Consider the following 57671-nt stretch of genomic DNA (forward strand, 5'->3'; position numbering starts at 1 on the left):
TCCACCCAGGACGTCGGAAGACGTCATCCGGACCAATACGTGATCTTCTTCTTTAATATGCAGGGATGAGGATGGCGACGCCAAGGGGTGAGAGTTGTATATCCTGTTCATAGACGCGCCGGGTAAGCACATCGCGCATGGGTTCCGGCAACATGATCATCTGTGTCTCGGGCAGATGATTGAGCAAGAAGTAGGCGGTCAGCTTGCCTTCGCGGCACGTGACCTCAACGCCTGGTGGAACCAGCAGAGGCGCTCTCAGTCCCAGACGGCTCTGCAGCATATTTATCAACATATCTACCCCCGCCGCATCTGGCCGGGTGGCGACATAGAATGACTGGCCCAGGCCATGATGATATTCAGTAATCGCGGGCCAGCCAGCGTAGAAATCCTGTCCGAAGACGGCGAGCGCCTGCGCCCCTTCCAGGTGCACGATATCACACCAATGCTCACAGCTATAGGTGCCATTCCAATCATCCGTCTCTCTCAGACAAAACAGGGTGTTCATCTTTCCTGGGGGCAACGGATCAAACTCTTCCACCCAGATACCCAGTGTACGCCGTAGGGGGCCAGGATAGCCGCCCAGCCAGGCGCGATGGCTCTCATCGACCATGCCACTAAAGTAGGTGGTCAAGAAGGTGCCCCCCTCTTTGACATACTGCTCGATGGCCGCGCCTTGCTCCTCGCTCACCATGGTCAACAGGGGCGCGATCACCAGCTGGTAGCTATCCAGTGGCTGGTCGGGCGATATAATATCAACGGCGATGTTGCGCTGCCATAGGGCTCTGTAGTAGTGCTGCAGCTCCGCAATATAATTGAAGTAACGGCTGGGCGTGTGGCGATTCTCTACCGCCCACCAGTTGGGCCAGCTCATCATCAGTGCGACGCGCGCCTGCATATGCGTCTCCAGCAGGGCGGGCTCCAGCAACTTGAGCTCCGCACCCAGTTGCGCCACTTCCTGAAAGACACGCGTATGCTCATGACCGGTATGGCTGACGATGGCGCCATGATACATCTCCCGGCCACCCCGCGCCTGTCGCCACTGAAAGAACATTACGGAGTTTGAGCCGTGCGCCAGCGCCTGGTAGCTCTGCAAGCGCATCACGCCCGGACGCTTGAGCGGATTCTCCTGGTGCCATTGCACCTGGCTGGAGGTCTGCTCCAGCAACAGCCATGGTTGACCAGACTTCAGACTGCGCATAAGGTCAAAATGGAAGGCGGCCATATCGGGGGTGGCATTGTGGCGCGGATACGAGTCCCAGCTGATGATATCCTGGTGTGGCGCCCAGGCAAAATAGTCTATGTAGCGCGTCAGACCGTGGAAGTTGGTCATCACCGGCACATGCGGCGTGACCTCACGCAGTATGGCGACCTCGCCCAGATACCCTTCGAGGTTCATATCTGACAGGAAACGTTGATAGTCAATCTGTAGAGCTGGCAGGCTATGCTCGCCGATGCTGCTGGGTGGCCGCACCTGCTCCCAATCAGTGTAAGTGCGGCTCCAGATGGACGTAATCCAGCGGCGATTGAGCTCTTCCAATCGCCCATAGCGCAGCTTCAGCCAGTCGCGGAAGCGCATTGCGCAATTCTCACAGTAGCAGGTCGGACCATATTCGTTGCTGACATGCCAGAGCCGCAGCGCGCGATGATCTCCATAACGTTCAGCCAGCCTGCGCACCAGTTCCTGGCTCAGGCGGCGAAAGTCCTCATTGGTCGGACAGTAGTTGAGGCGCACGCCGGGCTTGTGTCGCATCCCCTTCTCATCCATCGGCAGGACCTCTGGATAGGCCGCCGACAACCAGGACGGCTGGGCCGCCGTAGCGGTCCCCAGACAGACTCCAATCTGCTGTTCCGCCAGCATCTCAAAGATATCGTCCAGCCACTCAAAGGTAAAGCGATCCTCAGCCGGCTGTAGCGCCGCCCAGCTAAAGATTCCCAGCGAAACCAGGTTCACGCCAGCCTTGCTCATCAGGCGCACATCCTCCTGCCAGATCTCGCGCCAGTTCTTATCCCCCATCCACTGCTCTGGATTGTAGTCCCCCCCATAAAAAGCAGCGGAAAACCTGAGTCCACCTCCCCGCTGTCCCGCTTGATAGTACCCCATAGCTCCACCCTTCCATATGTTCGGACCGCGCGTCCGATTACTCCTTCGCCTTCGAAAATGTCCCCCGTTTGTTCGGATCTCGCGTCTGCTTAATAGCGTTTTTTTCAGTATAAGCTGTAAATACAAATCTGGCTGCCATGTGCATGGCAGGGCGTAGAGATGGTCATGCTATAATGATTGGCAGAGACGCCGCAACAATGATGTGAGGTGCTGGCAACCGCTCCTGTAGGGTCACATCTAAACACTCCCTCTAGGATGCAATCCCTATTGCTCTGTCCACAAAAGACCTTGTCTCTGTCTGCTGGCAAAGATAAAATGGCCTTGTACATGAGAAATTATTGTCTGCCTGGCGGTCAATGGGAGCACATAGCTCTCCAGCCCCTGGCAGGCATGGAAATAGAAGTAAAGGTTTATGGTGGACAAAGCATTCTGGCGCTCAATCGCGCTTAATCAATTTCAGGTTCCGGCTGGCTATAGCGTTGAACAGCTAACGCCCGAGTTATTAAGCCTGCTGGGCGATCCCGATCCCGAGTTGCGCGACTACTATATCTACTCTACACTCGAAAACTGGATTCAAGAGGGCCTGTATACCCACACGCAGCTGCGCTCGATGGTTATGCAACTGGCCGAGAATATGCGCCACGATATGGGCAAGCAGGGAGACGATACGGTGCTGCTGCGCTCCTTCTCGGCCCTGACCCTCTCCGATATCCTCAAATACGATAACAGCCATCCCTTTCTGGCCAGAAGCGAAGTCCACGGCATTCTAGAACAGGCCATCAGCTACCTGGTGAGCGAGCAGGATCTGCGTGGCTACGTCACCGGCAAGGGCTGGCTGCACGCACTGGCCCACGCCGGTGACCTGCTGGGTGTGCTAGCCCGCAATCGCCATCTTGGTGACACAGAGCTCAAGCGCATGATGGCCGCCCTCGCCGAACGTGTAACGCTGCCAACCGATTACGGCTATATGACATTGGAGGAGGAGCGCCTGGCGCTGGTCGTTATCGCCGCTCTGACACGTGATATTCTCTCGCCTACCTTCTGGTCCTGGTGGGGCCGGCAGATGGCCCAGGTAGAAGAACGTATGCACTGGGAAAACACTGTACGCTTCGCACAGCCTCCCGATATCAATGCCTACCACAATACAAAACTATTCCTGCATGCCCTGTATTTTCAATTGACCATTGCTGGCTATAAGATGCGCGGCGTACCAGAGCTGGTCGAGACGATCAGGCAGACCCTGAATCGGCTCGATCCAGGCTTCTTCTCGGCCGATGTAATCAAAATTCTTGATCCCGATATCCGTACCGAGAATCTAACATAATTATTCAGGCTGCTTGCACCCTTTACAACTCTGTCAATAAGCGTTACTATAAAGAGAACATCCTATGTTGACTAAATAAATCAACTTTATCGACATAGAGGGTCGAGCTTGCTAACCAGGTAAGCGCGATTCTTTATGTTTGGACAACTAGACGAGTAGAAGACGTTTCACGCTCCGCGGATGTTGGAGGGATGTTATAGGGTACAATGGAGGTGAAAGTGTTTAGAGTGAAAGGATGCAAGCAATGACGACCACTGATACCTCTAACCGTCAATCCACTGGTGGGTCGAAGTATACGGGTCCGATCATCGATACGGATATTCATGAGACGTTTACAAAATGGACCGACCTGGTGCCTTACTTGAAGGAGCCATGGCGCGGCCTGATTACCAATGGCGCCTGGCAGGGCACTGGTAATCCTCATGTGCATTGGGCCAGTCACGGCGTGAACCGTGGCGATTCTCAGCCAGCCGATGGCTCACCAGCTGGATCAAGCTTAGAACTGCTGCGCGAGCAGGTGCTGGACCTCTACCCCATCAAGTATGGCATCTTAACCGGACAATTCATGCCGGCGGTGATGCCGATGCAGTTTGAGTTCGCGACCGCGCTGGCCAATGCCTACAATAATTTTGTGATCGATCACTGGCTAGCTCGCGATCCTCGTTTGCGCGCTAGCATCCAGCTGGCCCCGCAAGATCCTCAGGCGGCGGCGCGCGAGATCGATCGCCTGGGCGATGATCCCCGCTTTGCGCAGGTCCTGCTACCGATTGGACAGTGGTCCTATGGCGATCCTTTCTACCATCCCATCTTTGAGGCCGCCGCACGCCATAATCTGGTGGTGGCCTTCCATCACACGGGCGCTGTGGAGAGCGCGCTGGGCAAGGGACGCTACTATATCGAGTGGCATATCAATGTGCCACAGGGCGCCATGGCGACGCTGACTAGCCTGGTCGTCAATGGCATCTTTGATAAGTTTCCCACGCTGCGCTTCTGCGTGCTGGAGAGCGGCTATAGCTGGCTCCCGCACCTGCTGTGGCGCATGGACCAGAACTATCGCTCCCTCCACCTTGAAGTGCCCTGGGTCAAACAACTCCCCTCGAAATATATCCGTGAGCGCGTGAAGTTCTCGACGCAGCCAACCGAGGATACCAGTGTGGAAAACTGGCTGCGCCTGCATGAGATGTTGGAGACTGATAAGCTGCTGGTCTTCGCTACCGATTATCCCCACTGGGACTTCGATTCGCCCGAGGAGTCTGTGCCGCGTGGCCTGCCTGCCGATCTGCGGCAGAAGATCTTCTATGATAATGCGCGCGAGCTCTTTGGCTTTGAAGACTAGAAGGGGGTTTGAGAATAGATGCAGTACCATGTTTGCCACGAGACAGATGTTCCTCGCGGCGAGAAACGCAGCTATACCGTCAAAAATATTCCAGTTGTGGTGGTCCATAGTGAGCAAGATGAGTTCTATGCCATCTATGGCATCTGCCCCCACCAGCGGAGCCCTCTTAGCGAGGGCTTACTGGTGGGTTTGACCGAAGCCACACAGCCGGGCGAAGAGTTCTGCATTGCACGCGCCGGCGAAATTATTCGCTGCCCTTGGCATGGCTTTGCCTTCGACGTTACAACGGGCGCCTGCCTTACCGAACCCGATAAATACCGGGTACGCACCTATCCCGTGAAGGTTGATAACCAGGAAATCTATCTGGAGATTTAATCATCTCCATTATTGCGTCATTATTTCTTTATCATTTCTCTGGCAGCCAGAATCTCCTGGCGCAAAGGAAAGGCGGATATCATTTATGGGAATCCTTCCTCAGCAGCCCATAAACGCTCGCGAGACAGATCCTGTTTCAACGCAGAAGCTGACACGCCGTACGCTCCTCGGCAATGGCGTGAAGGCTGGCGTAGGTGCGACCGTGCTCGGCCCCTTGCTGGCGGCGTGCGGTGACGATAGCTCTTCTTCAGCTAAACCTAATGGTCCGGTCACGATTCAGTACGCGGCCTTGAGCGATCAGACCGGTGAGCAGACAGCCGAGATCGCTCGCTTCAACGATCTGCACAAGGGCAAGATCAAGGTCGAGTATCAACAGTTGCCACCAGTGGCGACCGATCAATACAGCAAGTTTGTCAGCGCCTTCCGGGCTCAATCCGAGGTGCCCGACGTCGTTCATATCGATGTGACGTGGCCGGCCCAGTTCGCCGGATCCAGCTGGCTGGAGCCCCTCGATAAGTATGCCTCCGCCGATTATTTGAAGCAGTTCTATCCCAGCGCGGGCAACGTGGCCAAAATCGACGGCAAGATCTATGGCATCCAGCGCTACCTGGACATCGGCCTGCTCTACTATAGGACCGATCTGGTGAAGAAGTATGGTGGACAGGTACCACAGACGCGGGCGGATATGGAGGCCATGGCGGCAAAGATTCTGGCCGGCGAGAAGGCCAATGGTATTCAGTATGGCTACTTGATGCCGGGCAAGAAGATCGAGGCTATCGTCGATGAGTGGCTAGAACTCCTATGGGGCGCTGGCGGCAACATCGGCAATCCGGGCAGCCTGAAGGTCGACGATACCTCTAGCATCGATGCGCTCCAATATATGCACGATCTGATCTACAGTAAGAAGCTGTCGCCGACCGGTACCAATACGTACGCGCCAAACGATATCCTCAACCTGTTCAACAATGGACAGGCTCCTTTCATGCGCAACTGGACCTTTGCCTACGCGCTGGCTAATAACCCCAAGAGCTCAAAGGTAGCTGGCAAGGTGGGTATCGCTCCTACACTGGCCCTCAATGGCAGCAAAGGGCAGGGCTGCACGGGCGGCTGGGTGCTAGGCATCAACGCCAACTCAAAGTATAAAGATGAGGCCTGGGCCTTTATCGATTTCTTGCTCAGCAAGGAGACGCAGACCTCAATGGCGCAGAACGCCGGACTGGTCTCGACGCGCCCCGATGTACTCAGCGATCCTGCGCTGCAAAGCAAGCGCCCACAATTCAAGGACCTGGCAACGATCCTGAACAGTGGTCATAATCGTCCACAATTGAAAACCTATAACCAGTTTACGACTCCACTGCAGGCCGCCATCAATGGCGTTCTCAGCAATCAGCAGTCGGCGGCCGACGCGCTGCATGGTGTGCAATCGCAGGTTGCATCCCTGGCTTAACCGCCCCGTTAGCCTGGCAGGAGGGCAGCCAGCCCTCCTGCACCCTTCGATCCCTGAGGGGATGATCTATTTCACGTCTATCCATACAGAGAAAAAGGATTGCAACGTATATGGCGGTAGTTCGTTCACGCGCAAAGAGGAGTATGCTGGAACGCCGAGAGGAACGACTGGCATGGGCAATGCTGGCACCGGTCCTGATCGCGCTGCTGGCGATGGGCGTCTATCCAGCGGTAAGCACCATCTGGTACTCGTTCCACAAAGGCGGCTCATTCGGCCTGGGTATGTCGCTGGCCGGCCTGGATGGTTATGTGCGCCTGGCCCATGATGCTCAGTTCTGGGGCGCCCTGAGATTCTCGCTGCTCTTCAGCTTGATTACGGTGGCGGGGCAAATGATCTTTGGTACGGCGCTGGCGCTATTCGCGAATATGAAGTTTCGTGGTCGTTGGCTGGTGCGTACGGCGATCCTGCTGCCATGGGCCATTCCAACTGCGACCAATTCAGTCATCTGGGCCTATATCTTTAATGATCAATATGGGCTGGTAAACAGTCTGTTGCTGCGGCTCCATATCATCGATCACGCACACCTGATCAACTGGCTCGGCTCGGCTCCGCTGGCGGTCACCCTGATCTACATACTGGCGATATGGAAGGCCAATTCACTGGTAGCACTGCTGGTGCTGGCCGGTCTGCAGGCCGTTCCGGAGGAGACAATCGAGGCGGCACGCGTAGATGGTGCATCCTCCTGGCAGGCGCTATGGCGCATCACACTGCCATTAGTACGTCCGACCCTGGTGGTAACGCTAGTACTGCGCACCATCGAGTCGCTGCAGGCTTTTGACCTGATCAGCGCCTTTACCAACGGCGCGCCTGGCACCTCTACCCAGAACCTGGGACTCTACATCAACCTGCAGATTCAGCAATACGGCGATTTTCCCTATGGCTCGAATATCGCTATCGTGCTGATGCTGATTACCTTCGCCTTTATCATCGTCTACCTGCGTACCCTGTACCGTCCTGGTGTTAGCTAAATGTTGGGAGGATTGTAACCTATGGCACAGACACTACAAGCAGAGCACCAGCGGCAGGAGCAACCCGGTCCGGTGAGAATAAAGCCGCCGCGCAGACCTCTGTTCTTTCTGACTAGTACGATCATTTATATCGTCTCCGCACTCATCCTGCTGATCCAGTTCTTTCCCATGCTCTGGGCACTGGCTACCTCTTTGATGACGCCTCAGGAGACTACAGCGGTCCCGGCACCGCTGCTGCCAGCGCATCCGACGTTCAGCAGCTATGTAGAGGCTCTGCAGGGCGAGATCGGCCGCTATTACGTCAATAGCCTGATTACGGCCAGTGTTTCGATGATCATCACAATGGTGCTGGCGACGCTGGCGGCCTATGCCTTTGCGCGGCTGCGCTTTCGCTGGAAGGGGATTATTCTGTTAGTGGTGCTCTTCTTCTCACTCTTCCCTCCACTGGTCCAGGTTATTCCCATTTACCAGGTTCTGCACAGCCTGCATCTGTTGAATACGCTGCCGGGCCTGATCCTTCCCTATTCTGTCTTTGGCCTGCCGCTGGCGGTGTTGATCCTGATGGCCTTCTTCCAGGACGTGCCAGTCGAGCTTGAGGAGGCCGCCATAGTCGATGGCCTGTCGCGCTTTCGGGCATTTATCCAGATCATCTTGCCCGTGACCGTCCCAGGACTGTTCGCGACCGCCATCATTGTCTTTGTCGGCAATTGGAATGAATACCTTTTCGCTCTCAACTATACCAGCACCAAAACGTATACGCTGCCAGTCGGCATCGTGACCATCAGCCAGACCGAGTTTACGACCAACTTCGCCATTCTCTCGGCAGCCACGGTCTTATCGGTAATCCCACTGGTCATCCTGATCATGTTGCTAGAACGACGCGTGGTCTCCGGCCTGACTGCAGGCGCGCTCAAAGGTTAATATGTCTTGTCATTCTTAGATTTTTTGTTAGTGGGAGAAACATATGCAGCTTCCTGCTCAGTTGATTCAACGTCTATTGCAGACTGATGGCAAGTTTGCCCGCCAGCTTGGCACGGTTACCGCGCTTGAGGGGGGGTTTCAGGCTACGTTGGGTACGATTCCGTTTCGCAATCTAGGCGATGATCTGCGCCCCATCATTCTGAGCAATGAGTCGTTGTCAGATCAGATCACGTCTACCAATGTGCCCAATCGACCACCAGATATCTTGCCATTCGAGAAGCATATTGAGGAGGATCTGGCCCTGCGTGTCGAAGTCATCTCACCATCCTGCGTGCGCCTGCGTCTCGGGCCTCCTACGCAGTTGGAGCAACCAAGAGACTTCACAATGCTACAACCTGACAGCGTTGCGTCTGCGCCGCTCTCCTCACTACCCGTGATAGAGGAGAAGGCAGAGACGGTCGTCATCACACTGGAAGGTTTGCGCTTCAGATTGCAGCACGATCCGTTCGCCTTCTCTATCACGCAGCAGGACAGCCGCTATAGCTGGTCAACAGCCACCGATGATCGGGATGTACATGGTCTGCTGTGTACTCCTCCTCCCGGCATCGCTACCACCTCTGCTGAGGAGAAGCCAGAGGCGTACTGGACGTGGAGTCTGGCCCCCGATGAGCATCTCTATGGCCTGGGAGAGCGCTTCAACGGCTTCGATCAGCGCGGTCGCAGCCTGACGCTGTGGACGCAGGATGCCTGGGGTACAACCACGGATGCGGCATACAAAAATATCCCCTTCTTGCTCTCCTCTGAGCACTATGGACTCTTCTTCCACACACCCACAGCGGTCCAGGTGCGCCTGGGCACTACATCGGGCCGATCTGCCCGCGTCCAGGTCAGCGAAGAGGTGCTGGACCTGTACGTGATCTTTGGCGAGACTCCCAAATCTATCCTGGCCGGATATACCATGCTGACAGGACGGGCCACGATGATTCCACGCTGGGCCTTCGGCGTCTGGCTCTCTCGTTGCCGCTACCAGAATCGGGCGGAGGTCGAAGAGGTCGCCAGGCGCCTGCGCGAAGAAGAGATTCCCTGCGATGTGCTCCACCTCGATCCGGCCTGGCTCGAGCGTCCCAATCTCTCGTGCGACTTTGTGCCCAGCGACGAGAACTTTCCTGATCTGCCCGAGATGATTCGGCAGCTCGATCAGCAGGGCTTCAAGATCTCGCTGTGGGAACTGCCCTATGTCTCGTCGCATGCCCGACGATTTCAGGAGGCGAAGGATGCGGGCTACTTCTTGAAAGGTGCTGATGGCGAGCCGATCAGCGGCGATTTCGGATCACCGCCCGCCGATGGCAATATCCGCGCCATCCTCGACTTCACCAATCCGGCCGCCCGCTCATGGTGGCAGGACCTGCATCGTCCCCTGCTACAGGCGGGCGTCGCCTGCTTTAAGACCGACTTTGGTGAGGCGGTTCCGCGCGAGGCCATAGCTTACAACGGTATGGATGGCGCGACCCTGCACAATCTCTATCCTTTGCTCTACAATGAGGCAGTCCACGAGGTCATCCTGGAAGAGAACAGCCAGCCGGGCATGATCTGGGGGCGCTCGGGCTGGGCGGGCATTCAGCGCCATCCGGCCCAGTGGGGCGGCGATCCCAAAACCGATGTCTGGTCGATGCGTACCACCCTGCGTGGCGGACTGAGCTACGCGCTCAGCGCGCCCGGCATCTGGTCCCATGACATCGGCGGCTTCTATGGTCCCTCGCCATCACCCGAGCTTTACATGCGCTGGACGCAGTTCGGCATGCTCTCTCCCCTTACGCGCGCCCACGGTACCACGCCTCGCGAGCCCTGGGAGTTCGGCGCAGAGGCGTTGGAAAATTTCAAGCGCTACGCACGTTTACGTATACGTCTCAATCCCTATCTCTACAGCCTGGGCTGGCAAACGCATAAAGAGGGGCTGCCGATGCTGCGTCCACTACTGCTTGAGTTCCCCGATGATCCCGGCACAGCACTGATTGATGATAGCTATATGCTCGGCGATAGTCTGCTGGTCGCGCCCATCTTCAGCGAAGATAGGGAACCGGTCGCGCGCCACCTCTACCTGCCGCAGGGTGAATGGATCGACTTCTGGACCGACGAACGCCTCACCGGCGGCCGCTACATCACGCGTCAGGCGCCGCTGGATACCATTCCGCTCTATGTCAAAGCGGGTAGCATTCTCCCACTGGGACCCGAGCTGCAGTTTATCGGCTCAAGCGTTCCCAGTGATATTACCCTCGAGGTGTATCCAGGAACCGGAACAACGACTTCTATCGTCTGGGACCACCAGGGAAACGCCACCATTTTGGAATTAAGCCAGATCACTGATCAGCAATGGCAACTCGCCATCGATGGACAGCGTCCCTGCAATTGGACAATCCGCTGGCACATCAATGGTAGCATAAGCGAGACCCGGCTCGTCTACAGCGCCAGCGCAACGGTCTCACCAGAATAACCATAAACATGGCTGCGATGCCTTTGGAGCCTGGGAATGGAACCTTCCACGAAAATGTTTCCAACAGTAAACATTTTCGTGGAAGAGAGATTAGGAGAGATCATGAGCAAGCAACCAGAGGTCACCAACAATACAGCCGAGCAGCGCTACGAAATACATCTCGACGATCAGTTAGCGGTACTCACTTATGAGCGCGACGGACAGCGCATCGTCTACCAGCACACCGAGGTCCCCTCCGAACTCGAACATCACGGCCTCGGCAGCAGCCTGGCCCATACTGCTCTGGAAGACGCCCGCACCGAGCATCTAACCGTCATCCCATCCTGTCCATTCGTCGACAACTACATCCAACAACACCCTGAATACCAATCCCTGGTCGACAAGACAAACCAATAACCTCCGCCACAAGGAAAGAGCAAACGTCGTGGATGCTGCAGCATCCACGACGTTTGCTCTTTCCTTGTGGCTTTTGCTTTTTACGACTCTCCGTGGCTAGTAAGCGGCTTTACCGTAGAGGTAGCCACCCTGAAAGTCAAGCCCTACGTATGGTTCATCACCCACCACCCAGGCATCGTGGCCAGGGGGCAGTAGTTGCGCGTCTCCTGGCCCGATTTCGCTTTCGGTTCCATCGTCCATTCTTACATGGAGACGACCAGAGAGGCCGTAGTTGAAATGCGGTACGTCGCAGCTATTGGTGCCAACGGTCGGTTTGACGTGCTCTGACCAGCGCCATCCTGGCTCAAAGGTCAATTTCATAAGGGAAAGCTCGCCAACGTTAATCACTTCTATTTTCGTTTTGGGCAAGGTTCTGACTTCATCTGGCGTGTTGAGACTTTTTGTCTGCATGTTGGCCATGGTCTTCCTCTTTTCTGTAAACGCTTGAGGCAACCCACAACAGTCAGATTTCTACCTAACTAGCTTACCATGCCAGGTAATACATGTACACGTCATCAGATTATATTGTTGCCTGCTCTAGCAATCCATTCAATCGCAGTTAGCATATAGACTTTGCAGGCGTTCCACCAGAGTGTTTCTGGTCTCTTCAGGCAGGAAAGAGGACCGCAATGCGTGGAGGTTGCATTGCAGGAAATGTTCTTTACCCCACTGAAAATGCTGGTGAAGATGCTCATACTCCTGCTTGAGGGTGACCGGGGTAATCGTGCGATTATCTGTATTGACGCTCATTGACACGCCATGCTGATAGAGCCGATTAATGGGGTGATCGATATAGGTATCATACATGTTGGTCTGGAGGTTGGAGGCGGGACAGAGCTCAAGATGGATCTGTTCCTCGCGTAGCTTTTCAATCAGGGCTGGGTCCTCGATACTTCTGGCTCCATGGCCGATACGTGTCGGCTGCAGATATTCCAGCGTTTCCCAGACGCTCTCGGCCCCCCTGGCCTCGCCAGCGTGCGCAGTGCGAAAGATGCCCTGATCGGCCGCGTATTCAAAGGCTGCGATATGTTCGTCCAGTGGATAGCCGGCCTCGTCGCCCGCTATATCCAGCCCGACCACATTGGTGCCTTGAAACTGCTCGACCAGGCGTACGGTATGCATGCTTTCATCGGCGTCAAAATGGCGCAGGGTACATAGGATGAGCCGGGCTTCCACACCAGTGGTGGAGATCGCGTTGGTGAGCGCCTCGTTGACGACTTCCACGACCTCTTCGGGTGACATACCTTGCTGGGTATGCAGTAGAGGCGCGAAACGAAGTTCCGCGTAGAGAACATTGTCGCGCTTGAGCTGACCCATTACGTCATCAACGACCATGCGTAAGTGCTCTGGAGTCTGCATGAGCGCAATTCCCCTGAAGGTGCGACCTAGAAAATCCACCAGATTGGTGCACTTTACCGGCCCGGTAAAGTCGCGGTGATAGATTTCTTCGGTGACGGTGGGATCAATGGCGTGCACAACCTTGTAGCTCAATGAGCAGTCCAGGTGATGGTGAAGTTCAACTTTCGGGTAGGCCTGTATATTCATCCTGCGTAATTCCTTGCAATACAATTTTTATTTATCTGCGATGGTTGTTGTTGAGCCTCGCACTACCAGCGATAGAGGTAGCGAGTCAAAATAGGGAGCCTGTTTCTTTTCCAATACGCTCAGAAGCAAGGCGATCGTCTGCTCACCCAGTGTTTGTGTAGGGATCGCAACCGTGGTCAGTGGCGGCACAAGAATGCGGCTCACCAGGCTATCATCAAAACCAGTTACCGACACATCTGCCGGAATGGTGAGATGCAATGTATGAGCCGCCTGGTAAACACCAGCCGCTAACATATCGCTATCACACACGATGGCGGTAGGCGCATCCTTCAGCGTAAGCAACTGATACGCCGCCTGGTAAGAGGACTCCAACGTAAAGGCCGATCGTACCTGGTAGTCGTCCCGGTAGGGAATCTTGTGCTGCTGAAGCTGTTCTCGATAGACGCGATGACGCAGCAGAAACGTTTCATCATCAGGCGCGGCCGCCAGGTGAGCAATGCGTGTATGCCCCAGTTGGATAAGGTGCTGCATCATATCTGACATCCCATGTGCGATATTGAGCAGAAGAGAGGGCATCTCATTCGTGAAGCCGTCAACAAGAATGGCTTTATCGCGCAACAGTTCTTGCAGAGGAGCGGTAGGTACGCGCATGGTATAGAGCACCCAACCCTCGACCGCGTACGTCGTGAAGGCTTTATTGATAAGCTGTTGCCAGTCCTGAATATCCTTGAGGGTAATCAAAATAACCGAGTAACCCTCTTTTCTGGCCGCGCACTCCGCGCCTTCAAACACAGCAGCGAAAAAAGGATTATTGACATCTGGCACCACCAGTGCGATCACCTGAGAGCGACCCGACCGCAATGTACGCGCCGCGCTATTAGGCGCGTATCCCAACTCTTTGGCCGCGCGCAGGATCGCCTCCTGGCTCTTCTTCCCCACGCGTCCAGCGGCCTTCCCTCCCAGCACAAGCGAGACAGCGGCCTGCGAAACTCCCGCCCGCCGCGCCACATCTATGCTGGTCGGCGCACCACGCGATCCACTATCAGTTGACTCTTCTCCCATAACACCCTTTCGCTTCCAATAAGTTATACGTATAACTTATTGGAAGTATAATAGAAACAACTGCTGCTGTCAAGTACGCAAAAGCTCTGTTTTAGGAAGGATTGAAAATTCAGTCGAGCATCAAACGCAGTTGATCTTGAGCTCTGTAGGCCATCACAAAGCAACCCCGACATCGATCGGTGCTGTCGGTCGATGTCGGGGTTGCGGGTTAAAGCCAATCGCCTTATCATTCAACCACGTTAGCGCACGAATTAGCGCTGATGAACTGAATGAGGCGCGTAGATGCGGAAATTGCCACTATCCTCTAACAGAGAAAGCATGTACAACATGCCGTCGTAGTAGCGCCACTGACCGCTGGGAATCGGCATATTCCATACCTCATCGACAAAGTTTTTGGACTGCTTATCCATCGCTGCCAGACCGGCAACGGAATTCATGGCCGCCAGTCCACCAGAATGGTCCTGGGAAAGTTCAGTGCCGGTGAGCGAGTACTGGTTACCATAGTGATACATATGATTGGTGGAGTCGTACGCCCCCTGACTGGCGAAGAAGTTTTGCAGCCGATTGCTCTGGTATACCTCCCAGGGATCGGTTGCGAACCACGAGTAATCCAGGGCAACGTTACTAGCCACACGCCAGGCATCGAAGCGAAAATCACCATGCCCACCCTGATTGACCGGCGTACCATCATAGTTCGAATAATCCGGCGCGAGACCGGTCTGTGCGTTGGTAGTCTTTTTGAAGTATTTTATACTGGTCGTCGCGGCGTCCGCCCAGAACCGATTGTCTTCGCTGGCCCAGAGTGCCCAGAGGCGATAAAAAGCCGGCAGGTGATAGGATGGATCGGTGTAGGTCGCGGCCGTTCCCGAAGGCACAAAGTCAACCTGCTTCTGCTGAAGATCAAACATATTCGTAGAGACGCCGACGTTGCCATGATGCAACATATTGTGCAGGATCGACTGTGCCTGCGCCTGATAATTATAGATACCAGTCCCATTGCCCCAACGTCCGGCGGCAAGGAACAGATCCATGGCAAACCACTGATCCCCATCCGAAGCGGGATTGGCATCGATCACGGTTCCGTCAGTCTTATTGTGCCAGGAAAAATATCCTTTATAATCGCCGCTGGTCTGATACATATACGTTTTGGCCCAGGTCCACAAACGATTGAACTCCTGCGGCTTATTCAGTTGGACCGCAATCATCATGCCATACGACATACCTTCTGTACGCACATCCTGGTTGCCAATGTCTTCTATATAAGCCATATTGGTTCCGACCGGATAGTAGACGCGCTGGGTATTGTTGTCGCCATAGAATAGCTGCATCCAGGCTGCATCCAGTTTGCTCTGAATATCCTTCTGACTATGGCCGTTTTCCGCGAAGAGGTTGCGATACTGCCTGGTGTAAAAAGCCCCTGCTGGGGCGGCTTTTGCTGAAGCGGAACTGGACGCATGCGCCTGCATAAAAGAATTTGTGGTTGACAGCACCGCTGCTATCAAGAGGAACCCTACCAGAGGGATCTTTTTTTTCCAGTATTTAGAGAATATCAACTGCTTCAATCGTCATCCCTGCCTTTCTTTTATCAGAGATCTCAATTGATCTCCTATCACACAGCACAGGCCCAATCCATAAAGCCTACTTGCGCCATCATACACTCTTACAGAATTACTACTGGTTATTTTCTGGCAAGCGCTTGCCATATTCTCTTCTGCATTTGTACCACGCAATATCGTTATTTGTCAACGTAATTGGAGGTTTTGTTATATGGTGAGCATTGATGGGCTTAAAAAGCGAATATAAATAAACAGTACAGTGAATAAAAAATAACGAACTACTGAATAGGAGATGACGGAAAATGCTGAAATACTCCTCACTCATTCTCTAAATGGCTATCGAAGCGAACTCAACATTTGGCCCGTACTAAAGATAGATTAAAAGTGCGCCTACTTCTCCATTTCAAATCTTTGTTTCTATCTGTCTAAAATCTATCATGAAAAGGAGCTCGATCGATTATGCCGCAGCAATCATCGTCTTCTCATGCTTCAGGCGAACAGGAAACAACGCGGGGACAACTGGGACCCTGGCTCTGCTGGGCTGTGGTGTTCGCCGATATCGGTACATCTATCTATTACGTTCCAGGCATTCTCTATAAGACAGTGAATGCACTGTCGGGCTTCTTTGTCTTCCTGACTATGGTCGTCTTTATTTTATTGACCTTTAAATATGTCGAGGTGACATATCGCTTTCCTCAGGGCGGCGGTGTGGTAACAGTGGCGGCCCGCGCGCTTAATCGCTGGTTTGGGGCGCTGGGAGGCATGTTTATTCTGGTCGACTATTTTCTCACGGCGGCGATCAGCTGTCTGTCAGGTGTACTCTACTTGAGCGTGGTCATGCCTGCACTCGGACCCCAGAATGTAGTCATCGGCTTTCCAATCACGGTCTGGATCACCCTGCTGTTCTTACTCTTGCTGGGCATCTTAAACTGGATCGGTGTGAGCGAGAGCGCGAAGGTCAGTATGGTCGGGGCCCTCATCGCCTTTCTCAGCGACGTCGCGATCCTGTTTACAGTCTTCACCCACCTTTCCTTGCCGCAGTTTCTAAGCCTCTTCTCGCAGATGTTCTCATCTCATCATATGACTCCGGTCACGCTGCTGATTGGATTCGCGGGGTCGTTCCTGGCATTTTCAGGACTGGAGAGTATTTCTCAGCTGTCCCCGGTGATGAAGCTTCCTCGCAGCAAGGTTGGGCGGAGCGCGTTGTTCCTGGTCGTTTTAACCATCGGCTTCACCAGTCCATTGCTCACCATGCTTTCGACCCTCCTGCTTCCTCAGGCGGCCGCCAATGATGTGCTCTCCAGCCAGATCATATCGTTACTGGCTGGCAAGTGGGGTGGTCCGGTTCTGCAGACCGAGGTAGCGATCAGTGCCGGTGCACTCCTGATCTTCGCCAGCAATACCGCCATTATCGGCTCCTACCATGTCTTCCTGGCGCTCTCAAAGATGGAGTTCTTTCCACAGTGGCTGCTGCAACGCAATCGACTGCGTGGAACGCCCCACTTTTCCATCGGGCTGTCCACGCTGGTGCCGATCGCCGTTTTGCTGGCGGTACACGGCAATATCGGGATACTGGGAGATATGTATGCCTTCGGATTGCTGGGGGCCTTCTCTCTGACCTGCCTCAGCATGGATATCGTACGCTGGCGGGCGCGCAAAATCCGCGCCCGACTACGCCCAAAGATCAATAATACCCATGAGCTGGAACAGGCAGTGGCACAGGAAGAAGATGCGCAGGAAAATGAGCAGCAGGTAAGTACTCCGCAGTCAAGCCTTAAAGATATCCAGCCAGAAGATAATGCGGAACAGAAAAGACAACCAGTGCCATCACAGCAACCAGAGATTGAGGGTCCCTGGACGCGTTCAACGCCCAATTTTGTGCTGGGCATTCTGACCACCTGTCTCGTTCTGCTGGCATGGGGTACCAACCTGGTAGCCAAGCCGCTGGCCACGGCGTTCGGTGGCTCAGTCGCGCTATTGGGTATGGCGATTGCCTACTTCAACTATCGCCGCGAAAAGAAGAAAGGCCGGGTCGCCGTGCTAACGACGGGCGTCGAAAAAGACTTCCCGGCACAGGTATTGGCTGTACTGACACCAGATGATCCGGCCAACGAAGCCATCATCGACGCGGCCCTGGCGCCCGATGGCCGAAAGCCCGTTGTTTTTCTCTATCTGGGCACCCAACAAGACGAGGAGCATATCGAGCCATACCGGCTGATAGAGTCCCACATCAATGATATACAGGCCAAAGATATATTGGGACGTGTCAACGCACAGGCGGTCGAGCGCGACATCGATTGCCGCTTCGTCTATCGACGCCAGGGAGAGCAGGCGATCGCCGAGGTCTGGCAGTCCGTCCATCCAAAGGATACGATCATGTCGCCGGAACAGGCCGCCCGGCTGGGCAAGCAGGAAGCATCCCTGGTGCCCGCTGGATCAGTCGCCGATCAGGACCTGGTGGTGCATCTATCATCACTTTAGGATTTGGTCTCGCGTATCAGAGCAATGCCCGATAGCGCTCATGCAGCAGTTGTTCGGCACCGTCGCCTAATTGTTGAACGACAACGGCGGCGGCCTGCTGCTGCTTCACCAATCCTACGGCCTCTCCGGCATAAATATAGGCCAGGTCGTAATCTTTTTCTTTGATAGCCCGCGCCAGCTGCTGACGTGCTGCATCATTGGTTTTCAAAGCTTCAATATCCCCATGCCATTGATCAGTATAGTGGTTGCGCAAGGCTCGTCCGGGATATTGTGGCGGCCAGCTTAATCCCTGGGCCACGTCAAAAACACGCGTCAGAACGGTATCGGTTTCCCGAGACCCGACGATACGCTCGCGAACCTGCTCGGTGTTCTCGCATTCAGGAGACGCCAGCAGACAGGTACCAACCCAGACGCCCGCCGCCCCGGCGGCCAGAGCGGCCGCCACGCCACGGGCGGTGGCGATACCGCCCGCCGCCACCACCGGAACTTGAACGGCATCCAGCACAGCCTGCAGCAGAGGGAGCGTCCCAACGTCTCCGGTATGACCACCAGCCTCGGTTCCCTGCGCCACAATCAGATCAACACCTATGCGAGCGGCCTCGATAGCCTCCTCCCGCGAATGAACCTGTGTGGCCAGGTAAATGCCGTGCTGATGAAGCAGTTCCGCATACGGCTCAGGTGAGCCGAACGAGATGGATATCAAGAAGGGCCGTGCCTGGATAGCGGCCTGCAACAATTCAGGTCGCTTCTCAATCGCCCAGGCCATCAGACCAAAGCCAAAGCGCTGCTGATCAGTGCCACGAACAATAGCAGCCTCGCGCTCAAAGAACTCCGCCGGTTCATTGCTGCCAATTCCAATCATTCCCAGACCACCTGCTTCAGAGACCGCCCGCGCCAGGCGACCACGTCCAGCATAGGCCATTGGAGCCCCAATAATCGGATAGCGCAAATTCCAGACACTCGTAAGATGTGTGCGTAGCATATTACCTCCCTCATCAGATGCATTATATGGTTATCACGACTCGCATCGGTTTCTGCACTGATCACAAACCATATAGACACTTGCATTATTTACACTATACCCCTCATCAGATGCTACCTGTAACATATTCTTGCGCTGCCAGACCATATTCTTGCGCATTTAACGGTGCGCAATCAGGCCCGACTGTTTCCCTCTCCTGAATGTGTCTGACCCTCTTGATCATCGCCTGCGGCTTGCATGAGCTTTCGTGCCTGCGTGGCTCACATGTCCGTTTTTGATTGGTGCATCGGGTGCACATATGCACACCCGATACACCAATCAAAAAAATAGCGCGTCCGCTACGCGGACGCGCGTGTGAGAGCACTCACCCTGGTTTAATTTAAACGGCGGCAAAATCCTCGGTAAGCCAGACGAGGTTATGGGCACTATCAACAATAACATCGACACCAACCATTTTACAGCTGGTCGAGAGGATGTTTTTACGGTGCCCGTCATCAGGTGGCCGCTCCGCAAACATCGACTGGTTTAATCCCACAGCCGCGTTGGTTGGATCACTATAGCTGCTGTAGCCAATATTCTCAGCTGCGGCAATCCAGTTGACACCCGCCTGCTTCTCACGGTCACCAAAATAAGCTTCGCCCGGCAATTGATGTGAGAGTTGATTGACGGCCGCCATGGCCAGATTATGCTGATGGGCGCTCTGAACCAGCTGCGAGCTCCAGGTCAATGGCGATAATCCTGCTCCCGCGCGCTCCTGGTTGATCAAGTTAAATACGGCCTGCGCGGCTGCAGGAATAGAGGATCCGTTTCCAGCAACTTGAACTGCCGGCTGCATGGGCTGTGATGGTTGCATCGTTGGTTGCACCGACTGCGCTGGTTGCATCGTTGGTTGCACCGACTGCGCTGGTTGCATCGTTGGTTGCACCGACTGCGCTGGTGGCTGAGTCGGCTGAACTGCGGGCGTGGTAGGCACAACAGCCGGAACAGCTGGCTGCGGCACAGTAGGTTTAGCCTGCGGCTGCTGCGGCGCCACTTTAGGACGTGGAGTAGGCTTTGGTGACAGCGTGACATTGACCTGGGTAGGAGTGCTTCCAGCTTTAACAGCATTGCCCCCGGCAATATTCTTGGAATGTGCTGCACTACCAGCATTGTCTGTTCCCTGAGCATTCGTGGATGAAGTCGGGTTTCCACAACCGGCCAGCAGAACTAAAAATAAAGCCGCACCAATAATCCATTTCAAACTATGTGATTTCATTACTACGCAATACGATCCTTCCAAAAAATAATGAACTGCCATGACTGACATTGTTCTATTACTGTTTATTGCTTGCCATCTAGTGTAAGAATACAGTAATAAATGTCTACATGTACAATCCTGTACAGGGATCTGGTACTTTCTTATTATAAAAATAAATGAAAATTAACCAGTCTAAAAGGTTCTAACTCTTTATGGCGCCGAAAGCGGCGTCTGCACGTTTTTTTGCGCCATAAAGAGTTAGAACCTTTTTTTAGTACTATTTTTCCACACAAATAGGGTGACTTTTGGATATACTATGAACATGAGCTATCAAATCCTACTGTACTATAAATATGTTGAGGTGGCTGATCCTCAGGCGGTCAAGCTATGGCAGAAAACGCTCTGCCAGTTGCTGGGTCTGAAGGGGCGCATCATTATTGCCCCGGAAGGAATCAACGGGACCGTGGAAGGGACCGTTGAGGCAACCCGCCAGTATATGCGGGCCATGAAAGAATACCCGGCCTTCAGCGAAATTACGTATAAAATCAGCGAGGGCACAGGTGATGCCATGCCACGCCTGTCGGTGAAGGTTCGTAAAGATATTATCAGCGACAGTGTAGCCCACTGGGGTGTCAATCCCAGCCAGAAAACTGGCAAGTATCTGACAGCCGATGAGCTACATACATGGTATGAAAGCGGGAAAAAATTCTACCTGGTGGATCTGCGCAACGATTACGAGCATCAAAGTGGTCACTTCGACAACGCCATCTTACCGGCCATGGAGAACTTCCGCGATCTGCCTAAAATCATTCCAGAGCTCCAGCAACTCACGGATGCTCCCATGGTCACAGTCTGCACAGGAGGGGTGCGCTGTGAAAAGGCAACTGGATTTTTAATGAACAATGGGCTGCAGGATGTCTACCAGTTGCAGGACGGCATTGTGACCTATATGGAGAAATACCCCAATCAGCATTTCAAGGGCAAACTGTATGTGTTTGACAATCGTATCCTGATGGGATTTCACACTGACGCGCCAGAACATGAAATGGTGGGGCACTGTATCATATGCCAGAAACCATCAGAACACTATGTCAACTGCACCAACGATGACTGCCACCGCCACCTCATTTGCTGCGAAGATTGCCTGGCAAGCTATACCGCATTTACCTGCCCTCAAGGCTGCCGTGCCTGACAACTCGCAAACAAGCCTCTTCTTCTCCTCAAGGCAACAAGATCTCTCAGGAGCAGCTTAAGCAAATATATAGGATGCCAGCACTCCTGAGAGACCTTGTGAAGAGGCTAGCTGTACTCTTGTCGTCTACTCGATCGTGTCTGTTCTAGCCAACATATAATTGGACAATCGTTGTGCGCTCATCCAGTGCGTTACGGAGGTCCATTGTCAGGCCGATATTACATAGTAGTTATTCAGAATACGATGAAGGAGACACAAGCTGATGCGTGTTGTTGTAGATTTAAATCGCTGCCAGGGATATGCTCAATGTTGCTTTCTGGCCCCGGAATCCTTCAAGCTGGTCGGTGAAGAAGCCTTGATGTATGATCCAGGTCCCAATGATGATCAGATGAGAAAGATAGAGCGAGCCGCCGCCGCCTGTCCGGTGCAGGCGATACGCTTCGAGCGCACGTCTCCTCACCCTGCTCAACCAGATCGTCCAATGTCACAGAAGCAAGGGGGACAGAATGGTTAGCAGAGAGGAACTCAAAACAAACTTCAAGAAGAACGGCCGCATAGCGATTGTGGGCGCGTCTCTGGCTGGTTTGCGCGCGGCCGAAACGCTACGCAGGGAAGGCTTTGAAGGCAAGCTAACGGTCATCGGCGACGAGCCTTATGAACCATATGACCGACCGCCATTGTCCAAACAGGTTCTCAGCGGCTGGGTAAAGGCGGATCATACCACCCTGCCTCGCCTGCATAATCTGGATGATGTGGAATGGAAGCTGGGAGTAGCCGCGACTGGTCTGGATATACGCAACCGGCAGGTGAAGCTGGCCGATGGTCAGTCCGTTGACTTCCATCGCCTGTTAATCGCCACCGGCGTCCGTGCCCGTCCCTGGCCCAAAAAAGAGGAAGCGGCCCTGGATGGCGTGTTTGTCGTACGCACCTGCGATGATGCACAACGGCTACAAGAGCGTCTGGATAGCAAACCGCGCCATGTGCTGGTGATTGGGGCGGGCTTCACCGGTTCAGAGATAGCCTCCGTTTGCCGCGATCGCGGCCTGACAGTCACCGTTACCGAACGTAGTGAAGCACCCTTGATCGGCGCCCTCGGCGCCACCATTGGTTCCATAGCAGGAGAGCTACAACGTCAACATGGGGTAGATCTACGCTGCAATACCACTGTCATAGCGCTTGAAGGTGACGCTCAGGGACGCTTGCGACGGGCCCGACTCTCCGATGGCACCACCTTAGACGTGGATACTGCGGTAGTAGCCCTGGGCTCGATTCGCAATACCGAGTGGTTACGCGGCTCGGGTTTGGCGGCAGGACAACTAGGGGTCGCGTGCGACGCGGGTTGCCGTGCCTTTGATCTCAATGGCATCGTGACCGATGATATCTTTGTAGCCGGTGACGTGGCTCGCTTTCCACATCCCCTCTACGGGTATCAATTGATCGCGCTTGAACACTGGGGCAATGCCCTCAATCAGGCCGAGGTGGCGGCACATAATATGGTCAACAATGAAGCGGATCGTCGACCCCATATCTCGGTGTCCGCGTTCTGGTCGATCCAGTTTGGCGTCAATATCAAATCCGTTGGCCTACCACCCTTTGCTACGGATGTCGCTATCATGCAGGGTTCGGTTGAACAGCATCGCTTCGTGGCCGCCTATGGCTACAAAGGGCGTACCGTCGCCGCGGTCAGCGTTGATCACGGGCGCTGGCTACCCTATTATGAAAAGCAGATCGCCTCGGCCGCCCCATTCCCACCATCCGCACCGGCCTACGATAATCCAGCGCCTATACATGTAATGCCGGCCAATTTCCCGCGTAGCGGTGTACCTAGCACAACGCCAACCATTGCTTTGACTGGACACGTACCAGGCGAGCTCCGGGCAACATACCTTGAGCCCTCCCCGATGACACCTGAAAAGGCCGTCACCGAAAGTCCAGCCGAGCACAAAGTATAAGGGGTACCATTATGGTTGAAAGAACCTTGTTCCAGCAGGTTAACGACTATAAGAATAGAGCCAATCCTTATCCATTGTACGCGGAAATGCGCAAGACGCCGATTGCCCGTGAGCCGGATGGCAGCTATGTCGTTAGCAGCTATCACCTGATCACTTCTCTGCTGCACGATCCGCGCCTGAGTTCGGATGCGCGCAACTTCCCAGCTGGCAGTAGGCAAGCGCAGCTAGCGGCAGCCGGAAAGTTCCCGATCCCGTTTATCCGCCTGGATCCACCTGATCATGATCGCCTGCGTCGCATGGTGACACGGCAGTTTGGTCCACCACACGCGGCGGGTTTGGTTGATTCGATGCGCCAGGAACTGGCGGATGTTGTGGAAGACCTGCTGGATCGTGTTCGGGGCCACCATCAGATCGATATCGTCGACGACTTCGCATATCCTTTTCCGGTGACCGTCATTTGCCGTTTGCTGGGTGTTCCAGCGGAAGATGAGCAACTCTTCCATGCCTGGGCGGATGCGCTGGTGGAATCGCTTGATCCAGAGGTAGGGCAGGAGGCGGCGGCGCAGGGTCGCCAAAGGGCGTTGGCAGCCCGTAGCGAGTTGAATCAGTATATGAGCAAGCTCATCTCTGCGCGCCAGCAGCAACCTGGAGACGATATGCTCTCCAGACTCGCCACTGATAATGGTCCCGATGGGCGCCTGACGAGCGGTGATCTGGTAAGTACATCGGGACTGTTGTTGATCGCCGGCCATGAGACCACAGTCAATCTGATCACCAATGGGATGCTGACCTTGCTGCGCCACCCGGAGGTACTGGAACGCCTGCGTCACGATCCCGAACTGGCTATTCCGCTTGTCGAGGAATTGTTGCGCTTTGAGCCACCGGTCCAATTCAACTCGCAACGTGTGACCACCGCGGATATCCAGATCGATGGCCAGACCATCCCGAAAGGGACGCAGGTCTACCTGATGCTGGCTGCCGCCAACCGCGATCCCGAACAATTTGCTGATTCCGAGCAATTCATTCCGGATCGTCAGAACAATGAGCACCTGGGATTTGGCAGTGGCATCCACTACTGCTTCGGAGCTCCGCTAGCCCGCCTGGAGGTTCAGCTCGCCTTGAACACCCTGGCCCAACGCCTGATCAATCCGCGCCTTGTCATCGATCCCCCACCTTATCGTCCCGGCGCTGTCCTGCGTGGACCCCGCCATCTGCTTGTCCAGATCGATGGCGTGGCCCCCAGGCAACAAACGAATAAGAGCGGGATCATGGCGCGACCATGATCCCACTCTTATTCGTCTGCTAACTTGTCTTAGGATCGGTGGATAATATCAATGGCTTGTGAGGCGTCTGCTTGAAATCAAAATCATTGACGAGGTTACCTAGAATGCTGGCATTTTCGCGCACATCTGGCCGTGGATCAGGCCGTCCATCGGTCTTTGGATCAAGGCGCGATCCATTCAGGAAGTCATCCTCAATAAATTTAAGGTAGGCGTCAAAGCTCAGGGTCTGATGATCGATATACCCCTGGCGCGCATAGGCGCTGATCACCAATCCAGGCACCCGTAATCCATAACCGTTTTGATCGACCGTCGGTGGAGTGACGTGATCGTAGAAGCCGCCCCAATCATCCCAGGCCAGAAAAATGGCGGTGCTATCCCAATCAGGACCGTTCATGACGGCATTAACCAGCTGGGTAACATAGGACTGACCGGCGCTGACCAGTGCTGGCGGATGTTCGCTGTTTTTGCCATTTGGCGTAATCCATGAGACGGCCGGCAGCGTTCCCTTCTGGGCAGCGCCATAGAAGTTGTTGAGTGATTGCACGTTCTGTAGCTGCCCATCCTGCTTGACGGTATCAAAATCGGGCAGGGGGTTCCAGATGCCTGGCGTCTTTGCGCCCTGTTTGACTTGCTGGCAGGAAGCGGCATCATCCTCGCAATCCGGCTCTGTTCCTGGCGCGACATAATATGCCCAGCCAACATTAGCTTTATGCAGCAGGTACGTCAGATCGGTCCAGGCGTAGTCCGCCGTATATTGATTGGCCTTCTTCAAAGGTACCGGTCCCTTGATGTTATTCGTACAACTGGATGGATTATCCGGCTTGCTACAAAACGCTGACCAGCCTGAAACCATGAACAGGTGCGCGGGCAGACTCCATGATGAATCTGGCTCAAACATATGGTCCTGTAGCACAAAGTTCTTTGCGTACGACCAGTAATTGGGGATCTCGCTGGCGGTGTGGTAACCCATCACATCGGTTTGTCCTCCGGCGCTACAGGCGGGATCGTCAGCATTGGCACAGCTGCCCTTACCCTTTTCAGCCTGGCCGACAAAACCATCCATCTTCCCTCCATTCACGTCCGCCGCCGCGTTGGCCTCACCATGCGGTCCGCCGCGATTGAGATCCTGGGTATCATGATATGGTTTGATACATTGATGCGTCTTTGGATCATTGACACACACGCTGGGGGCGCCGTTCTTCATCGGGATCCCATCCGCTCCAGGATAGGTGCCAAAGTACGAGTCAAATGAACGATTCTCCTGCATGATCACGATGACATGCTTGATTTTATGGATATCATTGGTAGCACTGCTGGTCGGCGTATTGGTGGTCGATGGCGTACTTGTCTGACTGCTGCTACAAGCCATCAATCCGGTGGCGATTATGAGGTAGATCAACCCCAGATGCCAGGCTCGACCCGAGATACTATACCCGCTCTTTCTTTCCATGCTATTACCCCTTATCTTCCTCTGTCGCGATCTCTTGCGCCAGAGAGACTGTAGCAGCCTGCGACTGCTTTAGCCGTTCCGCGCGCAGCAGGGCGCGAATAAATGGTCCGCCGCCGTGACGCTTGATCCATTCTTTCAGCGGTGGATCGATACGCAATTCGTAGCGCTCGGTAAGATCCGGCTCATCATCCTCATCTTCCGCGCCGGGCAGCGGGTAACCTGAGCGCTCATGCAGATAGCCAAGCGCAAACGCGCCCTGTTCGCGGCGATTCAAGGGACTGCTAAAAGCATCAGTGGGGAGCAGTTGTGTTAACGCATATAGATCCGCTTCCTTACCCTGCTGGATAGCCAGCGCCAGGGCGGCTGGCAACACCTGCGGCGGCGTGGTCGATGCGGTCTGATAGATCTGCGCGGGATCTCCCTGCAGCGTGTCCTGGCGCGCTAGTTGCGCAAAAAGTCGTCCCAGCAGATATCCACGATTGTATGACATCTCGCTTCCTCTTCAGTTAAACTGTAAAATCACGTTGTACGTACATTCCTGTACGCAACTATAGCCGTGCAATCTCAAGAAACCCTGAAGATTTGCTCAAAATAGTGTCTATCCTGACTATCCCAACGCGTTTACCTGGAAGCCGTGCTCGTTTCCTCTCAAGCAGACTATATGGATATAGAGCTCTTGCGTAGGCTGTTATAATAGCGCGATGCCCATAGAAGAGATAAAATTGTTATTGAGATGAATTAAAGTAATAGGAGTAGGGAGATGTCCAAAGACAATGTGCTTTCCACAGATAGTGGAGAAGTAGAACTGTCCGAGTATGATAAGCAGCTATTACAGCGTCAGGACCAATTGCAGGTGGAATCTCAGCAGGTGCTGGCTGAGTTGAAGGTTGTTGACCTGCTCTCACAGGAGGGGCGGCTCAGACAGACAGGCAGCACTACTGTAGGGTTGATGGTCTGGCGCGACATCGACCTGCAGGTATACAGCCCGGGGCTTAGCGCAGAACAGGCCTTTGCCACGATGCAGCCCCTGTTGACACATCCTTACGTCACACAGGTGCGCTACCTGCATCAAAGCGACCACTTTAAAATTGAGGGCCTGGGCGAACGCTATTTCTTTATGATCATGTATCAATATAACCAGACGGCCGAATGGAAACTGGATATCTCATTCTGGATCGAGCCTGGCATCCGTCCCGAGCCCGTTCAGGGTGAGCTTGAACGGGTGCTAACGCCTGAAACGCGCTTGCTCATCCTGCGCATCAAGGATGCCTGGTATCAGCTTCCAGCCTATCGTAACACGGTCGCCAGTACCGATATCTATGATGCGGTTCTTCACCATGGGGTGCGTACGCTGGACGATTTCGATCACTACCTCGCTCAGCGCGGCAAGCCCACCCGCGCCGAGCAGCACGATGATGTGCGCCAGGATTGAGCTATAAGGTATTCTTGAACTCCTCACTTAACTACCTGATAAGAATTTGCCTCTCGTCGCCGAGCCGGCGCAGAGGCTTTCCCCCACGTATCCATAAACCCCTTCTTACGTAACATCCTGTTCTCCCACAAGCGCTCGCTACTCCCCTTTTCCAAGAAGCGGGCCGATGATCTGCACGAAGCGGGCAAGCTGTTGCGTTATCCAGGGAACGCGCAGGAATGGACGCAAACGTCTCAGCAGATCATGAACGAATTGTAAAAGCTCCTCAGTCTGGTGTGTCTCGGCGCTGAGATCTTGTAACCAAAACAACACAATGGCGAGTTGCACTCCATAGAGCAGTGTAGCCAGATCGTCAACCTGGGCAGCGCGAGGAGCATCCCTGGACCCAGAAACCAGAGCACGATAGCTTGCCTGCGCCCGGCGGCGGACCTCTGCGCCCTCTGCGCCAAAGACTCCAGCACGTGAGAGGGGATTCAAGGCGATCCCAGATAAAGCTACCAGGGTCAGTCGATGTGGCTCCATAACAGCCAGCAGATCGTGCATAAGCCGGTGAAAGCGGTCGGCGATAGATGCGGCAGGTAGCAAGGGAGCAAGCTCATCTAGTTGGACAACCAACCATCGATAGAGCTCCAGGACCAGATCCTCTTTACTGGCAAAGTAGCGATAAGTAAGCCCCAAAGAACACCCAGAGGTTGCCGCAATATCTCGCATCGTGGTCTGATCATAGCCTTTGGCCGCGAACAGATGCCAGGCCGCATCCATGATGCGTTGTCGCGTCGCAAGCGCTTTCTGCGTGAGTTGGCGCGTCTCACGCGTCTCAGACGATTCCATATTGATCTCCTCAAACGCTTCTGCCTGCACACGGGAGCGCAGGTATCCTTGACTTCAGCATAGCACATCTGGTACAGTGATAAAAAGTGAACAATGTTCACTTTTTATCACTGTACCAGGGAGACCATGATGCAACATTATAGTTTTCTGGTTACCATAAGAGATGGAGCTACTGATGTCTTTTCATACACGCGATCTGGCCAGATTGAACCGCGTCAGCCTCGGCGTTGGGGGGTGCGTATGGGGAATGGCTGCGCTTGCCAGTGTGCCCGGTTGGCTGAGGCTAAGCGATCTCCAGATTGTTCTTCTGCTGGCGCTGTTGGTCATCATCCCCTTAGCAGTACCACTTGTTTTACGTCCGAAAGAGGAGCGTTCCTTGTCTCAGCCTGCTGCTCTGATGCTGTTTATGCAGCCACTGGCATCATTGCTGGGGGGCATCTCCTTTTTTCTCCCTATGGGATTGTTCGCCGCGGCGTTCGCGTCTATATGGCTCTTCTTCACCGTATTGCTCGCACTGATCGGGTTGGTCCGGCTTTGCCAGTTCCATCACCAACAACAGCTGTCGCTCGCGGATCTCTGTCTGGCTGGAGCGTGGCTCTATCTGCCAATTGGCAGTACATGGATGCTGCTGGCCCGTTGGGGCCTTCAGCCTCTTGGCTTCGACGTGCATACCGACCTGCTTACCGCAGCCCACTTTCACTTCATCGCCCTGGCAGCGCTGATCATCACGGGGCTGACCGGCCAGATGATCCAAACTACCCGGGCAACACAACACAAAATTTTTCGGACAGCCTATCGCATCGCAGCCATGGGAGTCCTGATCGATCCACTTTTAGTAGCAGCGGGACTGACCATGGCGCAAGTCACTAATCTACCCGCCCTGGATACTGCCCCTGCCGATCTGCTGGCTTTGAGCCTGATCCTGGTCTCGCTGCTGGGCCTGCGCTTTGTGGTGCCCACAACCACTTCACGGCTGGCGCAAGTGCTCCTGATCCTCTCGTATACAACCGTCTTTTTCACCATGCTGTTTGCCGGGGCATATGCTCTAGGAGATGCCACAGGAGCATGGACTATCACAATTCCCCAGATGATTCTGATCCATGGATTCGAAAATGCCCTGGGCTTTGGCTTCTGTGGATTACTCGGCTGGCGCATCAGAAGCGAGCAAGGAAAGATGAATGGTGAGGAATGCGCGTAATCATTACTGGAGGCACCGGACTTATCGGGCGTACACTTGTTCACCATCTGGCCCGGCAGGAATATGAGATCATCGTCCTGAGCCGGTATCCAGAGCGGGCGGCTCAGATGTTTTCCCGTCGGGAACTACCAGGCGTTCAAACGATTGGCTGGGATGCAACATCTGCGCAGGGATGGGGGGAGTTCATTACTGGAGAGAGTGCCATCGTGAACCTGGCGGGAGCAACTCCGGCCCATTGGCCCTGGACACGAAGGTATCGGACACGTATCCTGGAGAGCCGTTTAGGTGCCGGGCAGGCGCTGATGCAAGCGATAGAGCGCTATGGGCCGCCAGCGGTGCTGGTGCAGGCCTCAGCCTCAGGTTACTATGGAGATCGTGGACAGGAACTGCTCACAGAAACCAGCCTTCCTGGTCGGGGCTTCCGTGCGCAGGTGTGTCAGGAGTGGGAGGCATCGACCGCCCAGGCTTCAACCAGGCGCTGTATCATCCGAACAGGGCTCGTGCTCGATACCAACGCCGGGGCCTTCCCTCCGCTTTTGCTATTTGCCCAACTGTTGGGGAAGCAAGTGGGCAGTGGAAGACAATGGATTCCCTGGATTCACCGCGAGGACGTTGCCAGAGCTATCCAGTTTCTGCTGGAACAGCGTACGCTCCACGGTTCTTTCAATCTTTGTACACCGGAACCCGTGCCCAACGTAGAATTTCTTCGTGTGGTACGGCGTGTTATCAAGCGACCAGCGCTCTTCTCGCTACCAGCGATCGTTCTACAGACACTGTTAGGAGAACTCGCAACAGTGATGCTAGACAGCCAGCATCTTGTGCCTGACCGTTTGTCGAAGGAGAGCTTCCAATTCGTGTATCCCCAACTGGAGCAAGCACTGCGCAACCTGTTGCTAGAGCAGAGAAGATCTCCAGTCAAGAAACCTTTTTGAGTGGCACGAGCTATATATAAAACTCATGGGAGACGCCTTTAGACGTTAGCGACCGGTACGTCGGCGACGCAGGAGCGCAAAAAGGCGCCGGTTCTCGCTATTGATTCTCTCGCTTCTGGGACGAACGGGGTGAAGAGCTGCCAGACGTGAGGAAGGTTGCGCCAGATCTGGTTCTCGACGCTGACGCCGTGCTGGCGCGCGCGATCAATCAGTCCCAGGCCGTCGTCGCGCAGAAGCTCACTATCGCTGACATGCACCAGCAACGGTGGCAGGCCGCTCAGATCGGCGTACAGGGGCGAGGCTAGAGGATCGGTCACCTCTGCCTTTCCATCCAGGTAGTAGCGCCCCGCGTCAGGAATCATGCGGGCAAAGAAGAAAGCGTCACTCTTTTCATTGGTCTTCAAGGAGACGCCAGTCCCCGCCAGGTCAGTCAGCGGAGAAAAGAGGGCCGCGCCCGCTGGTAGCGGCTCCCCCAGTTCACGCAATTTAAGCAGCGTCGCCAGGGCCAATCCTCCTCCAGCCGAGTCTCCGGCCAGCACGATCCTGCCTGGAGCTTCTCCATTGGCGAGGATTTGTTGATAGACGGCAACAACGGTTTCCAGAGCGGCCGGAAAAGGATGCTCGGGGGCCAGAGGATAATCCAGGCTGAGACAGCGCATGTCGGACTGAGTCGCCAGGGCGACGGTCAGTGAGCGGTGGGTACGCGGCGAACAGGCGAGATAGCCGCCGCCGTGCAGGTAGAGGAGCAGTGGAGCTGGCCGCGAGCTTTGTAGAGACTCCAGCGGCTCGATCCACTCGTCGCGGAAACCGGGCCGCTGCTCTACGATGCGTATCTGCCAGCCCGGAGGAACGGTGACGCGCTGCCGCGCGCTCAGACGCCGGCGAAACTCCGCCACATCCACCGGCCGGCGAAAGTGGCGCTTCACATTCTGCTTCACCAGTAGTGACATCAATTGTGCCTGCCAGCTCGACATATCATAGCCTCCTTGCTTGCTTGACATTATTTTCCACATATCTCGTCCACAATCAGAACAGCTCGACTAAGAAGGCATCAAACGATTAAATAGCTTGATCAGAGCTGGATATCTTGTGGGTGAGAGCCGTTGCGTGATATCCATGATATATGCTTCGCGACCGATCAGGATGCGGGGCGCGTTGCGCTCGATGCCGCGCACGATGATGTCGGCAGCCTGTTCCGGCGGCATCCTGAGCACGCGTTCAAAATAGGCGCGCCCCCGTTGCTGCTCTTTCTCCGACAGAGACTCAAAGCGAGCGTTGCGTGCGATATTCGTCTTGATGCCACCGGGATGGACGCAGCTGACCTTGATAGAGGTGCGCGCCAGTTCCTGACGCAGCGTTTCAGTAAAGCCACGCACGGCAAATTTGCTGGCGCAATAGGCGGCCTGTCCCGGAACAGCAAAGAGGCCAAAGACGCTGGAGAGATTGACGATATGTGCCTCCGGCTGCTGCTTCAATACCGGCAGGAAGGCCTTGACTCCATAGACCATGCCCCAGAAATTAATATTGAACAGCCAGGTAATCTGTTCTACCGAGACCTGCTCAACCGTTCCACCCAGAGCTACGCCCGCGTTGTTGATTAAAATATCGACCTTCCCATGCTGCTCAATGACGGCGGTGGCGAAATCCTGCACGGCATCATTATCCGCCACATCCAGTACATGGGTGGAATTGGGGACCGAGACCATGTCAGCCGTCTCCTGCAGACCTTTAGCATTGATATCTGCCAGGGCCAGCGTACATCCTTTAGAGGCGAAATTAAGGGCCAGCGCACGCCCGATACCGCTGCCCGCTCCGGTAATCACGACAACATTTCCAAGCTGAATCTTCATAAATACAAACTCCTAGCATCATTGCTCACAATAATTTACATGTTAGAGAGGCGAGGAAAGAAGCGCCCGCGAGGGGCGCGCCTACGATGATGGGGAAGGTACGGCGCTTGGATGTGCGGCATGCGAATAATGCTTCCAATCAAAGCGACGCGTGCGGTAGCGAAATTCAAAGGTAAAGCCAGGCCAGATGGTAGTGTTGCGGCCGCTGGATGTCAGATACCAGCTGGCACAACCAGAGGTCCAGGCGGTCCCCTGCATGCGCCGCTGCATCTCATTGTCGAAGGCCGCCTGCGCCTCTGGCAAAACTTCTATCGACTGGGCATGATGGCGCTCCATCTTGCGCAGGCAGTCCAGGATATAGTTGATCTGCGATTCAATCATATAGATCATCGAGTTATGGCCCAGACCAGTATAGGGGCCGATCAACAGGAAGAAATTAGGAAAGTCCGCGATAGTGGTGCCTAGATAGGCGGTCGGGCTGGCGTTCCACTTCTCAGCCAGCGTCTGCTGGTGGAGACCGCGTACGTGCTGGGGAAAAGGCGCGTCGGTAACGTGGAAGCCGGTACCACAGATAATAGTATCTACCTCGTGCTCACGTCCATCCGCCGTCACCACGCTATGGGCCCTGATCTCACGAATAGACTCGGTAACCAGTTCCACATTCGGTTTGCCCAGCGCCGGATAAAAATCATCGGAGACCAGGATACGTTTACAACCCATCGCGTAATGAGGCGTCAGCTTCGCGCGCAACACTGGATCTGGCACCTGTCGGGCCAGGTGTTCCTGCGCAAAACCCATTCCCCTCTTCATCACCTCCGGTCGATACACGAGTCCCAGCGCGGTCAGTTCATTTCGCAGATAGATCCTAGCGCGAGCCAGCCGCTGCGCCACGGGCAGCAGGCGGAAGAGCCGCTTTTGTCGCTCAGAGAAAGGATGGTCCATGCGCGGCACGATCCAGGGAGGCGTACGCTGAAAAACCGTCATATGCGCTACCTTCGGCTGGATCTGCGGCACAAATTGAATCGCGGAGGCACCCGTTCCGATGACGGCCACGCGCTTGCCCGTCAGATCGTAGTCATGTCGCCACTGCGATGAATGGAAAATGGTGCCCTCGAATTGTTCAATTCCCACAATCGCCGGCAGAGACGGCTCGTTCAATGGCCCGTTACCGCAGATAAAAAAGTCGGCCGTGAAATGCTCCTGCGTGGTCGTGATGTGCCAGCGCTGCTCATCCTCGTTCCAGACCGCCTCCACCAGCTCACTCTGCCAGCGAATATGCGGCAGGATACCGAAACGGCGCGCGCAGCGACGCAGGTAATTTTGAATCTCTTTCTGCTGAGGATAAAGCCGGGTCCAATTGGGATTGGGCGCGAAGGAAAAAGAATAGAGCAGCGATGGGATATCACAGGCACAGCCAGGATAGGTATTGTCGCGCCACGTTCCCCCGATATCACCAGCCCGTTCAATAATCATAAAATCGTTGTAGCCGTGCTTCTTAAGCTGGATAGCCATACCCAGTCCGGAAAAACCGGTGCCGAGAATAGCGATATGGGTGTGCGGAACCGAATTGTCATTTGTTGAGCGGAAAGTAAAATCTGCGAAGGGATAGCGATCGGCAATCGATACCGGACGAGCGTCTCTACTCGCGCGCACATGAAACATCGTAGTAGCCTCCCATATTCTAAGTCGCATCCTTGTGGAGGAGACAATTCTTCTTCATCATTATACGGTATGAAAAGTTCGCAGGCTCTGGCTATGCTGCATCACCAGGGCAAAGGCAGAGACAGCCAGCTCACACAATTCCTCTCGGCTGATGCTGTGCTGCTCCAGCCAGGCGATACTGGTCGCTTCAACAAAACCGATCCATCCCCTGACAGCGATCGCGAATAACGCAGAAGATTGTGGATCGTGCATAAAGCTCTGGAGGATATTCTGTATATACGTCTGACGCACCATGTCAATGATGGCCGCCACCTGCTCATCCACGCCTACCCCTCCACGCAACAGAGAAATATAAGCCCTGGCATGGCGCTCTACATAGATAAAGTAAGCGTCAAGACTGCTACGCAGGCGCTCTACCGGCTCCAGATCTGGATTGGACTCGGTCGCCGCCAGCAGTTGCGATGCGGCATGTTGCACGATGGCGATATAAAAATCGTGTTTGGTTGGAAAATAGTAGTACAGGAGGCCCTTTGAAATATCGGCAGCATTCGCGATATCATCAATTGCCACCTCTTCATATGATCGATCGCAAAACAGGTCTACACCAACTTCGATCAGCCGCTGGCGCCGTGATATGCGCTCCCGTCCCATATTTACCCCCTATACGGTTCAAACATCCCAGAACATGCGCTCAATCACATCATCTCATTTGAATATAATTCAAATTTGAACACAAGTCAAGTTATAAATAATGTGCATGTGCCAGGGCGAGGTATGTTCATACCTCGCCCTGGCACATGCACAAAAACGTAGGTGTCGGGCTTGCCCCAACTTGCTGCGCAGCAGCCTCGTTCCCAGGAGCGCATCTCCTTCTAATTGGTAAACCAGGACATTGGTAGAAAGTAGCGATTCATCTTTATTTGCATCGAAGGGACGATGGAACGAGCCCGCCGCTTCGCCTCTTCCGCCTTTGGACCCTGGAATTGTCGATCGACCTCGCGCTCGAACAATTCCAACCAGCGCTCAAAGTGCTCGGGGGCCAGTTTTCTCTTCTCATCCAGAGCAAAATGTTTCTGCATCATGCCCCCACGATATCCCCCGGTCTGAAACAAAAGATTTTCCCAGAAATCATACATAACAGGCAGGTGCTCTTCCAGATTGATGGCGGCAATTTCCGTAAAAAAGGGGCCGATCAATTCATCGGCCATGGCATGGGTATAAAAGGCACGGATCAGGCGCGCGATATCCGCGCGACCCTCGATATCCTTCTTCTGTGTTGGCTCCAAGTTGTGATCCCTTATATATCTAGTTACATTGTGTATTTATCAGTGAGGGCCGGGATCGCTCACAAACATAGCCCGGCATATAAAATTATGGATGATTGAGATAAGATTGTAAATAGGGTGAATGCCCCTTCTCTTTGTATTTAACCGGGCACAAAAAAGGTGCCAACCGCCAGAATCAGGTAGAACGCGCAGAGCAACAATCCTTCAAGCCAGGTGGAGATGCCGTCCAGGCTGATAACCGTATACAGTCCCGCGACCAGCGCAAACATCGCCACCTCTAAGAGAGAGAAGTTGAGGTCAAGGGGAGTGCCAATGATGATACCGGCCAATACCAGCAGGGGCGCCACCAGCAAAGCGATCTGAATCGATGATCCGGCCGTAATCGCCATCGAGATCTCCATGTGATTCTGACGCGCAGAAGAGACGGCCGAGAAATGCTCGGCTGCATTGCCGACGATAGGCAAGATAATCAGGCCGACAAAAAATGGATTGAGTCCGACTTGCTTCGTCAAAGGATCAATGGCACCAACCAGGATCTCACTCAAAACGGCCGTTCCGGCCGTGGCCAGCGCCAGCACAACAATGGGAAGCCAGATGGCGGTCCTCCATTTTCTTCCCAACAGAGTCCACCAGGGAGCTTTGGCGCCAGCAGGGGATGTTCGATGGGTGGTGATGGCGGTCTCCATTTCACTCAACTGTTGCAGTTCTACTTCCTGGCTCAGTTCCTCGGTGGGATTTATCAAAAGATCTTTCTCAGCCGCCCGTAAACCAAAGATGGAATAGGCTATATACGCTGCGTAGCAGATGAGCAAGACGATCGCGATCCCAATACTGGCCAGGTGCAGCTGATTGCCACGCACCACCTGCTCACCAGGACGGGTGCTTTCACCAATGGTAGCCAGTAGCGATGGAATCGCCATACCAATAACGGCCAGCACCAGCATGGCCGCGTACTGTCCAGTCGCTCGGGAACTGAATTGCTGCTCGCGGTACTTCCACCCACCAAAGAACATCGACATGCCCAGTACCAGCAGCGTATTGCCAATAATTGAGCCGGATAGAGATGCCCGCACGACTTCGGGCAATCCAGCTGCTAAAGCCGCCAGGCCGATAATGATCTCTGCCGCATTGCCAAAGGTTGCGTTGAGTAATCCCCCGATACGTTGTCCCATGCGCTCGGCCAGCGCTTCAGTCGAAACACCAATTAAACCAGCCAGCGGAACTAACCCCAATCCGGCCAGCACAAAAACGATCAGGGCCGACGCGTGCATATACTCGGCGCCCACCGCCAGCGGGACCGCGACTAATAATATATAAAGCCAGCGAGTCATTTATGTCAAAGAACCTCTCTGTTAAAATATTGGCCCCATCAACTATAACTATTGATAACATGAACCAATAGCCTGCTCAGTATATCTGGATAACTACTTTATCTATACACGAGCTATCACTCTCAAAAGGTGCATGCACTGATGAACTAATAAACGGTGATGCGCTTTGCAGGGAGGCAATGACAAAAATCTGTTCGTTGGAGTTCTTTAGTCCAAGAGAAACTATAGTCATGCACTGTCCATGTCGAGGTTTGTTTATACGTATTAAAGGTGAAGTGTTTTCAAATTTGTAGCTAGAGAATTGGGAGTAACAAATTGAAGTACCTTTTTAGATGGTGTTATTATTGTGGGAGGAAAGAGAACCTCGCGAAAAAGTCTATCTATGTATTAGATGGATTACACACATATCAACGATTAGTCGATGTGTGTGTAGAGTGCCAGACGATCAGTCGCCACTGTCACTATTGCACCCTGAAGCATACTCCGGGGCATTGTCTGGACCAGGATATCCAGCCAGCTGGCCTATGGCACGCTACAACATCAATCACGATGCCAATTGAACAGGTGTTGTAGGTTGCCCCGATCATTTTGAACACCTCGCATATTATGGGATCTGTAGTTGGGCGGCTAAAACATGCTTCTGGACCTTACCCAGAGCATTGCGCGGCAATGCATCGACCACAACAATCTGACGTGGCTTTTTATAGCTGGCCAGTTGCTGGCGACAGAAAGCGATGATGTCGGATGCCTGTGGACGATGATCGGTCCGTGGTACAATAACGGCCACGACCTGTTCACCCATATCTACATCAGGTAGCCCTATGACCGCGGCTTCAGCTATATCGGGATGGGATTCAAGCACATCCTCTATTTCGCGAGGATAGATATTATAGCCTCCGCTGATAATCAGCTCACGAGCACGTCCCGTAATAGTGTAGTAGCCATCCTGACTATACCAACCCAGGTCACCCGTCTTAAACCAGCCATCGGCATCAAATACCTCGGCGGTCGCATCCGGTCGCTGCCAGTATTCCGAAAACACATGAGGTCCACGTACCTCGATCTCACCTATCTCTGTGGCAGATAGAGGGCGGCGTGTCTTTACATCGACAACCCGCGCTTCCTGGCCCGGGAAAGGAGCACCAACGGTACCCGCGCGCCGCTCCCCATCGTAGGGATTGGTCATGTTCATAATCGTCTCAGTCATGCCATAGCGCTCAAGGATTCTTTGTCCAAAGGTCTGCTCAAACGCGTTAAATACCTGCGGACTCAAGGGAGCCGATCCTGAGACAAAGAGGCGCAACTGGCGCGGCTTGAGCGCCTGACGCTCAACTTCCGCCAGCAAGCGGGAATACATCGTGGGAACGCCGAAGAACATGGTGATGGTATGATTGTCTTGCAGCTTGGAGAGCACATCGGCCGCCTCGAACTTCGGCCGCAAGACCATGCTAGCGCCGGTCAGCAGGGTGCCATGCACGCCGACCATCAAGCCATGTGTATGAAAGAGAGGCAAGGTCAACAGCAGGCAGTCGTTCTCGGTCCAGTGCCACGCACTGGTTACGGCGATAGCGTTGGCCAATAGATTACGCTGCCGCAACAGGGCTCCCTTCGAGCGTCCCGTGGTGCCAGAGGTATAGCCGATCACAGCAGGGTCGTTCGCCTCAGGAAACACGAGCGCATCTGCGCTTTCAGACGTTTGCTGAGGTGTAGGCTCGCCATTGGCGAGAAAATCAGAGAGGGAGATCTGCTCGCTAGCACCTGCGCTGGTAGGCCCCTCAACCAGGATCAAGGCTCGCAGTGACTCAATCTGTAGCGGTACTATCTCCTGCGCCCCGGCCTCATTGGTCACACACAGACGCACGGCAGCATCATTGAGAATATGGCTCAGCTCAACCTTGCGGTACTGTGTATTCACCAGCACGATAATCCCATGAGCAAGCTGCACGCCCAGATAGGCGATAATAAATTCAGGCGAGTTCCCAAGAAAGAGGGCGACGCGCTCTCCCGGTTGAAGCCCCCGGTTCCGCAATGCCTGCGCGAAGCGCTCAACCCGTGACGCTAGATTGTCATAGGTGATACGTTGCTGATCAAAAAAGATCGCCACACGCTCTGGCTGTTCCTGCGCATGCCGAAATGTAGCCTCAACAATTGAATTCATGCAATCCCTCCCTCTCTGTCTGTTCTTGTATCATACCACATCCACATGGCTTATACCACGCTTGCATTATAAATAAATGCTCTAAACACACTCCCACTTGACATGCCCGCATGACTTTTTGTATAATATGTAGAACACAATATTTTACGACATTTATCGAAATTCATACAACACGGTAAGCAGCCTCATAGATACCTGGCTATAATCCTGCTATCAATGCCAATGGTGGCTTTGATATAGAAGACACGCGTATTGTAGTGTTTAGCTACTCATCATTGATGAGTGGGGTCAGGAGGTCTCAATGGCGGCGATCTCATCGTCAGAGAACGTCACTGTACGCAAAATGCTTCCCATCCTGAGTGCCAGCACTATTGGCACAGCCATTGAATGGTATGATTTCTTCCTGTACGGTTTTTTCTCGGCAACCATCTTCAATAAACTTTTCTTCCCTCTTCTCGATCCTGTTACCGGTATCCTGGCATCCTTTACTACGTACTACATTGGCTTTATCGCTCGACCAATTGGTGGTGCCTTCTTTGGCTGGTTCGGTGATCGCATCGGGCGCAAATCTGTGCTGGTCACTACCCTGCTATTAATGGGTATCTCGACCTGTCTGATGGGCCTGGTCCCCACATATGCCCAGGTTGGCATCCTGGCTCCGTTACTGATCACGATCTTGCGTTTTCTGCAGGGCGCGGGCGTAGGTGGTGAGTGGGGCGGATCAGTCCTGCTCTCGCTTGAATATGGCGATAACCGCCGCCGTGGCTTCTGGACCAGCTGGCCGCAGACAGGTGTACCACTGGGGTTGGCGCTGGCCGCGATCGTTGTTATTATTACGCGCGCGCTCTTCACAGGTGATGCCTTTTCAGGACTCGGCTGGCGCATTCCTTTTTTCCTGAGCGTCGTCCTGATCCTGGTCGGGCTCGTTATTCGCCTGCGTATCCTGGATACGCCCGCCTTTACTAAATTGAAAGAGGAGAATAGAATCTCCCAGGCCCCATTGGCCGATGCCTTCAAGCATCATTGGAAAGATATTATCCTGACGGCTCTGCTGCGATCAGGAGAGCAGGCTCCGTTCTATCTGTTCACGACCTTCGTTTTAGGCTATGGGGTCACCTCGCTCAAGATCCCTCTCAATGTGCTCTACGTAGGCATTATTGTGGCAGCCGTCGTCTCCTTTATCTTTATGCCTACCGCCAGCTATGTCTCGGATATCATCGGGCGCAAGCGCTGGTTTATGATTGGGACGCTGCTGATGGCCGTATTCGCGTTTCCCTTCTTTCTTTTGCTGCAAACCAGAAATCCGGTGGCGGTTGTGTTCAGCATGGCATTCGCCATTGGCATCTGCCACGCATCGGTTTATGGTCCTCAGGCGGCCTTCATTTCCGAACACTTTGGCCCCAAATTGCGCTACAGCGGAGCCTCGCTCGGCTACCAGCTGGCATCTCTGACGGCAGGCGGCCCCGCTCCGATCATCGCGACCCTGCTGGTGGCGCAGTACCATTCCTATGTGCCTCTGGCACTCTATATCATTCTGATGGCTCTTATCTCGTTCCTGTCAGCCCTGGCGCTCAAAGAATACGCCAACAAGGACGCGCAGCTTGATCATGATGAAGTAGCTGTCCCGGCCAGCGTCACCGCATCGGATGCCTGATCGGCTAACAGCCAACCTGATCAAAACGCTCTATTTCCTACCAGAGATAGAGCGTTTTAGTTTAAAATATCGATATAAACCTTTATGAGGATAATCTCAAAATATCAACCGGGGGAGCTAAGCCCACACTACAAATTAATCAGGGAGTTAGAAACACGCTTATGTTGACACAGCCGGTACGCGAAGAAAAGATAGCGCTTGATGGGGTATCCCTTCATTGCGTTCAATGGGGCCAACAGGGTACGCCCGTCATCTGTATTCACGGCTTAACAGCAAACGCCTTCTGCTTTCAGGCATTCGCCGACTACCTGGCGCCATCTCATCGGGTCTGTGCCTATGATCTGCGTGGACGAGGTGACAGCGAGAAACCGGCACAGGGATACAGCGTGCCGATTCACGCGGCGGACCTGGCGCAGTTGATTGATGCCCTCCAGCTAGAGAGGCCGGTGATCATTGGGCATTCACTGGGAGCGTTGATCGCGCTCTACTTTGCCGCGCATTATCCCGAAAAGTTAAGCAAACTGGTCCTGATCGACGCCGGAGCACCTTATGCATGGAAGACGCCGGAGGAGGCACCAGACTGGCTGAAAAACGCTGTTAGCCGCCTGGGAAGCAGTACACCATCTTATGAGGAGTACATCGCGCACATGAAGGCTGCTTCATATCTGGGTTCTTACTGGAATGAATACATGGATCTCTATTTCACACACGATGTGATCCAGCAGGCTGATAGATCGGTCATCTCAAAAGTTTCTCTACCCGGCATTATCGAGGAGTCGATGAACACACATCTAGCCAGACCCGATGAGCAATGGGGACATGTGCAGACTCCGACCCTCTTGCTGCGCGCGGGTCAGAAGTTGCTGTATGAGAACGATCAGATCCTTTCAGAACGGGCGGCGCATAGCATCTGCCAGGGGATCGCATCCTGCCAGTACAGCGATTTTCCAAACCTCAACCACTACACAATCATCTTTGGCGTTGATCCAGGACCCGTGGAGGCGATCGCTTCATTTATACAGCAGAATTAGTGCCACATCTGATGCTGGCATGACTATGTTTCCGTCCGCTCGTTCTCTGTCTCCAGGAGATTGGGCGGACATGACATCGTCTCCCCCGATTGAGAGTGCTGAGCATCCCCCTCCCTGACCGAAACATCTTCGGGCACATGCTCCCAGAGCACCTTTTGTTGGGCCGCCAACGTCTCAGATCTCGATCTGAGCAACGTTGGCTGGATCAGCATCCCCGATACAGCTACCGGAACATCGCCTCCAAATACGTCCAGCTGCTCATTTACCCTGCGCAACGCCCTCCAGAAGGCCTGCAACTGTTGCCAGATTGGCCGGACATCAACCGCCAACACGCTCACCAGCAAGAGGAAGAGGGGCGCAAATTTGCTCAACACCATCCACTCCCACGCCGTGGCTCCAGGAATCATACCCAGGTAGCCTGAATTCTGAACATCGATATGAAACAGGTTCAGCAACACAAAACAACTGGGCAGATCGATCAAAAGGATGCAAAACATGGTCCACCTGGTCTGGAACTCGGGACAGGTTACCATGCAGATAGCCAGGATATAGGCCAGGGTGCTCCACTGGTACTCAAATACCTGTTCATAGAAGCAGAGAAAATAAACCATATAGAGCAGAGCCGCCTTTGGCAGAGCGATCCTTTTCAACGTGCCTAAGAAGATGATCACAAACAGCACCATATCCTGAATGGCGTGATAGATAACATCCGGCCATTGCGTTATGTAATGTAAGAGGGCCGATAGGGTAATGATTTGATTGGGACCCAGCGTACCAGACAGGCTAAAGTTGGTCATCAGATTATCAGTGTAATATTTGCCAACTCCACCAAAGGTCCAGAGCAGCGTCAAGACCCCAAAGCATCCACCACTTATCAGCGCCAGCTTCCAACGTCCTTTAAAAATCAGCGTTGGGACCAGTAAAAGACCGATCGGCTTGACCAGCATCCCTGATACATAACAGACACCAGACCCCACTCCTGATCCTTTTTTGACCAACAGGATCAGCATTAAAAAGAGAAAGAAGTTCAAGATGAAATGGAATTGCCAGGCGGCCAGTTCCAGGTAGCTGCTAAAGTTGGCCAGGATGATAAAAGCGGCAAAACCGATATATTTATGTCCACGAAAGTTCCAGGCAAAATAGGCAACCAGCAGAAGCGTCAGGATAGCCTTGATCCCCAGCCAGATGTATGGCGACTGTGCTGGACTGAAGAGGGCCAGCACAGAACCCACAATCAGGGTGAACAAAGGATGATAGACATTGGAGTTGGCAAGATTTGGTCGAGCATACTGCGCTCCACCAGGCAACGGGTCTCCAGTCAGACTCCCCCCATGCCAGAAGGCCCAGGCCCCGTTGAGCAATTGATAAAAATCAATGCCTTTCGCCCCCTCGTGCAGAGCGGCACCGCTAAAGAAGACATCCAGCCATCCGGTCCACATTACTGAGAGCAGAAATAGCGCGTAAACACCTATTCCCAGGTAGAACAGACCATATGTTTTTAACTGGTACCGTATCTCTTCCATTCTTTGCTCCGCCAAAGAACTATATGTAGATGGTGTTACAAGGAGTATGTGTCTCTTGTAACACCATCTATAAGATTATCGGCTAATATAGGAGACGTGCCGGCCACTACCGGGCTGCGCCAGGCAGGTATCATGCTCAAAGGCCAGTTGACCACGCACAAAAACCTGCTGGATCTTGCCTTTGATTTTTGTACCGGCGAACGGCGTCCAGCCGCACTTCGACAATATCTGCTCGTTGTTGATCTCGTATGTCTGCTGCGGGTCAATCAACACGATATCCGCGTCTTTACCTACTTCCAGCGCACCCTTGTTCTGTAAACCAAAGATGCGCGCAGGATTGGTGACGCAGCGCTTGATGATCTCGCTGAGTGCGACCCTGCCTTCCTGTGAGGCGTTAAAGAGCAGAGGTAACATAGTCTGAACACCGGTCAGACCAGAGGGGGCCTTCTGGTAGGGCTGCATCTTCTCCTCTTTTGTATGCGGCGCGTGATCCGTACCAATGGTATCGATGACATCGAAATAGCGCCATAGCGCCTCTTGATCGCTCTTGCTGCGCAGCGGAGGATTGACCTTGCCAAAATTGCCCAGCCGCTGCTGATCCTCTTCCGTCAGGAAGAGATGCAGCGGGGTTACCTCGCAGGTGACGCGTACCCCTTTCTGCTTTGCCTCCTGGATCAGCTCTAGCTCTCGCTGCGTTGTAGTGTGGGCTATATGCAGACGGCGGCCAACCTTTTCAGCGATGGCCAGGGCACGGCTCAACGCGATCTGCGCGCTCAAGGGAGGTCTGGCCCGATTGTGCTCGGTGCTCCCCTGCGCGCCAAAATAGAGCAGCGATTGTTCATCCTCCGCGTGCACAGCGATCGGCTTATTGGGCGGAAAGGTCGAGAAGTGCCGGAAGATGGGCGAGAACTCTGTCACTAGCAGCGAACCGGTTGAAGAGCCCATATAGAGCTTCATGGCGGCCACCTGGTCGGCTACGGAGGCCGCCTCCTCGATATTGTTATCGGTCGCCCCAAAATAAAAGCCATAATCGACGACCGCCTTCGGCCCCACCTGTGCCATCTTCTCTTGCAGATGCGCGCGGCTATCGGTTGGTGGCTGCGTATTTGGCATGTCCAGAATGGTGGTAACCCCGCCCGCCAGCGCGGCCCGCGTTCCGCTCAGAAAGTCCTCTTTATGCGTACCACCGGGATCGCGAAAATGGACATGCGAATCGATAAAGCCAGGCAATACCATCATTCCTTCGGCTTCAATGACCTGCTCACCCGGTTCAGGCACGAGTTGCTCAGCCAGTTCGCTGATCTTCTCGCCACGCGCGCGCACATCTAACCGTACTGGACCATCTGCCAGCACAACAACACCATTCACGATTAACATATCTACATTCTCCTCGCTTAATATATCGCCAGATTAGTATAAATCATCACGTCGTTGCGTTATGAAAATATTCGCTAAAGAATGCTTGCTGTCTGGCGAGACCAGCGCGACCGCGCTGGTCTCGCCAGACAGCAAAACACAGAGGTTGGGAATGTCTCGCCCCAGGGCTGACGTAGGGACGATGGGTCTATTTTCAAAATACCGATTTCCTATTATACTGGAAACGTTGATTTACTGCGTAGCCAGCTTGAAAGATAGAGAACCAATGCTATTTAAAACCCTCATTCGTCCGGTCATGTTTCGCGCCTCCGCCAATGATCCAGAAATCGCCCATCACTGGTTGATGGAGCGCATGGCCATGCTTTCTCACAGTCAGACCATCCTCAAAATTATTGAGGCCACCAACGCCTATAAATCGCCGGCCCTGGAGCGCGATGTCTTTGGCGTCCATTTCCCTAATCCAGTCGGACTGGCCGGCGGCTTTGACAAAAATGGGATCGCACTCCCGGCCCTGGCCGCGCTCGGCTTTGGTTTTATTGAAGCTGGAACCGTCACACGCTATGCCCAGCCCGGCAATGCCCGCCCGCGCATCTTCCGGATCTCGGAGGATAGCGCCCTCATCAACCGCATGGGCTTCCCCAACGATGGAGCCGATGCCATCCACGCCCACCTATCCCGGTTGCCCAAGCCAGGGATACCGATCGGATGGAGTATCGGCAAATCCAAGATTACCCCGCAAGAGGAGGCCATTGAGGATTACCTCTATTCGCTGCGTAAGCTCTATGAGTTCTCGGATTTCTTTACCGTCAATGTCAGCTCTCCCAACACCCCCGGCCTGCGCCAGCTGCAGGATAAGGAGCCGCTAGATCGACTCCTGCAGGCGATTGTACAGGAATCGGAGGCCATAGCGCAAAAAGCGGGCAGCCCGGCCAAAGCGGTGCTGGTCAAGATCGCGCCCGACCTGACAGAGAGCCAGCTAGACGATGTCATCGAGGTCTGCCTCAATCGTCACGTACGCGGCATCATCGCCACCAATACCACCCTGGCCCGCACAGGTCTGAGTCATAGCTCATCCGAAAGTGGTGGACTCAGCGGCCGCCCCCTCCACCAGCGCTCCCTGGAAGTGATTCGCTACCTTAACCAGCAGTTGCAGCATAAGGTCCCCATCATAGGCGTTGGTGGCATCTTTGGACCCGACGATGCGAAAAGAACGCTGGATGCGGGAGCCAGCCTGATCCAGATATACACCAGCTTTATCTATGAAGGCCCCGACATCATCAAACGTATCAATCGCCAGCTTGCGCGCTCTTAAGGGCGCACCCACCCCATATTCACGGCGTACCCGTGTGCATGCCCATGCATCCCCGGGCCCATTTATACAGCACTCAAGCCGCTTGACGGGCATTTAAGATTTTCTTTATACTACGTCCAACGTACTAGTACGTTGGACGTAGTATAAAGAGGAGTTCTACATGCTTTCACGTTTACCTTTGCGGCCGGGATTGAAGCGGCTAATCAAGATTATGTTGTCGCTACTGCTCATTCTGATGATTATCATAGCCTCTGGGATTGCGTTTATCGAGATTCAGCGCCATCGAACGGTGGCGCTGCCCACACCGAGCGGTCCGTTTGCAGTCGGGCGCATGGAGTATGATTGGACCGATCAGTCACGCATTGATCCGTTCGCGCCTCACACGAGCCAGAAAAGAGAACTGGTCGTCTGGAGTTGGTATCCAGCCACCCGTGTGCCGGGCGCGCAGACCGCACCCTATCTACCGGCGAAATGGGGACAGGCCAACGATAACCAGATCGTCCAGAGTGATGATTCTATCCAGACTCACAGCGTCGATCACGCACCGCTCTCCAACAGCATGGCTCGCTATCCTGTGCTCATCTTCGAGCCCGGCATGGGTAAGATCCCCACCCAGTACACTACTCTGCTTGAGGACCTGGCCAGTCATGGTTACATCATCTTCGCCATCAACCCAACCTACAGCTCCGATGTAGTGGTCTTCCCAGACGGTCGCGTGGCGGAGTCCACCACCGCTGGAAAAATTGAGGACAGCGCGGGCCTGCAGGCAGCCGATCGGATCATTCAAGTGTGGGCGCAGGATGAGATCTTTACCATAAACCAGATTGATAAATTGAATGCGCAGCCGGGAGATATGTTCAACCAGCACCTCGACCTCACGCGGCTGGGCCTGTTCGGGCACTCCTTTGGGGGCGCCACGGCCGCGCAGGTCTGCCATCTGGATGCGCGCTGCAAGGCCGGCATAGACATTGATGGCGACCTGTTCGGCAATGTAGTGCAGTCGGGAGTCACCCAGCCATTCATGGTTATACAGCACGATCAAGGCTCCTGCTCCGACGCCGACTGCCGCGCATTCCAGAACGAGGTTCACACGCTCCTGCGCACAGTCCCAAAGGGCGCGGGCTATAGCCTCAGCGTCAAAAATACCGAGCACTTCAACTTCTCAGACTACGGCGCCTATTTCTCGCTGCTGCGCCCCTTTGGGGTGCTTGGCTCCATCGACGGCCAGCATGGCATCCAGATCACACGCACCTATGTGCGCGCCTTCTTCGATACCTATCTGAATAGCACACCATCAGCGCTACTCCATGGACCGAGCAGCGCCTATCCCGAGGTCCAGTTTTCGACCCCGTGAAGATTGGCGTTACAGCTTATTCGGTGATCGCGATCACACGCAAGGGGCTGCCCGAGCCTTTGAGAATTTTGAGCGGGGCGGCGATCACGATCGCGCCTGTGGGTGGGAGTTGATCCAGGTTGGTAAGACTGGTCAGTCCGAAGCGGCCAGAGCCATGCAGAGAAGTATGCATAGGAAATGGTGGATTAAAGCCACCGGCTTGTCCAGCGTCAGTGCCAACTGTCTCAACTCCCAGTCCCAGGATATCGCGCTCAGTAATTAAGAATTGGATACACTCCTGCTGCAGGCTGGGTGAATGGGCCCCATCATCCTGTATATTCAAGAAAGCCTCGCGCCCCTGGCGTTGGCTCCAACCGGTGTGCAATAACACCCAGGCTCCAGCGGGAATCCGACCATGCTGGCCCTCCCAACGCAACACATCCTCTTTCGAGAGCAAGAAATCTGGATCGCGGGCCACTTCAGCAGTCACATTAATCACGCAGGCCGGACCAACAAATTTGCGGGCCGGGATGGTATCGGTCGAGTTATCGCGCAGGTCCTTACCCGTAATCCAGTGGATCGGTGCATCAAAGTGCGTACCTGTATGCTCCCCCAGGTTGAGCACATTCCAGTACCAGGCCGGACCGCGCTCATCATAACGCGATATCTCTGTCAGGCTCAGGCCAGGAGAGGGCGCGAACATCGGTGGCAGATCGATCACCGGCGTTTCGGGTTCCAGCAATGAGGTCAGATCGATTACCTTGAGCTGACCGGTCTGTAGCCCTTCCAGAAACTGTGCCAGGATGCTCTTTGAGGCAGTGCTCATGGATTACTCCTTCTTTAGAAATGCTCTACGCTAACTGATGCTAGCAAAATTGGTCCGGTATTACTTAGCGAGAGAGGGTCATCTCCGCCAGCTTACGCTTGAACTGAAAACGATTTTCCAGCAGCGGCAAATCCATCTGAAACGATTTAGGGCCCGTAGCCTCGACCTTCGAGATCACGGTGGTCATCACGCCATTCGATAGTGCCTGCTGAACGGCGTCTCTCAGGCTCTCCGGAGTATCGGCCTCCTTAACCATCGGTATGCCAGAAGCGCGGGCGATACCAGCCAGATCCGTGCCGGTCGCGGTCGCCGTGGGAAAACCGCCAACCGAGAGCAAACTTTCATTGTCGAAGACGATATGCAGCAGATTGCCAGGCCTGTAGCGCGCCATCGTACTGAGGGAGCCCAGATTCATGAGCAGCGAACCATCACCATCCATCACGATCACCTTGTGCCGGGGCATGGCAAGAGCAATTCCTAGCCCCATCGAGGATGCCAATCCCATGGCGTGCTGCAGATAGAAAAAGTTGTGGCGATGCCCCAGACTATACAGTTCGGCCGCCACAGCCCCCATAATGGTGACAACGATATGGTCCTGAATATCGGGATAAATAGCCTTCAAGGCATCCGCTCGCAGCATGTTCAGTCCTCCCACATCAATTCTCGTGACAACAAGATAGCGACCGGATGTAGCGCGGCATGAGCCAGCGTCTGCGCGTCCTTGATGCGGCGATCGATGTCAGCCGCGCTATTCAGGTGCCAGATAGGGATATTCAAGGCGCGCAATATAGGCTCGGTCACCAGACCACCCTGCGTCTGCCAGGCATCCTTTTCCCCCATGTGCCCTCTGTAACTTATCAACATGACGAGGGGGATTTTGTACAAAAGGGCCAGAGAGACGATCGGATTGATGGCCGCCAGGAAGCCATGATTCTGCATCAACAGCGCGCTATTCACCCCGGCCAGATGGGCACCGGCGGAGATACCGATGGCCTCCTCTTCTTTGGCGATGCGTATCAGTTGCATATCTGGATCGTCATCGGCCATGCGGATAAGGTGTACCAGCCACGTCTCCGGCAACGCCGAAATAATTTTCACATCACAGGCTTTGAGCGCATTATAGATCAGCCTGGAATTGGAGACAGAAACAGGCAAACTGGCCTCCTATCTATACAAAAGTGAAGCATAAGAGAGGAACAGATAACAAAAGCACTTTAACAGTTTGAAATCAGTATAACATAAAGGTTTGAGGCAAATAATATACCCCCGTAAGGGAAAATATGCAGTCCCTGCTCAATCTAACTGTAAATAGAGGTTAGCTATAGCAAACGCCATATGAGCGAGCAGTTCATCATTGAACTGCTCGCTCATATAGTTTACTGGTATTATACTATATTTTTTTCACTTCTGCAGCCCATATTGCCATTATTGGGCTGGCTGCTGAATAATCTGTGATAGGGCGGTCTTCACCAGGCTGGATGGGATGGCGAAACCAACGCCATTGGCCGGCGTATTCGACTCGGTATTGATAGCAGTCAATGTTGGAATGCCGATCAGCTCACCCTGCTCATTGATCAGAGCGCCACCGCTATTGCCCGGATTAATGGCGGCATCGGTCTGAATGGCGTTATTGATGGTGACGTTGGTTGATTCGGTTACGCTGCGATTGAGGGCGCTAACGATACCACTGGTAACGGTCTCAGTGATACCCAGTGGATTACCAACGGCCAGGACATTCTGTCCCACGGTCAGTTTCGTTGAGTCGCCAATGGTGGCAACGACCATCTTCGCAAAGGGCTGTACATGCACCACGGCCAGGTCATCCTGGGCGGCGGTACCAACCAGTTGAGCCGTCATCGAACGGCCATCGTACAGGACCACTTTGATCGTCTGGGCGCCATCGACAACGTGGTTGTTGGTAATGATATCGCCATTTTTATCAATGATAACGCCCGAACCCAGTTGCTGTCCCTGGTTGGTGGTGACGTCCAGTTCAACGACCGATGGCTTGATCTTCTCGATCGCGGTTTCTTGCTGCGTTTGAGGCAAGGTTGAGCTCACCGTCACGTTCGATGAACCCGAACTCGTCGTCGAACGGGTAGTGGTCGGTGTAGCCGCTCTACCGCCGGCATACTGCCAGCCAGCAAACAGTCCAATCCCGAAGATAGCCATTAGCACAACAGTTAACAAGAATATCGAACCGGTACGCATACCTGAGGATTTTTTAGGAGCAGGCCGTGGTCGAGGAGGCTGCGGCGCCGGACCCTGTGGCGTGCCACCTCCCTGCTGTCCATATTGAACACCTTGCTGCCATCCTTGCTGCTGCCCATAATAAGGACCCTGCTGCCATCCTCCTCCCTGCTGCCCATATTGGGGCGAGGCTGGTCTCTGTGGCTGCTGCCCATATTGGGGAGCAGTATGATCTATTACGGCAGGAACGGGCTCGGTCTCAGGTCGAGGTACGTATGGCCTATGAGTTGGAGCATATTCATTTTCTTCGTCCCTAAACATAGCTCTTACCTTCTATTTTTCTCTCTAGCACGATTTACCATTACTTTTCGGTACACATTCTTTAGTAGTTTCTTTATTTATAAGATAGACCAGAATAATCAAATAAGTTCTACACAAATGTAAAATGAATGTAAGAAACTACTTTGTTCCAAATTGGGCACGACTAAAGAGAATGAGGAGGGAAATACCGTGCAATAATTTCCCTCCATATGGCATGATCAAACGTCGATCTGTAATATACACGCTCTATGCGCCGGTTTTTTTCTGACGTTCCATCTCTCTTAACGCGATTCTACGGATCTTGCCCGAAATGGTTTTGGGGAGCGAATCCACAAATTCGATCTCGCGCGGATACTTATATGGCGCGGTCACACGCTTGACATGCTCCTGCAATTCAGTAGCCAACGCCGGGGATGGCTGGTAGCCGGGAGCCAGGATCACATACGCCTTGACGATCTCGCCGCGCATGGCGTCGGGACTGGCGATGACAGCTGACTCGGCCACAGCGGGATGCTCTTTCAGAGCGCTCTCAACCTCGAAGGGTCCAATACGGTAACCGGCGGAGATAATGACGTCGTCTGCACGACCGACAAACCACAGATAGCCATCTTCATCTTTGTAAGCACGGTCGCCCGTGATATACCAGTCCCCGCGAATGCTGGCAGCGGTCGCCTCGGGATTGCGCCAGTACTCCTTGAACATCCATTTTGGCCGCTCGGGCCTGATGCGTACCGCGATATCCCCCTCCTGCATCGGTGGCAATTCATTTCCCTCGTGGTCGATGACACTGACATCAAAGCCGGGAGATGGCTTGCCCATAGAGCCGGGCCTGACCTGCAGCGAAGGGAAATTGGCGCATAGCAGCACCGTTTCGGTCTGTCCATATCCGTCGCGAATCGTCAGACCGGTATGCTGCTCCCACATACGAATCACCTCGGGATTCAATGGCTCGCCGGCGCCAACGCAGTGACGCAGGGCCTTCGGCTTGTGCGTCTTGAGATAGGCCAGCGGCTCATCCAATACCAGCATACGATAGACAGTCGGGGGCGCGCAAAGGGTGGTAATGGGATAGGTATGCAGCATGTCCAGCGTCTCATTGGCGCTGAACTTGCCACGCGCATCCTGGATAAACATGGCAGCGCCCATCACCCAGGGACCAAAGAGATTGCTCCAGGCGGCTTTCGCCCAACCAAGCTCGCTGACATTCCAATGCAGGTCATCTTCGTGCAGGTCCAGCCAGTATTTGCCGGTGATAGTGTGTCCAAGAGGATAACTGGCATGGGTGTGCAGAACCATTTTGGGATAGCCAACAGTACCCGAGGTAAAGTAGATCAGGCATGGATCATCGCTCCTGATCTCTGGCGCCACATAGTCGGAATTGACATCCTTTAACGCGCTACGATAATCGATCCATTCAGCATTTGCAATCGCCTGATTCTGATCGTTGGCCAGCACCAGGTGCTTGAGCGAGGGGCAGTCAGCGCGCACCTGGTCCACTTTGACCATGCCTTCGCTATCGGTAATGATTCCCTGCACCTCAGCGATGTTGGCACGATACTGGATATCACCGGGTGTTAGCAAGGTGGTGCAAGGAATAGCGATGGCGCCGATCTTCATCAGGCCCAGGATACATTCCCACCACTCGGTCAGCCGTGGCAGCATCACCAGTATACGATCGCCTTTTTGAATCCCTTGCTGTGTAAAAAGTTGCGCGGCCTGGCTGGAGCGCGTCGCGAAATACTCAAAGGTCAGCCGCTTCTCCTCGCCATTGGAACCCACCCACAGCATCGCCAGCTTATCAGGGTCCCGCGCCCACTTCCCAATCACATCAACGGCAAAGTTAAAATGTTCAGGAACATCGATCTGAAAACGCAGTCGCTCAACTTCATAGTCAAGCATATGTGGACCTTTAGACTGAGAACCAGACTCAGATGTAGCCATGTTTCTACAACCTCCTTGGGCAACGATACCAAACAATACAAACAACAGCGTTTACAATTGCCTCTACTAGCATACCATGAAGATGCCGCAAACTTATATCCTGGACCATTTCATGATCAACCTGCACATATCTGAAGTCTCCATCTTTTGGATGAAGACAAGCACATTCGCGTGCCCTATACTCGCAGTACAAAGGCTTACTAGAAACAAGGAGGCAACTGCCATGATTGATGCGTTCAACATTGTTCAGCGTCGGCAAGCCTGGTGGATTGTGCTACTTGAAGGGATTGCGGCCTTCATACTGGGTTTGTACCTCATCATCTCACCGTTTAAAGCTATCATTCTTATTGCTACCGCGGTTGGTTTCTATCTGCTGGTCATGGGCGTTCTGGCGCTGGTAGATGCGTTTACCCATGAGAGCCCTTCAAAGGGATGGAAGGCTGTTTCCGGAGTCGCCGGCATTATCGGGGGCATCCTGGTTGTGATGAGGCCTCTCTATGGGGCTGCCCTTATCCCATCCATCCTGATCCTCTACCTGGCCATTCTCTGCCTGATCCACGGCTTAACACAGTTGATCAGCGGGATACGGGGAGCCGGATCGGAGGCCGTCAGCGTCGGGGTGCTCAGTATCGCCCTGGCCGCGATCCTCTTTATCGTCTTCCCGATGGTGGTGTCCGCACTCCCATTCTTGCTGGGCATCTGTGGCATCATCGGGGGAATCTTGCTGGCGGTAATGGCTTTCAGGATGCGGCCACTGCAGATTCAGACGCAGCCGCCATATCCTCAGACACCTCACTCCTGAACGTAAGCAACGTTTTAACACGAAGGCGGTACGACATCGCGAATTGGGTGAACAATCCACGCTCCGGCCGGGGAGACTAATGTCCCTCGGCCTCACTGTGTGTCAAGCTATCGGCAAGGCTATAGAGCCAGTTCGAGCGGGCGCGCGCGAGCAGGGTATCGCCGCGCCAGACCTGTTGATAGCGCGTAAAGGATCTGTCCGCTGATGGGAAGTCGTCGAACCAGGTTCTAATCTCCAGATTCTCTCCCAGGAGTGCACTCTCCAGGTATTCAATATCATACTGGCTGGCCGTCAAAACGGCCGTCTCAGGAGTGATGCCCGCGCGGGTGTAGAGTTCCCAGGCCGCGTTATCCAGGATCTCGACATAGGCGGCATTGTTCATATGTTTCATCAGATCGGTATCCGAGAAGCGGACGCGATAGGTGGCGGTCTCTGGAGCGCCCTGTGGCACGGGCGCGAAGGGAGCTTCAGGGCTGGGAGCAACAGGTCCGTCAGGCAACCAGATGGCGGCCGTCCCCTCTGGCAGGCGCGTTGGCCTACCACGCTTATCGACATAGACCCAGAGCGAGTGCGCGCTGATCACAGGCTGATCCTGAGGAGCACCGGCGATACGCGCCTCGTAGCCACGCTGCGCGGTAATGCGTGAAAAACCCATACCATAGGTCTGCATCTCCAGACGCGTATGCATCTGGACGGGGGCGGCGAAATCGATCACCGTACGCTTAATAATCCAGTAGCCATCTCCTGGCAGTTGTATATCTTCGGCATCCAGGGATGCGATATCCTGCATATACCGTAAAAATGCGGTCGGGGTAAGGTGGCCATAACAATCCCCTTCATCGTAGCGGGCTGTATATGTATGGCAGAATTGTCGTCTCATCATATCTCCTTCACTGGCTTTCCTTGATTATAAGCCACAGGCTCTGGCTTGCGCCACATAGGAATAGCCAGGATTCAGCTTTATCAGCAGTCAATTCCACCCTTCGGATGATGCACCGGGAGAGCAAATCCCCCTATACTACTGATAAAACCGCATAGCTCATAACCAGCAATCAGACCTGATAAGGAGCGTAGCGATGACCAGAAGAAAGCGCCCGGCACCGCCAACCTATATGCAGCCAACCTACCCGCCCAAATTTCCAGGCAAGGCCACCCCTGTAGAGAAAAAGCCATCACCATCAAAACGCGCGAAAGAGCCATCAGAGGCAGATAAAGGCGCCAGATCCGCCTCTGAGCGCCTATCCAATTTACAAAAGCTCGGCGAGCTACACGCCTCTGGCGTGCTCAACGATCAAGAATTCGAACGCGAAAAACGGCGCCTCCTCGAATAACCACATGTTTGGATCTCTCAGGCAGTCACCTCTTCTTTTTTCTCAGGGAATGCAAACATGGAGCGCCAGCGCTCCATGTTTGCATTCCCTGAGAAAAACTTTGTGAGCGCCGCAGGCGCGAAACCTACAGCTTTCAGACGCTTTCTGTTAAAATAAACAGAGTGGCTGCATTCTCTTGCCCATCTAACCTTAAAGTGATAATGTTATCACGACTTCCAGAAAGGACTGGTACAGACGATGGCTTCCCTTAAAAAGGGTGTTTCTCCTGAGGTTCTGCCCGCTGAACCCGCTCAATCTTCCTCCTATCAGGCACCTGTGACGATCGCGGATATCTGGCAGGCGCAACAATATTTAAAACCGTTTATTGAGCATACACCGCTGGTACACTCGCGTACGTTAAGCGAGGCGACGCAGGCACGCATCTATCTTAAATTTGAGCAGATGCAGCGCGGTGGCTCCTTCAAGGTGCGCGGCGCGACCTATAAACTTTCCCGTCTTACGGCTGAGCAGCGCAAGGCAGGCGTGATTACGGCCTCCGCCGGCAACCATGCTCAGGGGGTGGCCATTGCGGCCGCGCAACTGCATATCCCCTGTACCATCGTGGTGCCGGAGAATGCTCCGCTGACCAAGGTGACGGCCACGCAGAGACTCGGGGCGCAGGTCATTCTTTCTGGCGCCACCTACGATGATGCTGTCCAGCATGCATTGAAGCTACAGCAGGAGTCAGGAGCAACCTATGTTCCGGCCTTCGACGATATTGATATCGTCACGGGCCAGGGCACGCTCGGGCTGGAAATGCTGGCCGAGGTGCCGGAGGCCGATGTGATCGTGGTACCAATCGGCGGCGGCGGCCTGATCTCGGGCATCGCGCTGGCGGCGCGGGCTCTGAAACCTTCAATTACGATTATCGGCGTCGAGGCAGCGGGGGCCGCCAGTATGCGGGCCTCATTAAACGCGGGAACATTGCAGACGCTACCCGCGATCGCGACGATCGCGGACGGCATCGCCATCAAGCAACCCGGCAAGATCACTTTTCCCATTATTCAACACCTGGTGGATGACGTGGTGGTAGTCGACGACGAACAGATCATCAATGCGGCCTTGCTGCTGATGGAACAGCATAAAATCCTGGTTGAAGGTGCGGGCGCGACCGGGGTGGCCGCCCTGCTCAATGGCAGCATTGCCTTGAAGGATAAGCATGTGCTGGTCCCCCTCACCGGTGGCAACCTGGATATCAATCTGCTGGGTCGCTTTACCGAACATGCCCTGGTCAATGCCAGTCGCTATTTTGCCATCCACGTTAGCCTGGCCGATCGGCCCGGTGAACTGGCTCACGTAATCAATATCGTTGCTGGCATGCGCGTCAATATCATCGATGTCCATTATCAGCGCGTCTCCAGCCAGATGCCATTTATGCAGCATGAAGCGATGATTACGGTCGAAACGCGCAACCGGACCCAATGTGAAGAGCTACTGAAGAGCCTGCATGCCGCGGGCTACGTCGTTGAAGAGGCTCGCGCCCTCCATTGATCAATCACCGCATCCATTTCTATGCCTCTACAGGAAGCAAAGAAGAGCCTCCTCACCATGATGAAGTGGCTCTTCTTATCGCTAGCTGCACCAGCAGATCAGTAACAGACAGCGACACTTCTTCTTTGGCGGTGTCGGTGTCTCGGTTGGTGTTGGACCTGGTTGGGGCCCGGGAGTCGCCACTGGCGTAGACGTCGCCGTACCCGTCGGGGTCGCGCTTGCGGTCGCGGTTGGTGTATCAGTTGGCATTGGCGTATCGGTCGGCGGCACGGCGGTAAGGTGCGGCAGGTCAGTGGTAATCACCAGGTGAAAGCCGCTGGCCGCAAAGGTATCGGTGTTAAGCGAGTGATCCACCGTCAGGGTCACGTTTCTCATCACCAGTCGTGGAACAGTACCGCCCGCAGCCAGGATGAGCAGATCAGCCTTATTGGCAAAGCTCTTGAGACCGGTGCCTATATCCCTGAACAGACCCGTCTTGATCGCTACCCCGGTCGTCTCTACCGTCCCGGTCGCTGAGAGCAGGAGCGCCGTGCTGTAGAAGGGATGGCTCAGACTAAATCCTTCCATGGTGGCCGAGCTAAAGGTAAGGGTCGGAAATAAAGGATCAGATAATAAGTTCAGGTGCGCGTTCGTACCTATAATCTGCGTCGCCTCCAATGTATAGTCACCGGACGCCGCGAATCCTTGCGCTGTATTATGCGCGTTTGTGCGCACGGCGATGCCAGCATGCGCGAAAGCGCTCAATGTATCTTGCATCTCAGTGGGATGCGCGTAGACGGCCACCGGATTGATGGTCAGCAGCAGGCTCCCAACAAACAGACAAAATATAAGAATAGGGATACACAGGCGTATCACGCGGTGTCGCACAGGGTACACGTCATCTACTCTCCTTCTATTCTCGAAGCGGGATCCCCCTCCTGATGAAGAAAGCAATCCCACTGGCAAGTGTCGCTCATTTGATGAGAGCACGCGTTCAGTTCGAGGTACCGGGGAAACTGTCGATACAGATAACAGTTCCCCGGCACAGGATAAGGTATTTCTGCTACTTGACCGAGAGCGACAATCCCGGCAAGGTCATACTGTTGGCAATCATGTAGGGCGCATTGATAGTGATATTGTTCAATGTAGCGGACTGGGCATCAATCTCAAAGGCATTGCCGTTGGCGTTGCTGCTCACGGCCTGACCACCAAAGGTGGCTGAATCGGAAGAGAGACCGGCCAGATCGGTCGTTAGACCAGTCGTGGAGACCGGGGTGTTCTGTCCCGCCTTCAGGGTCACCGTGACGTTGCCGATAACGGGCAGAGGCACGATCTTGGTAATCACCAGGTTGGCGAGCGTGCCGTCGAGCTGGTTCACGGCAACGGGTGACGTGTTATCGGCCTGGGATATACCTGGATAGAGGCGGAACCTCGTCGTCTTGATTGAAGATGCCGTTACGGTGACGGGCACAGGCACCGCCGCGGCCATGGCGATGGCTCCCTTGCTAATAAGCGTCGTAATGCCGCCGAGCACTAACAGGGCAACCAGCATGACCGACCAGAAGATTGAACGGTTGACCCTACCAATAACCGGTTGCTGCTCAAATAGCTGCTGCTCTACGTTAGAAAGATTCGGCTTACCC

The 57671-nt window shown here is 54.2% G+C and carries 50 protein-coding genes (1 of these 50 running past the window's edge); 23 read left to right on the plus strand and 27 right to left on the minus strand.

Annotation, left to right across the window (positions count from 1 at the left end):
- Positions 1 to 52 precede the first annotated feature (52 nt).
- Positions 53 to 2101 carry a beta-galactosidase gene (locus tag AABA21_RS01730; protein ID WP_338247192.1) on the minus strand — a complete coding sequence of 683 codons (2049 nt, stop codon included), beginning with the start codon at positions 2099 to 2101 and terminating at the stop codon, positions 53 to 55.
- Positions 2102 to 2513: 412 nt separating this feature from the next.
- Here AABA21_RS01730 and AABA21_RS01735 point away from each other — a divergent pair, with 412 nt between their 5' ends.
- The 8 genes from AABA21_RS01735 to AABA21_RS01770 all read left to right on the plus strand — a co-directional run bounded on the left by AABA21_RS01735 (position 2514) and on the right by AABA21_RS01770 (position 11419).
- The gene (locus tag AABA21_RS01735) at positions 2514 to 3425 is read left to right on the plus strand and encodes a DUF2785 domain-containing protein (RefSeq protein WP_338247194.1); all 912 of its coding nucleotides are present in this window, start codon (positions 2514 to 2516) and stop codon (positions 3423 to 3425) included.
- Positions 3426 to 3669: 244 nt separating this feature from the next.
- Positions 3670 to 4761 carry an amidohydrolase family protein gene (locus AABA21_RS01740; RefSeq protein ID WP_338247196.1) on the plus strand — a complete coding sequence of 364 codons (1092 nt, stop codon included), beginning with the start codon at positions 3670 to 3672 and terminating at the stop codon, positions 4759 to 4761.
- 18 nt (positions 4762 to 4779) lie between these two features.
- Positions 4780 to 5136, plus strand: coding sequence for a Rieske (2Fe-2S) protein (locus tag AABA21_RS01745; RefSeq protein ID WP_338247198.1), 357 nt, complete (start codon positions 4780 to 4782; stop codon positions 5134 to 5136).
- 85 nt (positions 5137 to 5221) lie between these two features.
- Positions 5222 to 6583: an ABC transporter substrate-binding protein gene (locus AABA21_RS01750; RefSeq protein ID WP_338247199.1), complete on the plus strand. Its 1362-nt coding sequence runs from the start codon at positions 5222 to 5224 to the stop codon at positions 6581 to 6583.
- Between the two features lie 143 nt (positions 6584 to 6726).
- Positions 6727 to 7611, plus strand: a complete 885-nt coding sequence (locus tag AABA21_RS01755) for a carbohydrate ABC transporter permease (RefSeq protein ID WP_338247200.1) — start codon at positions 6727 to 6729, stop codon at positions 7609 to 7611.
- Between the two features lie 21 nt (positions 7612 to 7632).
- Positions 7633 to 8532 carry a carbohydrate ABC transporter permease gene (locus tag AABA21_RS01760; RefSeq protein ID WP_338247202.1) on the plus strand — a complete coding sequence of 300 codons (900 nt, stop codon included), beginning with the start codon at positions 7633 to 7635 and terminating at the stop codon, positions 8530 to 8532.
- A 43-nt stretch (positions 8533 to 8575) separates the two neighbouring features.
- On the plus strand, positions 8576 to 11023 hold the full coding sequence (locus tag AABA21_RS01765) for a TIM-barrel domain-containing protein (protein WP_338247204.1): 2448 nt from the start codon (positions 8576 to 8578) through the stop codon (positions 11021 to 11023).
- Between the two features lie 102 nt (positions 11024 to 11125).
- Positions 11126 to 11419 (plus strand): GNAT family N-acetyltransferase, encoded by a 294-nt coding sequence (locus tag AABA21_RS01770; protein ID WP_338247206.1) that lies wholly within the window; start codon positions 11126 to 11128, stop codon positions 11417 to 11419.
- A gap of 96 nt (positions 11420 to 11515) precedes the next feature.
- Here the strand turns inward: AABA21_RS01770 and AABA21_RS01775 are convergent, their stop codons facing one another.
- The 4 genes from AABA21_RS01775 to AABA21_RS01790 all read right to left on the minus strand — a co-directional run bounded on the left by AABA21_RS01775 (position 11516) and on the right by AABA21_RS01790 (position 15627).
- Positions 11516 to 11869, minus strand: a complete 354-nt coding sequence (locus AABA21_RS01775) for a cupin domain-containing protein (protein WP_338247208.1) — start codon at positions 11867 to 11869, stop codon at positions 11516 to 11518.
- Between the two features lie 138 nt (positions 11870 to 12007).
- Positions 12008 to 13003, minus strand: a complete 996-nt coding sequence (add, locus tag AABA21_RS01780; RefSeq protein WP_338247211.1) for an adenosine deaminase — start codon at positions 13001 to 13003, stop codon at positions 12008 to 12010.
- A gap of 27 nt (positions 13004 to 13030) precedes the next feature.
- Positions 13031 to 14065 carry a LacI family DNA-binding transcriptional regulator gene (locus tag AABA21_RS01785; RefSeq protein ID WP_338247213.1) on the minus strand — a complete coding sequence of 345 codons (1035 nt, stop codon included), beginning with the start codon at positions 14063 to 14065 and terminating at the stop codon, positions 13031 to 13033.
- 251 nt (positions 14066 to 14316) lie between these two features.
- Entirely contained in the window at positions 14317 to 15627 is a 1311-nt protein-coding gene (locus tag AABA21_RS01790) for a family 8 glycosyl hydrolase (protein ID WP_338247215.1), read from the minus strand.
- A 453-nt stretch (positions 15628 to 16080) separates the two neighbouring features.
- On the opposite strand from AABA21_RS01790, the gene AABA21_RS01795 reads away from it, so the two are divergent.
- A complete protein-coding gene (locus tag AABA21_RS01795; RefSeq protein WP_338247217.1) occupies positions 16081 to 18102 on the plus strand; it encodes an APC family permease in 2022 nt (673 codons plus the stop codon).
- A gap of 16 nt (positions 18103 to 18118) precedes the next feature.
- On the opposite strand, the gene AABA21_RS01800 is transcribed toward AABA21_RS01795, so the two are convergent.
- Positions 18119 to 19084, minus strand: a complete 966-nt coding sequence (locus AABA21_RS01800; RefSeq protein WP_338247219.1) for an NAD(P)H-dependent flavin oxidoreductase — start codon at positions 19082 to 19084, stop codon at positions 18119 to 18121.
- A gap of 379 nt (positions 19085 to 19463) precedes the next feature.
- The gene (locus AABA21_RS01805; RefSeq protein WP_338247221.1) at positions 19464 to 20339 is read right to left on the minus strand and encodes a CAP domain-containing protein; all 876 of its coding nucleotides are present in this window, start codon (positions 20337 to 20339) and stop codon (positions 19464 to 19466) included.
- A gap of 304 nt (positions 20340 to 20643) precedes the next feature.
- Here AABA21_RS01805 and trhO point away from each other — a divergent pair, with 304 nt between their 5' ends.
- The 4 genes from trhO (at position 20644) to AABA21_RS01825 (ending at position 24748) form a co-directional block, all read left to right on the plus strand.
- A complete protein-coding gene (gene trhO / locus AABA21_RS01810) occupies positions 20644 to 21513 on the plus strand; it encodes an oxygen-dependent tRNA uridine(34) hydroxylase TrhO (RefSeq protein WP_338247224.1) in 870 nt (289 codons plus the stop codon).
- A gap of 262 nt (positions 21514 to 21775) precedes the next feature.
- Complete coding sequence (locus tag AABA21_RS01815; RefSeq protein WP_338247226.1) at positions 21776 to 22027, plus strand: ferredoxin; 252 nt, start codon at positions 21776 to 21778, stop codon at positions 22025 to 22027.
- Entirely contained in the window at positions 22020 to 23465 is a 1446-nt protein-coding gene (locus AABA21_RS01820; RefSeq protein ID WP_338247227.1) for an NAD(P)/FAD-dependent oxidoreductase, read from the plus strand. Before AABA21_RS01815 ends, AABA21_RS01820 begins: the two co-directional genes overlap by 8 nt.
- Positions 23466 to 23476: 11 nt before the next feature.
- Positions 23477 to 24748: a cytochrome P450 gene (locus tag AABA21_RS01825; protein ID WP_338247229.1), complete on the plus strand. Its 1272-nt coding sequence runs from the start codon at positions 23477 to 23479 to the stop codon at positions 24746 to 24748.
- Between the two features lie 19 nt (positions 24749 to 24767).
- Here the strand turns inward: AABA21_RS01825 and AABA21_RS01830 are convergent, their stop codons facing one another.
- Together AABA21_RS01830 and AABA21_RS01835 are read right to left on the minus strand one after the other, a co-directional pair.
- Positions 24768 to 26198: an alkaline phosphatase family protein gene (locus AABA21_RS01830; RefSeq protein WP_338247230.1), complete on the minus strand. Its 1431-nt coding sequence runs from the start codon at positions 26196 to 26198 to the stop codon at positions 24768 to 24770.
- A gap of 4 nt (positions 26199 to 26202) precedes the next feature.
- Entirely contained in the window at positions 26203 to 26688 is a 486-nt protein-coding gene (locus AABA21_RS01835) for a type I-C CRISPR-associated protein Cas8c/Csd1 (RefSeq protein ID WP_338247232.1), read from the minus strand.
- A 270-nt stretch (positions 26689 to 26958) separates the two neighbouring features.
- Here AABA21_RS01835 and AABA21_RS01840 point away from each other — a divergent pair, with 270 nt between their 5' ends.
- Positions 26959 to 27630, plus strand: coding sequence for a hypothetical protein (locus AABA21_RS01840; protein WP_338247234.1), 672 nt, complete (start codon positions 26959 to 26961; stop codon positions 27628 to 27630).
- 138 nt (positions 27631 to 27768) lie between these two features.
- Here AABA21_RS01840 and AABA21_RS01845 read toward each other — a convergent pair whose 3' ends face one another.
- Positions 27769 to 28461, minus strand: a complete 693-nt coding sequence (locus AABA21_RS01845; RefSeq protein ID WP_338247235.1) for a TetR/AcrR family transcriptional regulator — start codon at positions 28459 to 28461, stop codon at positions 27769 to 27771.
- Between the two features lie 175 nt (positions 28462 to 28636).
- Here AABA21_RS01845 and AABA21_RS01850 point away from each other — a divergent pair, with 175 nt between their 5' ends.
- Together AABA21_RS01850 and AABA21_RS01855 are read left to right on the plus strand one after the other, a co-directional pair.
- Positions 28637 to 29659 (plus strand): YndJ family transporter, encoded by a 1023-nt coding sequence (locus tag AABA21_RS01850; protein WP_338247237.1) that lies wholly within the window; start codon positions 28637 to 28639, stop codon positions 29657 to 29659.
- Positions 29650 to 30591: a TIGR01777 family oxidoreductase gene (locus tag AABA21_RS01855; protein WP_338247239.1), complete on the plus strand. Its 942-nt coding sequence runs from the start codon at positions 29650 to 29652 to the stop codon at positions 30589 to 30591. Before AABA21_RS01850 ends, AABA21_RS01855 begins: the two co-directional genes overlap by 10 nt.
- A 38-nt stretch (positions 30592 to 30629) precedes the next feature.
- Here AABA21_RS01855 and AABA21_RS01860 read toward each other — a convergent pair whose 3' ends face one another.
- The 7 genes from AABA21_RS01860 to AABA21_RS01890 form a co-directional block, all read right to left on the minus strand.
- Entirely contained in the window at positions 30630 to 31565 is a 936-nt protein-coding gene (locus AABA21_RS01860) for an alpha/beta hydrolase (protein ID WP_338247241.1), read from the minus strand.
- A gap of 66 nt (positions 31566 to 31631) precedes the next feature.
- Positions 31632 to 32441, minus strand: a complete 810-nt coding sequence (locus AABA21_RS01865; RefSeq protein WP_338247243.1) for an SDR family NAD(P)-dependent oxidoreductase — start codon at positions 32439 to 32441, stop codon at positions 31632 to 31634.
- An 81-nt stretch (positions 32442 to 32522) separates the two neighbouring features.
- Positions 32523 to 34103, minus strand: coding sequence for a flavin-containing monooxygenase (locus tag AABA21_RS01870; protein ID WP_338247245.1), 1581 nt, complete (start codon positions 34101 to 34103; stop codon positions 32523 to 32525).
- Between the two features lie 60 nt (positions 34104 to 34163).
- Positions 34164 to 34754 carry a TetR/AcrR family transcriptional regulator gene (locus AABA21_RS01875; RefSeq protein ID WP_338247247.1) on the minus strand — a complete coding sequence of 197 codons (591 nt, stop codon included), beginning with the start codon at positions 34752 to 34754 and terminating at the stop codon, positions 34164 to 34166.
- A gap of 221 nt (positions 34755 to 34975) precedes the next feature.
- Positions 34976 to 35389 (minus strand): group III truncated hemoglobin, encoded by a 414-nt coding sequence (locus AABA21_RS01880; protein ID WP_338247250.1) that lies wholly within the window; start codon positions 35387 to 35389, stop codon positions 34976 to 34978.
- 140 nt (positions 35390 to 35529) lie between these two features.
- Entirely contained in the window at positions 35530 to 36720 is a 1191-nt protein-coding gene (cax, locus tag AABA21_RS01885; protein ID WP_338247252.1) for a calcium/proton exchanger, read from the minus strand.
- Between the two features lie 604 nt (positions 36721 to 37324).
- The gene (locus tag AABA21_RS01890) at positions 37325 to 38878 is read right to left on the minus strand and encodes an acyl-CoA synthetase (RefSeq protein ID WP_338247253.1); all 1554 of its coding nucleotides are present in this window, start codon (positions 38876 to 38878) and stop codon (positions 37325 to 37327) included.
- 301 nt (positions 38879 to 39179) lie between these two features.
- On the opposite strand from AABA21_RS01890, the gene AABA21_RS01895 reads away from it, so the two are divergent.
- A complete protein-coding gene (locus tag AABA21_RS01895; protein ID WP_338247255.1) occupies positions 39180 to 40532 on the plus strand; it encodes an MFS transporter in 1353 nt (450 codons plus the stop codon).
- Between the two features lie 161 nt (positions 40533 to 40693).
- Positions 40694 to 41563 carry an alpha/beta fold hydrolase gene (locus AABA21_RS01900; RefSeq protein ID WP_338247257.1) on the plus strand — a complete coding sequence of 290 codons (870 nt, stop codon included), beginning with the start codon at positions 40694 to 40696 and terminating at the stop codon, positions 41561 to 41563.
- A gap of 23 nt (positions 41564 to 41586) precedes the next feature.
- Here AABA21_RS01900 and AABA21_RS01905 read toward each other — a convergent pair whose 3' ends face one another.
- Positions 41587 to 43086: a glycosyltransferase 87 family protein gene (locus AABA21_RS01905; protein WP_338247259.1), complete on the minus strand. Its 1500-nt coding sequence runs from the start codon at positions 43084 to 43086 to the stop codon at positions 41587 to 41589.
- 75 nt (positions 43087 to 43161) lie between these two features.
- The gene (locus AABA21_RS01910) at positions 43162 to 44463 is read right to left on the minus strand and encodes a dihydroorotase (protein WP_338247261.1); all 1302 of its coding nucleotides are present in this window, start codon (positions 44461 to 44463) and stop codon (positions 43162 to 43164) included.
- A gap of 265 nt (positions 44464 to 44728) precedes the next feature.
- On the opposite strand from AABA21_RS01910, the gene AABA21_RS01915 reads away from it, so the two are divergent.
- Together AABA21_RS01915 and AABA21_RS01920 are read left to right on the plus strand one after the other, a co-directional pair.
- Positions 44729 to 45775: a quinone-dependent dihydroorotate dehydrogenase gene (locus AABA21_RS01915; RefSeq protein WP_338247262.1), complete on the plus strand. Its 1047-nt coding sequence runs from the start codon at positions 44729 to 44731 to the stop codon at positions 45773 to 45775.
- Positions 45776 to 45935: 160 nt separating this feature from the next.
- Complete coding sequence (locus tag AABA21_RS01920; RefSeq protein WP_338247264.1) at positions 45936 to 47129, plus strand: alpha/beta hydrolase family protein; 1194 nt, start codon at positions 45936 to 45938, stop codon at positions 47127 to 47129.
- A gap of 16 nt (positions 47130 to 47145) precedes the next feature.
- Here the strand turns inward: AABA21_RS01920 and AABA21_RS01925 are convergent, their stop codons facing one another.
- From AABA21_RS01925 to AABA21_RS01945, 5 genes are all read right to left on the minus strand, one after another.
- The gene (locus AABA21_RS01925) at positions 47146 to 47934 is read right to left on the minus strand and encodes a cyclase family protein (protein WP_338247266.1); all 789 of its coding nucleotides are present in this window, start codon (positions 47932 to 47934) and stop codon (positions 47146 to 47148) included.
- Between the two features lie 64 nt (positions 47935 to 47998).
- Positions 47999 to 48574, minus strand: a complete 576-nt coding sequence (locus AABA21_RS01930; protein ID WP_338247267.1) for a thiamine pyrophosphate-dependent enzyme — start codon at positions 48572 to 48574, stop codon at positions 47999 to 48001.
- A gap of 2 nt (positions 48575 to 48576) precedes the next feature.
- Positions 48577 to 49089 (minus strand): thiamine pyrophosphate-binding protein, encoded by a 513-nt coding sequence (locus AABA21_RS01935; protein WP_338247268.1) that lies wholly within the window; start codon positions 49087 to 49089, stop codon positions 48577 to 48579.
- Between the two features lie 270 nt (positions 49090 to 49359).
- Positions 49360 to 50445, minus strand: coding sequence for a S1C family serine protease (locus AABA21_RS01940; RefSeq protein ID WP_338247269.1), 1086 nt, complete (start codon positions 50443 to 50445; stop codon positions 49360 to 49362).
- A 246-nt stretch (positions 50446 to 50691) separates the two neighbouring features.
- Positions 50692 to 52386 (minus strand): acetate--CoA ligase, encoded by a 1695-nt coding sequence (locus tag AABA21_RS01945; RefSeq protein WP_338247270.1) that lies wholly within the window; start codon positions 52384 to 52386, stop codon positions 50692 to 50694.
- Positions 52387 to 52609: 223 nt separating this feature from the next.
- Here AABA21_RS01945 and AABA21_RS01950 point away from each other — a divergent pair, with 223 nt between their 5' ends.
- Positions 52610 to 53188, plus strand: coding sequence for an HdeD family acid-resistance protein (locus tag AABA21_RS01950; RefSeq protein ID WP_338247271.1), 579 nt, complete (start codon positions 52610 to 52612; stop codon positions 53186 to 53188).
- A 76-nt stretch (positions 53189 to 53264) separates the two neighbouring features.
- Here the strand turns inward: AABA21_RS01950 and AABA21_RS01955 are convergent, their stop codons facing one another.
- Positions 53265 to 54071: an acyl-[acyl-carrier-protein] thioesterase gene (locus AABA21_RS01955; RefSeq protein ID WP_338247272.1), complete on the minus strand. Its 807-nt coding sequence runs from the start codon at positions 54069 to 54071 to the stop codon at positions 53265 to 53267.
- 193 nt (positions 54072 to 54264) lie between these two features.
- Between AABA21_RS01955 and AABA21_RS01960 the strand changes: the two genes are divergently transcribed.
- Together AABA21_RS01960 and ilvA are read left to right on the plus strand one after the other, a co-directional pair.
- Entirely contained in the window at positions 54265 to 54519 is a 255-nt protein-coding gene (locus tag AABA21_RS01960) for an SHOCT domain-containing protein (RefSeq protein ID WP_338247273.1), read from the plus strand.
- Positions 54520 to 54756: 237 nt separating this feature from the next.
- Entirely contained in the window at positions 54757 to 56049 is a 1293-nt protein-coding gene (gene ilvA / locus AABA21_RS01965) for a threonine ammonia-lyase (protein ID WP_338247274.1), read from the plus strand.
- An 81-nt stretch (positions 56050 to 56130) separates the two neighbouring features.
- Here the strand turns inward: ilvA and AABA21_RS01970 are convergent, their stop codons facing one another.
- Entirely contained in the window at positions 56131 to 56925 is a 795-nt protein-coding gene (locus AABA21_RS01970) for a hypothetical protein (protein WP_338247275.1), read from the minus strand.
- A 166-nt stretch (positions 56926 to 57091) separates the two neighbouring features.
- Positions 57092 to 57671, minus strand: partial view of a DUF6230 family protein gene (locus AABA21_RS01975; RefSeq protein WP_338247276.1) — the 3' portion only. 32 nt of this gene lie beyond the right edge of the window; the window shows 580 of its 612 coding nt (coding positions 33-612); its start codon lies off the right edge, out of view; its stop codon occupies positions 57092 to 57094.

Source organism: Dictyobacter halimunensis (genome assembly GCF_036245075.1).

Bases quoted from the DNA above. Each gene is read 5' to 3' on its own strand.
- AABA21_RS01745 (WP_338247198.1), top strand. From the start codon at position 4,780: ATGCAGTACCATGTTTGCCACGAGACAGATGTTCCTCGCGGCGAGAAA.
- AABA21_RS01765 (WP_338247204.1), top strand. From the start codon at position 8,576: ATGCAGCTTCCTGCTCAGTTGATTCAACGTCTATTGCAGACTGATGGC.
- AABA21_RS01840 (WP_338247234.1), top strand. From the start codon at position 26,959: ATGTCCAAAGACAATGTGCTTTCCACAGATAGTGGAGAAGTAGAACTG.
- AABA21_RS01945 (WP_338247270.1), bottom strand. From the start codon at position 52,386: ATGGCTACATCTGAGTCTGGTTCTCAGTCTAAAGGTCCACATATGCTT.
- AABA21_RS01755 (WP_338247200.1), top strand. From the start codon at position 6,727: ATGCTGGAACGCCGAGAGGAACGACTGGCATGGGCAATGCTGGCACCG.
- AABA21_RS01950 (WP_338247271.1), top strand. From the start codon at position 52,610: ATGATTGATGCGTTCAACATTGTTCAGCGTCGGCAAGCCTGGTGGATT.
- AABA21_RS01830 (WP_338247230.1), bottom strand. From the start codon at position 26,198: ATGGAAAGAAAGAGCGGGTATAGTATCTCGGGTCGAGCCTGGCATCTG.
- trhO (WP_338247224.1), top strand. From the start codon at position 20,644: ATGAGCTATCAAATCCTACTGTACTATAAATATGTTGAGGTGGCTGAT.
- ilvA (WP_338247274.1), top strand. From the start codon at position 54,757: ATGGCTTCCCTTAAAAAGGGTGTTTCTCCTGAGGTTCTGCCCGCTGAA.
- AABA21_RS01805 (WP_338247221.1), bottom strand. From the start codon at position 20,339: ATGAAATCACATAGTTTGAAATGGATTATTGGTGCGGCTTTATTTTTA.
- AABA21_RS01740 (WP_338247196.1), top strand. From the start codon at position 3,670: ATGACGACCACTGATACCTCTAACCGTCAATCCACTGGTGGGTCGAAG.
- AABA21_RS01750 (WP_338247199.1), top strand. From the start codon at position 5,222: ATGGGAATCCTTCCTCAGCAGCCCATAAACGCTCGCGAGACAGATCCT.
- AABA21_RS01940 (WP_338247269.1), bottom strand. From the start codon at position 50,445: ATGTTTAGGGACGAAGAAAATGAATATGCTCCAACTCATAGGCCATAC.
- AABA21_RS01930 (WP_338247267.1), bottom strand. From the start codon at position 48,574: ATGCTGCGAGCGGATGCCTTGAAGGCTATTTATCCCGATATTCAGGAC.
- AABA21_RS01910 (WP_338247261.1), bottom strand. From the start codon at position 44,463: ATGTTAATCGTGAATGGTGTTGTTGTGCTGGCAGATGGTCCAGTACGG.
- AABA21_RS01770 (WP_338247206.1), top strand. From the start codon at position 11,126: ATGAGCAAGCAACCAGAGGTCACCAACAATACAGCCGAGCAGCGCTAC.
- AABA21_RS01835 (WP_338247232.1), bottom strand. From the start codon at position 26,688: ATGTCATACAATCGTGGATATCTGCTGGGACGACTTTTTGCGCAACTA.
- AABA21_RS01915 (WP_338247262.1), top strand. From the start codon at position 44,729: ATGCTATTTAAAACCCTCATTCGTCCGGTCATGTTTCGCGCCTCCGCC.
- AABA21_RS01900 (WP_338247257.1), top strand. From the start codon at position 40,694: ATGTTGACACAGCCGGTACGCGAAGAAAAGATAGCGCTTGATGGGGTA.
- AABA21_RS01820 (WP_338247227.1), top strand. From the start codon at position 22,020: ATGGTTAGCAGAGAGGAACTCAAAACAAACTTCAAGAAGAACGGCCGC.
- AABA21_RS01775 (WP_338247208.1), bottom strand. From the start codon at position 11,869: ATGCAGACAAAAAGTCTCAACACGCCAGATGAAGTCAGAACCTTGCCC.
- AABA21_RS01815 (WP_338247226.1), top strand. From the start codon at position 21,776: ATGCGTGTTGTTGTAGATTTAAATCGCTGCCAGGGATATGCTCAATGT.
- AABA21_RS01920 (WP_338247264.1), top strand. From the start codon at position 45,936: ATGCTTTCACGTTTACCTTTGCGGCCGGGATTGAAGCGGCTAATCAAG.
- AABA21_RS01875 (WP_338247247.1), bottom strand. From the start codon at position 34,754: ATGGGACGGGAGCGCATATCACGGCGCCAGCGGCTGATCGAAGTTGGT.
- AABA21_RS01925 (WP_338247266.1), bottom strand. From the start codon at position 47,934: ATGAGCACTGCCTCAAAGAGCATCCTGGCACAGTTTCTGGAAGGGCTA.
- AABA21_RS01905 (WP_338247259.1), bottom strand. From the start codon at position 43,086: ATGGAAGAGATACGGTACCAGTTAAAAACATATGGTCTGTTCTACCTG.
- AABA21_RS01890 (WP_338247253.1), bottom strand. From the start codon at position 38,878: ATGAATTCAATTGTTGAGGCTACATTTCGGCATGCGCAGGAACAGCCA.
- AABA21_RS01735 (WP_338247194.1), top strand. From the start codon at position 2,514: ATGGTGGACAAAGCATTCTGGCGCTCAATCGCGCTTAATCAATTTCAG.
- AABA21_RS01955 (WP_338247272.1), bottom strand. From the start codon at position 54,071: ATGATGAGACGACAATTCTGCCATACATATACAGCCCGCTACGATGAA.
- AABA21_RS01855 (WP_338247239.1), top strand. From the start codon at position 29,650: ATGCGCGTAATCATTACTGGAGGCACCGGACTTATCGGGCGTACACTT.
- cax (WP_338247252.1), bottom strand. From the start codon at position 36,720: ATGACTCGCTGGCTTTATATATTATTAGTCGCGGTCCCGCTGGCGGTG.
- AABA21_RS01825 (WP_338247229.1), top strand. From the start codon at position 23,477: ATGGTTGAAAGAACCTTGTTCCAGCAGGTTAACGACTATAAGAATAGA.
- AABA21_RS01895 (WP_338247255.1), top strand. From the start codon at position 39,180: ATGGCGGCGATCTCATCGTCAGAGAACGTCACTGTACGCAAAATGCTT.
- AABA21_RS01870 (WP_338247245.1), bottom strand. From the start codon at position 34,103: ATGTTTCATGTGCGCGCGAGTAGAGACGCTCGTCCGGTATCGATTGCC.
- AABA21_RS01800 (WP_338247219.1), bottom strand. From the start codon at position 19,084: ATGCTACGCACACATCTTACGAGTGTCTGGAATTTGCGCTATCCGATT.
- AABA21_RS01845 (WP_338247235.1), bottom strand. From the start codon at position 28,461: ATGGAATCGTCTGAGACGCGTGAGACGCGCCAACTCACGCAGAAAGCG.
- add (WP_338247211.1), bottom strand. From the start codon at position 13,003: ATGAATATACAGGCCTACCCGAAAGTTGAACTTCACCATCACCTGGAC.
- AABA21_RS01760 (WP_338247202.1), top strand. From the start codon at position 7,633: ATGGCACAGACACTACAAGCAGAGCACCAGCGGCAGGAGCAACCCGGT.
- AABA21_RS01860 (WP_338247241.1), bottom strand. From the start codon at position 31,565: ATGTCGAGCTGGCAGGCACAATTGATGTCACTACTGGTGAAGCAGAAT.
- AABA21_RS01730 (WP_338247192.1), bottom strand. From the start codon at position 2,101: ATGGGGTACTATCAAGCGGGACAGCGGGGAGGTGGACTCAGGTTTTCC.
- AABA21_RS01960 (WP_338247273.1), top strand. From the start codon at position 54,265: ATGACCAGAAGAAAGCGCCCGGCACCGCCAACCTATATGCAGCCAACC.
- AABA21_RS01850 (WP_338247237.1), top strand. From the start codon at position 28,637: ATGTCTTTTCATACACGCGATCTGGCCAGATTGAACCGCGTCAGCCTC.
- AABA21_RS01795 (WP_338247217.1), top strand. From the start codon at position 16,081: ATGCCGCAGCAATCATCGTCTTCTCATGCTTCAGGCGAACAGGAAACA.
- AABA21_RS01865 (WP_338247243.1), bottom strand. From the start codon at position 32,441: ATGAAGATTCAGCTTGGAAATGTTGTCGTGATTACCGGAGCGGGCAGC.
- AABA21_RS01785 (WP_338247213.1), bottom strand. From the start codon at position 14,065: ATGGGAGAAGAGTCAACTGATAGTGGATCGCGTGGTGCGCCGACCAGC.